Origin of the sequence: Vibrio metoecus (assembly GCF_009665255.1) — a bacterium.
In the GTDB taxonomy this organism is placed as follows: domain Bacteria; phylum Pseudomonadota; class Gammaproteobacteria; order Enterobacterales; family Vibrionaceae; genus Vibrio; species Vibrio metoecus_B.
Genome location: NZ_CP035687.1, coordinates 749,729 through 807,399 on the forward strand (window position 1 = coordinate 749,729; position 57,671 = coordinate 807,399).

The following is a 57,671-nucleotide window of genomic DNA, read 5'->3' on the forward strand; positions in this document are numbered from 1 at the left end:
TCATAGAACAATTACAAAAAAAGCCGAAATAACCCCAAGTTAGACGTCGAGAGGTTCAGGATGATTACCCAAAAACACAAAATAACACTGATACTGATTGGGCAAATACTCTTACTGTTAGTTGTTTTCCAGTTTGGGTTGGCTTGGTGGCTTGTATTGCTAGCAGTGCTAAGCGCACTATTACCTTGGTTCGCGTATTTCAGCTACCAGCCACAACCTAAAGATGCTGAGCCCTCAGCTGAAAGTACGTTACCTGCTGAATATAAACAGGTATTAAGTCAGATTGAGCAGATCCTAAAAGAAAATATTCAGCGCATCACTGATCCTTTGGAAAAGCAAAACCAAATAGTGAAAGCCTCGGCTGAAACCATTAACAACAGTTTCTTTGGTTTACAGAGTGTGAGTGAGGAACAATCCACGGTGTCCACTCAGTTGGTCGATAACTTACTCGCCAACCAAGGCAGTGAATTCGACTTAATGGAGGTATTGCCCAAAACGGAAGCGATCATTCAGCAGTTTGTGCAAATACTGGTGGATGTTTCGGAAAAAAGTATTTTGGCAGTACACAGCATTCACGATATGTCATTGAAGCTAGACGTGGTTTTCAAGCTTCTGCAGCAAGTTCGTGGCCTTTCAGAACAGACTAACCTACTGGCTCTGAATGCGGCTATAGAAGCCGCAAGAGCCGGAGAAGCGGGACGCGGTTTTGCCGTGGTGGCGCAAGAAGTGCGTAACCTCTCCATTCAAGCTGCGAATCTGAATACCCAGATCGAAACTGAAATGAAAATTGCGCAAGATACGGTCGAGCTCGCCAACCGTACAGTTGGCGAAATGGCCTCTTTTGATATGACACAAGCCATTGAGTCAAAAGAAAAAGTGGATTATATGCTGCGAGGCGTACAGCAGCTTAATACCGAAATTGAACAAGAAGTCACCAAACTTCAGCAGCTAGGGCAACAGTTAACTCTACAAGTTCGTGAAGGCACGCGTGCCTTACAATTCACGGACATCGTCTCTCAACAAGGCGAGTACGCACTGGGCTCAATCACCTTTCTACAAGAAGCAACCAGTTTGCTTAAAACACTACACAGTAGCTCAGGTAGTCAGCAGCAACTGATAGACAAGATTGCAGCGTTGCAAGACCGTTCACGTAACCGTGGTGCATTGGCGGCGAATCAACACAGCATTGACGAAGGCGAAGTAGAGTTATTCTAGGAGAGATTGCGATGAATGTGCAGACTGACATCGATAGTCACAATAAACACATCACTATTTCGATTGAGGGCGCTTTTTGCTTCAATCTTGTTCATGAGTTTCGAGCCAGTTATACGAAGCGCCATGACCACCGATTTACCATTGACTTACGGAAAGTCGATTACATCGATAGTGCAGGGCTTGGCATGTTGCTCAATATGCAGAAATATTTAGAGCAGTCGGATGGGGCGATTCGAATTACTAACACCTTGCCGCAAGTCCGCAAGATCTTACTGCTGTCGCGTTTCGATAAAAAATTCGATATCGAATAACCAAGTTGTAGGGAGAAGTGTCAGTGAGAGTAATGATTGTTGATGATCATGCTACTAACCGTGAATTGTGCCGTTTTATTTTGGCGCACTTAGCATCCCACATTGATACCTTTGAAAACGGGCAGCAAGCTTTGGATGCGATGCGCAATATGGAAACGCTTCCAGATGTCATTTTGCTTGATGTGATGATGCCGATTAAAGATGGATTTGCGACCGCGAAGGAAATCCGTCAAGCGTTTGTGAAGCACCATATCCCCATCATTTTTCTTACGGTATTGGACGATCGTGATTCATTCGAAAAATGCTTAGCGTTGGGGGATGACTTCATTCTTAAACCGGTTGAGCGCAGTGTGCTGATCGCGAAAGTTCAGGCTCATTACCGGATCGTGAAAATGCATAATGAGGTGATGGATCAGCGTGACGAATTGCGCCATTTCCGTGAGCAGGTGCAGTACGACTACGCGATTTCAGAATCCATTTTTACTAACTTGATGGAAGAGATGTGTCATCAAGTGGAGCAGATTTTCGGTATTCATTATATCTCTACACCATCGACCATTTTTAATGGCGATTTGATCGTGGTCGCGAATCGGCCTCATGGTGGGGTTTACGTCATGATTGCCGATGCGACAGGGCATGGTTTACCGGCTGCAATCTCGACCATTCCTGCCACCCGAACGTTTTTCTCCACGGCACAAAAAGGATTATCGTTGGGGGAAATGGTGATTGAGTTAAACCATTCTCTTGAGCGTTTTTTACCGATTGGAATGATGCTAGCGGCCAGTGTTTTTGAAGTTCGAGCCAATGGCTTTGAGATCTCTTGGTGGGGTGGAGGGCTACCGGAAGCTTATTTGCTTGATCATCAAGGTACTATTGTCAGTCGTTTGGTTTCGAATCATATGCCATTGGGAGTGCTCTCTTCGGATGAGTTTGAAGCGGATGTTCAACATTTCAAATTGGAACCCAACCAAAAATTAGTGTGCTATACCGATGGCATCATTGAAGCCATGAACGAACAAGGTGAGCATTTTGGTGAGGCGCGCCTTGAGCAAGTGTTGACCCAAGCCTATTCTGAGGCGCTAATCCCAACGTTGTACGATGCGGTTAAAAAATTTTCCAACCGTGGCAAGGGCGATGACCTTTCTATCTTGACCATGACTTTCCCTATCACCAACAGTAACCAAAGCGACAAAGCGTTGCCAAAAGTCGTGCTCAGCTGCATTCCATTACAAACGGAGCTGCATTTCCCAGCCGATGTATTGCGAAAAGTATCGCTGATGAATGAAGTTCGCCGCTTTTTAACCGGAATTGTCAGTGGAGGCGAACATCTTGATTTGCTGTGTTCCGTGCTCTCCGAGCTGTTCGCTAATGCGATTGAACATGGGTTATTGGAGCTGGATTCTTCACTCAAAGATACGCCGGATGGTTTCTTTGAATTCTACCAATTGCGTGATAAGCGTTTAAAAAACTTGCCGGAATACCACTGGCTTATCTTGAAAGTGAACTATCAACCTGAAAAACAGCAGATAGAGATCGATTTAGAACACAGCGGTAAAGGATTCGATTGCAATAGCATCAATGTAACGAGCACAGAAAGGGTGTATGGCCGAGGAATATTATTGGCAAAGCAGCTGTGCGAATCATTGGAATACTCCAATCAAGGTCGCCGAGTCACGGCGGTTTATTCTTTTGTGCAGAAAGATCTTTTGCTGTAACCGATGCATTTTCTTGCCGTAGTTTACAGTGTAAAGGCCTTTACACTGTGTAGCTTTTGCTTGTTTGGTGGCGGGATTTTACGCCACAACACTTTCTGTCTAGCTTTCAAATACATCCTTCTGGTTATTTACAGAGTGACATAAGCCTGAATTTACAGGCTATAGAGTTCTGCAATCAGAATTCTTCTTATACACTCAATTCATGGAGATTCTGTACCGTAAAAGATAAAACGTTATGTGGAAAGAGATACTCGAATTCACGCCAGATAGACAGCAAGTGCTTGCCAAATTAGGCGCACAAACCGCAGCCAAAGAGCTGAACCGGACTGAGCTGCCTACGGTGTTGGCGCAAATTGGAGCGGGTAAATTGTTCATATTGGATGAAGCTGTCACTCGTTTTATCAATAGCGTTAAAGAAGGCAAACGTGCCGCGTTTGAAGGCATCGTGATCGCGGAAGTGCGTAACGCGACCGTTTCCGTTGTGTTGGGTGAGAAAGAAATGCTTGCGAGCATGGTTGTCACAGGGGCGTATGGTGGCCGAGGCTTACGTGGGAATGAGCTGGTACACGCTCTAGCGCAAGCGAGCGTGTTGAAAGGCATCAACAAATTGGCGCTGAAAAAAGTGCTGTTGGTGAGTAGCCAATTGAAGCCGGGAGAAGTGTTTACCCAGCCAGTTGCGCGTGGCAAAGAACCCATTCAAGGACGTGATACCCAGTTTGTCCCGTTAGTTGAAGATGTATCAAAACGCGTGCTTCGCCCACAAAAGAAAGCCGGTGAAAACAAACTCGATATGCGTAATTTGGGCGAAACCATCACGGTAGGAGAAAATGATCCCGTGATGCGTCGCTTACCTGCCACGAAAGGTGAAATAGGCTACACCGTTCAGGGGAAGCAGATCCCTCCCAAGCCCGGTAAAGAATCGGTACTTGTAGCCGGTAAAGGTACCCATATTTCTCCTAATGATCCGAATTTATTGCTTGCTAGCCAAGCGGGAATGCCTCTTATCAAAAAGAACACTATCGAAGTAGATAGCGCACTGTGCTTGAATCATGTCAGTGTGGCAACTGGACACATTCGTTTCAAAGGCAATGTGGTGATCGCAGGAGACATTGAACCAGGGATGATTGTTCGTGCGACGGGTTCGATTACCGTTGGGGGATTTATTGAATCGGCCAATGTACAGGCACAAGGGGATATTGAAGTTGGCAAAGGTATTATCGGACATACGGTGGCGGATGATGAAGAACACAGCTGCGTGGTGAAATCAGGAGCCAGTATTCGTGCGACTTATGCACAATATGCAGAGCTACAAGCCGCAGATTCGATTCATCTTGCGGTGCACAGTATGGGTAATATTATTCGCTGTGGGAATGATCTCACGGTGTTAGACAGCAAGCTTACCCAAGGTACCCTTAGTGCTGGAAGCGCGAAAGTTGGAGGAAAAATCCTTTGCTTTAACCTTGGGGTCGAGGGTGATACGGCCACTCACGTTGAAGCGTTTGCTCGTTACCAAAGTTACAAAGAGAGAATTAATAAACATAAGGATCTCTATAAACAGGCGCAAGATACCACAATGGAATTGATCCGCCGTGAGATAGAGTTTAAAAAACGTCCTAAAGCGGAACGTAGTGATGAAGAGGCGCAAGAGATTGACGCTGCCAAAGCTGAAGCTACAACGCAAATGGAGAAGATTAAGCTCGCCTTGGATATGCTCAATGAAGAGTTTGAGCAGCAATTAGCTGAAAATACGGTAGAGGCTAAAAATAAGGTCTTTACCCATGTCACTATCCAGTTTGGTGATGAGCGGGTTTTGACGAAACGAGCCCATGGTCCCTCCACCTTTATGTTTAATCAGCATGAGATTAAATTCTCTTCATTGCTAGAAGCGGTCGATATCGGGCTTTAAATCGAAAGGAAACCGCAGAAAAACAAAGAGGGAGCCCAAGTTTGGTTCCCTCTTTGTTTGATGCTTCAATGCCGGCTGTAGCGCGGATTTTTGACCGAGCGATTATTGCACGGCACGAACATTCCCTTGGCGCAGATCGTTGAGCACTTCGTGTTTGGGTCCATCGGCAATCACACAGCCTTTTTCCATCACAATGACCCGATCGACGACATCCAGCATCGAGGTTTTATGGGTGATCAAAATCAGCGTTTCGCTCGGTTTTAGTTGACTGAGCTGCTGCTTAATATGCATCTCTGAGCGATTATCCATCGCGCTGGTGGGTTCATCCATCAGCAGTACCGGAGGGCGACCAAGTAAAGCTCGTGCAATAGATACGGATTGACGCTGTCCCCCAGAGAGTAGCATACCGCCTTCACCCACTTGGCGCTCTAAGCCGGCGGGATCTTGCTGAGTAAATGCCGTCACCCCTGCTCGGTTGGCCGCATCCATCACTTCACGATCATCGGCCAATGGACGGCCAAGAGTAATGTTGTCGCGAATTGAACCGTAAAACAGCACGCTGTCTTGCGGTACACAACCAATATTACGGCGAATATCGATGTGGTGCAGTTGCGATATGTCGGTATCGTCGATGCGTACATGCCCTTCGGTTGGCTTGTACAGCCCCATTATCAGGCGCTCAAGCGTGGTTTTCCCTGAACCAATTCGGCCAATGATAGCGACTTTTTCACCCGGGTTAATGGTGAGGCTCAAGTCGCGGACGGAAGCCATTGGGGAGTTGGGATAATGGAAGGTCACGCGATCCAGCTCAATTTTACCTTGAATGATTGGACGGTGGATGTAACGTTTGCCTTCTTCTTGTTCATCTGGCATCGCCATCACTTGCTCAATAATGGTCATGGATGATTTGGCTTGATTATAACGAGTAGAAAGCAGGGAAAGTTGTACGAGTGGGCCAATGGCTCGACCGCTGAGCATGGTTGCGGCAATCAGTCCCCCCATAGTTAAATCACCCTTGGAAATCAGGTAAACCCCAACGATGATCATGCCGATATTCGCCGCTTGCTGGATAAACCCCGCGGTATTTTGAATGCTATCGGTGATCCGGCGGCTTTTAATGTTCCAGTTAGCCATGTGGGCTACCGCTTCTTCCCAGCGGTACTGGAATTGACCTTGTGCACCAAACAGCTTCACGGTTTCTAGCCCATACAGGCTTTCAATTAAGTTGGCGTATTTTTGTGAAGCGAGCCGAGATCCCTCTTCAATGGCTTTGCGCAATGGGCCTTGAATTAAGATTGAGTAAACCACCAACACCAGTACGCCAATGATGGGTACCCAAACTAGGTGTCCTGCCATTAACCAAATTAACACTAAAAACAGCAGTGCAAATGGCAAATCAATCAGTGATGAAATGGTCGCCGAAGTAAAAAACTCGCGAATCGATTCAAACTCCTGCAAATGGCGCGCAAAAGCCCCAACCGAAGGTGGCCGAGCCTCCATACGGATGCCCATCACTTTGCTAAACAGTTTGGAGGAGATCAGAATGTCCGATTTTTTCCCTGCTACGTCGATGAAGTAGTTGCGTAGCATTTTGAATACGAAGTCGAATAAAAAGATCACTAAGATGCCGCTAGACAACACCCACAGAGTTTCAAAGGCCAAGTTTGGCACGACTTTGTCGTAGACGATGCGTGAAAACATCGGCGCGGCGATCGCAAATAAGTTAATCAGCAGTGACGCGATCAACACATCACGATAGATATGTTTCGATTTGAAAATCGTGCTCCAAAACCAATGACCATCTCTTGTTTTAAGCACTTCTGGTGAGCGTTCATCAAAGCGAAACTGTTTTTTGACCATAAAGTAGCGGCCAATATACAAGGCTTCTAAATCACCCATCGGATAGGCAACTGGAACCATGCCAGATTCCGCAGTAACAATTTCAGCTTCTTGAGTTTCTTGGTTAATACTGTTGAGTACGCAAGCTTCCCCGCCTTTGAGCAGCAATACCACAGGGAAAACCAAATGTGGGATTTTGTCTAAAGGCGCGCGGTTTTCTTTTGCTATCAGCCCAGCTCTTTCCGCAGAGCGAGGGAAGAGGAAGGGCGTCAGCTTACCGTCAGCCAAAGGTAGGCCGTTGATCAGTGCTTCAGGAGAATTCGCTAAACCGTAATAACGGCTTACGTACACCAGCGAATTGAGTAATGTATCTTGCATGCCTGTGGCCTTGGTTACTTATCTACAATGAAGCCTTGGAAGACTTCAATAAAATGTTCTGAAAGAAAATCGAGCTGAGTTTGTGTTTCAACCCGAGAGGCAATCGTTGTGATCCCCAAGTTATGCGCAGTGCGCGAAATGGACGTAAGGGTGAATTGTTGGCGTTCGTCATCCAAGTTATGGGTGAAGAGGTAATCCAACTTCACGTATTTAGGACGAAACTCGTTGATGTAATCGAGAGATTGGAAGTTACGCCCATAGTTATCGACCCCAAAATCCGCCCCTGCATTGCGTACGGCATTACAAAATAGTGCGGTGTAGTGGGGTTCATTCACAAAACAGCCTTCGGGGATTTCAAAATGCAGTAAGTTTGCGATGGAAAGGTGCTTGCTTAAAGTTTGACTAATCCAACGGATAAAGCTCGGTTGAGAAATACTGCCTTGAGCAATGTTGATCGCGAGAGGCTCGGTCTGTTCGCCTTTTTCCAGTCGTTGAATGACTTGTTCAATCACATATTGGTCGAAAACATGGCTGGCGTTGAGTTGTTCTAAAGCGAAAAGGAACTGGTTAGCCGTGTAGCGAACACCGTCTTTTTCAAAGGCAGAGAACACCTCGCGGTGGAAGGTTTGCCCCCAACTGCTGTTTGCGGCTTGGAAGCGGAAACTGAACCAGTCGTTGTGGATGGCTTCTTCCACCAAGGTTTTCCATTGTTGTTTACCTAAAATTACCTTATCGGTATCACTGCTGATAAAGCCATAATTGAGTTCTGGATTTGACTTAGCCTTGGCAAGGGCATTATCTAGCAACGAGAGCAATTGGGTTGTCGACGATTGACGTTTATTGCTGACTACTCCAAGCGAAAGATTAGCTTTCGCCATTCCAGTCGGATCGGGGTTAATGTCTTCGACACAAGTCACAATACTATCGGCAACAATTTTCAGCTCACTTTCATCCATATTCGGCATGATGATACCGAACTCATAAGTGGAGATACGCGCAATCGAAATGTCTTTAGTGGTAATCGAATTTTTCAGGCGATCCGCTAACTCACGAACCATGCCATCGCCGGATTCATACCCCTTATCTTCATAGAGCTCTTTGATGAACTCGGCTTGTAAAATGGCCACACCGCCAATACCGCTTTCTGAAAGCCAACCATTCAACTGGCTCATGTAATAGGCTCGGTTACCCAGATGAGAAACAGGGTCAAGGTAGGCGCGTTCACGCAGTTGTTGGGCTTCTTTGGCTTGAGCTTTAAACGCTTTTTCAACTTGTTCAGACATCTTATTGATGCCATCTACTACATAGATCAAGTCTTGGGTATTTGGACGTGGTAAAGGCTCACCAAACTGGTTGTTAGCAACTTGCTCCATTTTGTTGACAATTAATTGCAGTGGCTTGAGTGAACGCTTCAAGATAAACGCTACTGCTAGCATGCCGATCACTAAAATTGCGATAAAGGCAGTGCTGAGGCGGATAAGTGCCTCCCACAGTTGAGCGTAGGCAGGCCCTGGGTGACTGACGATTTCAACCTCGGCGAGCTGCATCCAACCACTGGTGACAACGCGGCGGTCGTGGATCGGTTCGAAAAGATTTAATTGAGTAAACCATTTCGGCACAGCATTGGGTTGAATTGGATAAGAGCGGAGGATTTCGGTGCCATCATCGAGGAAAATCAATCGGACGACCGAATAGCTACTGCCGTCAAACAGTGCATTGATCACGGATTCTACCGCAACGTTATCCTTCTTCTCCAAATAAGGAGCCAGCGCCAATCCCACCGTGTTGATGGTGTTATTGACCTCAGAACGTTGTTGTTGCTCGAGACTGTTGCGGGTGGTGTTGAATTCGATAGTAAAAACCGAAACCAACAACAGTATAAACACCGCGATCATCCCTGCGACCAGTTGTTTGTATAGCGTCATAGTGCCTACTCATCATAGCTAACTAGAGGTTTATTCAATTTTAGTGAGCGCTCTCTGGCTCTTAAATCATTCCACAAACTCAGTCGCGAAGAGTCGCCCGCCAGTTGTCCGTTATTGGATTTCATAAGCCACAGATTCTTACCATTGAAGCTGTAGATAGGCAGTAAATCTTTGCGAGTTGAAGCGGGTTTAATTTGTGGATTGAGGTTATCCAAAATCACCGGTTCGGCACTCGGGGTCGAGTAATAGGCTAGAACCATATGAAATTGATTTAATTCAATTGCTTTAACATACACGAGACGGAGTTTCTTATCTGATACACCCAGTTCTAACAGCGAGAAATACTTCGCAATTGTGAAATCTTCACAATCACCCGCATTACTGCCAAGAAACTCCAAAGGCGTCGCCCAGTAATCGTTGACACCCCAAAGGTGAATATCATTCACAAAGTTGAGTTGGTTAAAGAACGCGTTGACTTCTTGCAGTTGCTCTTTCTCTGACACAGATGCCCACTGCGCCATCTTGAGTCGCCAAGTTTCTACGCGTTTGCCTGCTCGCGGGCCATAAGTTGCTTTCACCGCATCCACCCACTGTTGCTCTTTGGTATTGAGCGCCAGCGAGAATGAGGAGACACAAATGGCCAGAGAGAGAACAATCCAACGTTTCATAGGGTGAGTTATTCCCTCAGCGCATTATTTTGCGCACTCAAAATCGGTTTAAGCAGATAATCAAGCACCGTTCTTTTACCGGTAATAATGTCCACCGAGGCTGTCATCCCTGGGATGATCGGTAAGTTTTTATCATGCCCAAGGGTGGTTTCTTTGGTACGAACACGGACAAGATAAAAACTATTGCCTTCTTCATCTTGAGTGGTGTCGGCACTGATGTGTTCAAGAGTACCTTCAAGGCCACCATATCGAGTGAAGTCGTAAGCGGTGAATTTCACAATGGCTGGTAACTCAGGGCGTAAGAACGCGATATCTTGTGGCGCTATCTGTGCCTCGACTAACAAGGTATCTTCAGTAGGAACGATCTCGACGATGTTCATGCCGGGTTGAATGACGCCGCCCACCGTATTCACATAGAGCGTTTTTACTGTACCCGTGACAGGTGACACCACCACGGTACGATTCACTTTGTCTTCCAAGCCGACAGCCGATTCGGTTAGCGCGGAGAGTTTGTCTTGCGCTTGGTTTAGCTTGTCTTGCTGTTCGGTACGAAACTTTTGCGCGGCGTTAATTCGGCTGAGCATTGCCTCACGTACGGCGGCTTTGAGCACCGGAATCTTTAGCTCGGTAGAGGTCAGTTCACGACGCGTATCATTAACTTGGCGTTGCAGTTTGAGAAGCTCAATCTTTGGTACCACACCTTCATTGGCAAGTGGCTCGGTGATTTCCAATTCCTTTTTTGCAAAATCATAACCTTGACGAAGGCTTATCACACGCGCTTCCGCTTCAACCAAATCTTGTTGCTTTTGCTTAATCTGTTGAGAGAGCACGGAAAGCTGGTTGCGCAGATTATCCAGATCTTGCCGGTATTGATTACGCTGACGCTCTACCAATTCCGGTTGAGAATCGCTTAAAACGGGCGGAAAAGCGAGTTTGCTGTAATCAAGTCGGACACTGTTTGACCAGTTTTTCTCTTCGAAGTTTTCATCAATAATCACACTAGAAATCGATGCAGACAGCTGTAATACACTGGCGGTTAAGTTGGCTACTTGCTGTTCGCGCTCACGAAAGTCGGAGCGAAACCGAGTATCGTCAATCAGAATTAACTGTTGACCCTTCTGCACTTGTTCACCTTCTCGCACCAGAATTTGTTTTACCAATCCTCCTTCCAAGTTTTGGATAACCTGGACTTGAGAAGAGGGAACCACTTTGCCTTGGCCAACGGTGACTTTATCGATTTCTGCCCATGAAGCCCAAGTTACGGCAAGAATGAAAAATGCCACCATAACCCAGAGAATGATTCGCGCGCTGTGCGGGGTATTGAGTAGCAAAGCGGCGGTTTTATCATCCACGTAATCCAATTCTTCGGCAGTGAGCTTGTTATAACTGCGGTTGCTCATGAGTAATTCCTGTTTCACACCATCCCTGAACTTTACAGATTACCGCCGTGTTCGCGGTAACGCTAAGTCGTATAGGGATATTTAGTTGGTTGATTTTATTATGTGTGTCAATAATTGTTAAGGATATGCTATCTGCGGCGAAAGGCCTATTCAGCATTTTAATAAATTACTCAATTTTTAAAATTTGTGATCTTATTTTGCCATGCTTGCTTTTTGTTTGCTCGCTTGAGTTATCAGCGGGATAGGCGCACAATCGGGCAAAAATAAGTGAGGAGCAGAAATGGATCTTTCAGATATTCGCCGCGAATACATTCATGGTGGGCTAAGAAGAAAAGATTTACAGGCCAACCCTATCGAACAGTTTAACCTGTGGCTACAACAAGCGATTGACGCCAACTTATCCGACCCTACCGCGATGACGGTAGCCACCGTCGATGCACATGGGCAGCCTTTTCAGCGTATTGTGTTACTGAAGAATGTCGATAATGCGGGCTTTGTGTTTTACACCAACTTGGGCAGCCGTAAAGCGCAGCATATCGAACATAACAACAAAATCAGCCTCCACTTCCCATGGCATCCGTTAGAACGTCAAGTGCATATTACTGGCGTTGCAGAAAAATTGAGTGCGATGGAAAACATGAAATATTTCCTTTCGCGTCCGAAAGAGAGCCAAATTGCCGCGATTGCCAGCCATCAAAGTAGCCGAATTTCGGCGCGTGGTGTATTGGAAGGCAAATATCTTGAGCTAAAACAGAAGTTTGCGAACGGTGAAATTCCAGTACCAAGCTTTTGGGGTGGCTACCGTATTAAACCGGAAAGCATTGAATTTTGGCAAGGTGGGGAACACCGATTGCACGACCGTTTTCTCTACTCGCGTGAGGGAGAATCCTGGTCGGTGGATCGACTCGCACCATAAGATTAGTAGCCAGTGACCACAGTATTGAAGTGACCGCTTATGATGAGGTTGCTTCAATACTTCCTGTTTTTCGGCTCCGTTAGCCCACATGATCACTAAGTACCACCGAAAGCTGTTTTTTGAGCAATGTTTTGGGGATCACCGAACCAAAACCACGGTCTAGTGCCAAATCAATCAACTTGTCTTTGCTCAACGCCCCAAATTTGCTGCGCAGCTTTGCTTCATACCCTTCCACCGTTTTTATCGAAATGCCCATAACCCGTGCTATATGCTGCGGTTTTTTGCCATATAGGAGTAAAAATAGTGCTTCAGATTCACGAGCGGTAAGTTTTAATGCTGCGCGGTCAGCTACCGATTTAAATGTGCTGGAAGTAGAAAGCCCTGTGGCACGACATACCCAATGTCCGACTTCGAGGATCGCGGTGTCCGTTAAATCCTGACCAAAGAAAATCGTACCTTGAATGTTGCCATGCTGATCACGCCAAGGGGTTTTGGTAAAAATGTGCGCATGCCAGTGACCATCGGGATAGGGGTGGATATCGAGCACCTTCACCGAATGGCCCGTTTCAATCACATAGCGATCTTGTTGCTGAAATTCAGCCGCACAGGCGGTGGTTGGGCTTGGCATTTCAAAATCGGTGCGTCCAATACACTCTTCGGCTGTGTTTACTCCAATAAGCTGACCATAGGCTTGATTGGCATAGACGAACACGGAGTTGAGATCTTTGCATCCCCAATATCCGGGCAGTTGTTTAAATAAAGAAATCTGCTCTGATGTCAGATGGTTAGGCACACCATAATCCTCCGCTAGAAAAGCGGCGATATGATACCAAGAGCATGCTGGCTTGTAAGCTAATCTTGCTTAGTTTACGACTGTTTGGACGAAAAAAAGCCAGCCTGAAGACGGGCTGGCATAAATACAAGAAACATATCTTGTCGACGTGTAGAAGAGGTTCCATGAATTCAGCGAGGGTCTGCTAAAAACACAGAGGTATCGTATTGATACCAGACATCAGTCATGCAACTCATGTCTTAAAACCTACTTTACCGAACAGGGTACAAATGAAAAAGGGGGGAAATCCCCCTTTGTCCATGATTTTATTCAATATCATTTCAGCTCACGCAACAGACGGAAGCCAACGTAATTTGCCGCAGTGGTTGGACCCACAAACAGTTCACTGTGCGCTTTGGCCATTTCAGGCGAGAAGCTCCATGCACCACCTTTAGCTAAGCCACGGGAGTCTCCTGTCCATTCCCAAACGTTACCAACCATGTCATAGAAGCCTAGCGAGTTAGGCGCAAATGCTTTTACTGGAGATGTACTTTTGTTTGACCACGAGGTTCCACCCCAGCCAGTGTTAGCTTTGCCAGCCCCAAATTTATTACCCCACCAATAATCGGTTTTGCTGCCTGCACGCGCGGCAATTTCCCATTCATCTTCCGTCGGTAATCGGTAAGTAAAACCAGTTTGTTTAGAGAGCCAGCGAGCATAAGCTTTGGCATCGTTTTGGCTGACACAGACGACAGGAGAATCTTTGCTCTGTTTAAAGCCAGGGTTACGCCAGTAGCTATCCGAGACTGGGGCTACTTCAGATTCATTAACCGTAATGCACAGCTTTTTCAGCTCAGCATCCGTTTGATAATTAGTATGATTGACGAAATTTTCGAATTGACTCACGGTAACGGGAGTGGCGCTGAGTGCGAAAGCATGATCAAGGTTGTACTGTTTTGATGCGTGCTCGCCTAACAGGTACTGCCCAGGGAGAAGAGTGATAACTTCTGGTGCATTCACTTTGCCTTTCACAGAATCAGCAAACTTTTGCCCAGCACGTAGAGGGTTAGTCTTTTCATGTAAATTGACGCGTAGAGTCTGATCTGAGGTGATATTCACTTCTTGTTCGAAGCTATGGAAACCCTCTTTTTCAATTTTAATCAGATGTTTACCAACAGGAAGCATCACTTCTACTGGGGTGCTGCCGTAGTTTACACTGTCAACCGTAACATGATCACCATGCTGGTTAGAGCGTAGTGATAAGTTAATCCACGCCACTTCTTGTTGCTGCTGATCTACTTGACCTTCACCTGGGGCAAAACAGTATTGAGAGTCAATGTTCAGTAATTTACAAGGTGCATTTTCTGCTGGGCGAGCTTCCAGCTGAGCATTCACAATGCTGCGAAAACGCATGCCGTCATAGAAGCCTGAATCCACCACTGCGTGCTTGAGTACATGGATGTTCAGCGACACATTATTCAGTTGAGGCTTGATGGTTTTTGACTCGCTGCTTTCATCGATAAGCCAAAGTTGGAACTGGCTGACGGCTTTTTGCAGTGCAAGATCGGTGGTTTGTTTGCTGCATTGCGCAAAAGTCATATCTGCATTACACACATTGGTAAAGCTGACTTGCTGTTCTCCAGAGCGTTGCAACTCTTCGCGCAGCCTGTCCACCCGTGCGCGCATTTTATCTTGTTGCAGTAAAGCAATGCTCTGTTCGATAGTCTGTTGCTGAACTTGGTATTGTGCCAATACCGTTTGCATTTCTTGCAATTTCTGCTCTGCGTCCAAACGCACAACTTGATTCTGTTTAACTTCGGCCCAAGCGGCTTGATAGGCATTTTGTGATGGCTGGATATCTAAATCCGGCTCATCAATCATTTTCTGATAGTCGCGCTCAAGGTTGGTTTTGGCGGTTTTCAGGGCGGAGTCTAAAGCTTTGGCCTGCTGAGTCAAACGATTCAGCTCGGACTGCTGATTATCGACAGCCGCTTTCTGAAGCTTGGTGGCATCCGTGGCATTTTGCAGCTCGGTATGTTTGCCAAACAGCGCATCATCAATGGCAAGAACAGAAGAAGCTACTTCTTCTGCTAGCACCGGTGCTGCCATTAAGCAAGGTGAAAGTGCTAATAATAGAGCGGGAATCCCTTGTCGCATGGTGGTCTACTTCAAGTTAGGAAATTAAGTCTAAGTTATGAGCATTCTAAACGAAAACGCCATTTTGTCAGAAGTCATCTTTCAATAACTTAGTGACAAAATGGCGTTTTATCGACAGGTTTGTGAATTCCGACAAAAAATCGTTGGATTTTTGTGCCGTTAACTGTCCTTATTTGCTCGCAGTTTTACCCATACCGTGTCGTTACCATTGACAGTAATCACACGATTATAGGTTTCATAGCCTTCTTTAGAGACAGTGACTTGGTGACGTCCGGCTGGTAATACTAATTCAACAGGTGTACTACCATAGTTGATGCCATTGATGGTCACTGAGTCATTGTATTGATCAGAACGCACCGTCACGTTAGCCCATTGCTTGTCCTGTTTTTTGGGTGCAGCTTGTTCTGACTCACCTTTTAAACAGTAGCGGGTTTCTACGTTCAGCAGTTTACACGCTGCGACGGCTTCAGGTTTCGCTTGCAGTTGAGCTTGCATCTGCGTGAAGTATTCATTGTTACCTTCGAAACCAGAGCGGATCATCTGACTTTCTTGAACGTGAATGTTAAGTTCAACCCCTTTTAGGTTTTGCTTAGCAATAACGGATTCGGTTAAGTCGTTGATCAGCTTCTCACGAAATGTTTTAACGGCTTTTTGTTTAGTGAGATATTGCCCTTGATTGGCACATTCACCCAACGTCATTGTCGTTGAACAGGTCGTTTTGAAGCTGGTTTCCATCACATCACTTTCACGTAGCTCTGCGGCCAAGCGCTTCACTCGTGCTTCAATTTTGGCTTCTTCCAAATTGGTCAGCTCAGTGTTTAAGCGGGCTTGTTTCTGCTTGAACTGCGACAAGCGCATTTCAATTTCAGTCACGGCTTGCTCATTTTCAAGCTTTTGTGATTGGTTACCTTTCAGCGCATTCCACGCCTCTTGGTAGCGTTTTTGGAAAGTGACTAGGTCAGTGTCAGGATCTTCAAGAAGACGGGTATACTGTTTGTCCAACTCTGACTTAGCTCGATTACGCTTGGCATCTAGCTCTTCGCCTTCACGTATTAATCGGCTCTGCTCATTTTTCAGTTGTTGCAGTTTACCGCTCTCCACCTCGTAGTCGGTGAGAATCGCGTTGATTTCGTTCTGTTTGTTACTCAGTTTCTCATCGATAGTCACGACGGGGTCAACTTGAGTGACCTCCTCTGCGAATACCGATGCAGATACCCATAAAGGGGATAGCGCAAGCAATAGCGCTGGGATGCGACGTTTAATCATAGGTCCCTGCAAACATTTTCGTTTAGCCACAAAAAGTGGGAAAGACAAACTTTTGACAGCTTTGTAGATAGCTGAATTATTAATGCAAATTTTATTCCGCTTAGCCAGAAATCATCACAAATCTGTGCACTAGGTGACTGATTTTTTGAACTTTAGATCTAAGCATTTTCATTTTGAGCAGATTCGAGAAATATGCAAGCTGAGTTTTCCGATCTACTTTAACGTTTTTTAAATTGAGTACACATTGACCGTAATTTATGTGCACTTGATCATTGTTCCGAGATGAGAATTTACCCCAATTGCAGCCTTACTATGTGTGTAATTGGTTATGCTGAGCAGCTAAATGGGATTGATTTCGTTTTGGGCCAATTTGGTATACCATGGCGGCGCAAACACTACCTTGTGAGGTTGAAATGGCTCAGATGCATGTTCCTAATGTAGCCAATCATTCCCAAATAGCCAAAGTTTTGTCGCCTAAGCCGGCAGAGCTGATCACGTTGCCTTCGCACATGGCTTGCCATGATCATAGTTACACGCAAATTGTGATTGGTTTAAGAGGTCAAGCGGAATTTGAAGTGCGTGGCATTGGTAATATCGTTGGCCCGGGGCAAGGGTGTGTAGTGACATCGGGCTCTGATCATGCGTTTGGTGGTGTTGTTGGGCAATCGGATATTCTGGTGCTCAACATGCCGATTCCGAGCGAGGATGATCCGCTACTGCTGCGTAAACTGAATGAACTCGCGGTCGGTGATGTCTATTTTCAACTCGATGGTCAGATCCAACGTTTGATCCAAATGCTGGTGCAGGAGATGCAAGCCAGTCCTGATGATCTTCTGCTCGGTCGAGCTTGTAACGATACGGTCGTTGCGCTTTTGCAGCGCCACATCAGCGCGCTGGCCAGTGCGCATAAAGAATCACGTTTTGATATGGAAGTGGTGGATCGCTATATCGAGCAGCACTTAGCGCACCGTATTTCCGTTGCACAGTTAGCAGGCAGCGTGTTCTTAAGCGAAAGCCAATTCCACGCGCTGTTTAAAGAGCAGATGGGGCTCACGCCGCATCAATATGTGCTGAATAAACGCGTCGATATGGCCAAAAAGTTGATTGAGCAAGGTCGACTCAATTTGGGGCAGATTGCTGAGCTAACCGGTTTTTCCAATCAAAGCACTTTCGCACATACCTTTTCTCGGCTGCATGGCATTTCGCCTTCACACTATAAGCGGCGCTTTTCTTCTTCGCCCTAATGTTGAGTGATCCTTGAATTCCTCGTTTATTGAGTTCGCTTGCTAAGATTCAATCCTCAAACCTTTTCCCTCTTGGTGACCCTAGTGACTACGCATCAGTCTGCTTATTGATGTAGGGTGGCTCACTTTTTGTCGTTGTTGAGTTGCAATAATTGCAAAATAATTGGCGATAAAACTCGCCTGAATTGGTGTGATCTTGTTTTTGTTTTGTTAAAACTCAGAGTTATTGACAAAATACTAGGACTTTTTGACAAGTTTTCTTCTCACGCTCAAAATACACTGCCAGCCATTGCAGGAAACCTGACTCAATCTGTCAGGTATGAGATGAAGGAAACCACATGTTTACAGCAACCGATGTGTTGAACGCAGCGTTTATCGAGCAGCCGCTAGATAAACTATGGTCGCTGATCTCGCCACTGTATATGGTGGACGAATCCCAATGGCTGACCCAATTATTGCCTCTCGCAACGCCAAGTGACGCTGAAAAAGCAGCAATGGCGGAGAAAACCACGCGCTTAATTGAAGCGATCCGCAGCGATAAAAAAGCGGTGCAGATGATTGATGCACTGCTGCTGGAATACAGCTTGGATACCCAAGAAGGTATTTTGCTGATGTGTTTGGCGGAAGCGTTAATGCGTATTCCCGATGCGGAAACGGCCGATGCGTTTATTAAAGACCGCTTGGGTGTTGCCGATTGGAAATCCCACCTGAAGAATTCAGATTCTGTGTTTGTGAACGCTTCAACTTGGGGCTTGATGCTGACCGGTAAAGTGATTGGCCTAGCTGATGGTGAAACCGCAAGCCCAGTACAGGCGGTGAATCGTTTAGTCAATAAGCTGACTGAACCTGTGATCCGCAAAGCCATGCATCAAGCGATGAAGATCATGGGTCATCAATTCGTGCTTGGACGCACCATTGAAGAAGCGCAGAAAAATGGCCGACCCATGCGCGACAAAGGTTATACCTACTCGTTTGACATGTTGGGCGAAGCGGCGCTGACTTCCGCCGATGCACACAAGTATTTCAAAGATTACCTGATGGCGATTGAAGCGGTAGGCCGCGACAAATATGGTCTGGATACCAGCCCTGCGCCGTCGGTGTCGATCAAGCTTTCGGCTTTGCATCCTCGTTACCAAGTGGCGAATGCCGATCGAGTGATGACCGAGCTGTACAGCACTCTGATCCAACTGCTTGAACGCGCAAAAGAGCTGGATGTGGCCATCACGATTGATGCTGAAGAGGCAGATCGTTTAGAGCTGTCACTGCATCTGTTTGAAAAGCTCTATCGCAGCGACACACTGCGTGGTTGGGGCAAGTTTGGTTTGGTGGTTCAAGCCTACTCCAAACGTGCGTTGCCAGTATTGGTATGGCTGACTGCACTCGCAAAAGAGCAGGGCGATTTAATTCCAGTACGTTTAGTGAAAGGTGCGTATTGGGATAGCGAAATCAAGATGTCGCAGCAACGCGGTTTTACTGGCTATCCGGTTTATACGCGCAAAGAAGCGACCGATGTTTCTTATCTCGCTTGTGCTCGTTTCCTACTGAGCGAATCGGTACGCGGCAATCTGTTTCCGCAATTTGCTAGCCATAACGCGCAAACCGTTACCGCGATTGCGGTGATGGCACAACACAAAGATTTTGAATTCCAGCGCCTGCATGGCATGGGGGATGCACTTTATCACCATGCGAAAGCCGCTTATCAGCAGTCAGTACGGATTTATGCTCCCGTGGGCAGCCATAAAGATCTGCTGCCCTATCTGGTGCGTCGATTACTGGAAAATGGTGCAAACAGCTCATTTGTCCATCGCTTGGTGGACTCGCGCTGTCCTGTGGGTGCGTTGACTCAGCATCCAGTCGATATGCTGCTTGCGTTTGAAACCTTAAATAACCGTAAGATCCCACTGCCAACGGAGATTTTTACCGAGCGCAAAAACTCATTGGGGATCAACATTGATATTGAGAGTGAAGCGAAGCTGTTTGAAGCTAAGATCCACGCTTGGTTAGATAAGAAGTGGCAAGCGGCACCGATCATTGGCGGACACTCTTATTACGAAAGCATGATCAAGACTGATCACAGTGCAGAGCCCGTCACTGCGCCTTACGATCGACGTATTCAAGTCGGTCAGGTGTTTCACGCTAACCTTGATCATGTTTCCGCTGCGATCGAATCCGCTCAACAAGCTTTTGCAACTTGGAATGCGCTCGATGCCAGTGAGCGTGCGAGTAAATTGGATGCGCTGGCGGATCTGCTTGAACTGCATATGCCTGAGTTGGTGGCCTTGTGTCACCAAGAAGCGGGCAAAACCATTCATGACAGCATTGATGAAGTACGTGAAGCGGTCGATTTTTGCCGTTACTACGCCAAACAAGTCGATGTGCTGGGTGAGTTCAGTGTCGAAAGCTTTGATGGATCAACACGTCGTGTCAGCCGCCAAGGTCGCGGAGTGTTTGTGTGTATTAGTCCGTGGAACTTCCCGCTGGCGATTTTCCTTGGCCAAATCAGTGCCGCCTTGGTGGCCGGAAATACCGTGATTGCCAAACCTGCCGAGCAAACCAGTTTGATCGCGTATCGCGCGGTTGAGCTGATGCAAGAAGCGGGTTTCCCTGCTGGAACCATCCAACTTTTGCCGGGACGCGGTGCAGATATCGGCAGCGCACTCACTTCTCATCCGGCCATCGCGGGTGTGGCGTTTACTGGCTCGACCGCCACGGCGCAGCGCATTAACCAAACGTTAGCGCAACGTGAAGCGGCTCCGGTGCCATTTATTGCAGAAACTGGCGGTCAAAACGCCATGATTGTGGACAGCACAGCGTTGCCAGAGCAAGTGGTGCGTGATGTTCTGCGTTCAGCTTTCGCCTCTGCTGGCCAACGCTGTTCAGCACTTCGTGTGCTGTTTGTGCAGCAAGATATTGCCGATCGCGTGATCACTTTAATTCAGGGCGCGATGCAAGAGCTGAAAGTGGGTGTGCCACATCTGCATCAAACCGATGTAGGGCCAGTGATTGATGAGAAAGCCAAACAGAAATTGTTGGCGCACATTGAACACATGAGCCAAACCCAGAAGAAAATCGCTCAGCTTACTTTGGGTGAAGTTTGCCAACATGGCGACTTTGTTGCGCCAACCGCCTTTGAAATTGATGACATTGCCGCGCTGAGTGAAGAGCAGTTTGGCCCGATCTTGCACATTGTTCGGTTTAAAGCGCGCGAACTGGCGCAGATCGTCGACAAAATCAACCAAACTGGTTTTGGTTTAACCATGGGCATTCATAGCCGTAACGAAACCACGTATCGCTGGATTGAAAAGCATGCTCGGGTGGGCAACTGCTACATCAACCGCGATCAAGTCGGGGCTGTGGTGGGTGTACAACCGTTTGGCGGACAAGGCTTGTCTGGTACCGGACCGAAAGCGGGCGGGCCTCACTATCTTTACCGCTTTACTCAAGTGCAATACCAATAACCCACAGCAAGGAGACGTATCATGGTGCATCAAGTAACCCGTTTTTCAGACGCCTTTTCTGCTTGGGAAAATTGGAATCTGACCGACTTTGACTCGAAATGTGAGTGTTTACTCGCGTTGAAATCTTTATTGGAAAACAGCATGCCCGGTGTGGCAAAAGTGATTTCCTACCATCTTCAACAGGCATCGACGTTGTTGGCGCATACGCACCAACTGATTGGGCCTACCGGAGAAACCAATGAGCTTTATACCGCAGGGCGTGGTGTTGCCCTGATCATCCAAGAGGATAACGGTATTCAAGCCAAACAAGCCGTAGTGGCTCAACTGACTGCTGCACTCGTAGCGGGGAACAGTGTCGTTTTTTGCAGTGACGATAAAGAGTTGAGTTCTGCGTTAGTGGCTGCTTACCAGCAGTCATCCCTTCCGGCGAATCTGTTGCAGTTTGCTTCTTTCGATGCGTATCACCAACTGATCGAATCAGATGTGAGATGCGTTGGATATGTCGGAACCCCGTCGGTTGAGGCCACGATCAACCGTCAGCTCGCGAAACGTACAGGCGCGATTGTCAGTCTCGTTTCAGAAACGGATCTGCTTACCTTGCCGGTGGCACATGATCCACATTTATCACTGCGCTTTATTACCGAGCGCACACGCACAATAAATATAACAGCAGTGGGTGGAAACGCGACGCTCTTGGAGCTAGGTGTGGATACTCATTAGTCCTTTCTGCGTTTGCCCCCTTTGGATAAGAGGGGGCATGAAAGGCGATCTTGAAAAAGAGGACAAAACACAATGGAAAATAGCTTCGCTATTACAACCACCTTTATCGTCTACCTCATTTTGATGTTGGCGATTGGGGTTTACGCTTATCAGCGAACGAAAAACTCAGCTGACTACTTTCTGGGTGGCCGTTCATTAGGGCCATGGCCTGCAGCACTCTCTGCTGGCGCATCCGACATGAGTGGCTGGTTACTGCTCGGTCTGCCGGGTTACGCGTATGCCGCCGGTATTGAATCATTCTGGTTGGCTGGCGGCTTGCTCGTCGGTACTTGGGCTAACTGGTTAGTGAACGCTAAGCGTCTGCGTACTTACAGTATCACCACGGATTCTCTGACTTTACCTGAGTTTTTGTCACGCCGTTTTAACGACAACTCAAAACTGATCCAAACCATTTCTGCGTTTTTCATTCTGCTGTTCTTCCTTTTCTATACCAGTTCGGGTTTGGTTGCCGGCGGCAAACTGTTTGAAACCGTATTCGGCTTGGATTACTCCACTGCGGTGATTGTGGGTACGGTTTGTGTGGTGTCGTACACCTTGTTTGGTGGCTTCTTAGCGGTATCTTGGACTGACTTGGTGCAAGGCTTGCTGATGGCAGCGGCGCTGATGATTGTGCCGATTGCTGCGATGGAAGGGGGCTTTACTCAGCTTGATCACGATTTGGCGGCGATTAACCCAGAGTTACTGACTTTGTGGAATGACGCAAAAGGTGAACCTCTGTCCGCGATTGCGATTATCTCGCTAGTGGCTTGGGGTTTGGGCTATTTTGGCCAGCCGCACATTCTGGCGCGTTTCAAAGCCTCACGTTCCAATAAAGATCTGACCACGGCGCGCCGTATTGCCGTGATATGGACTGGCATTTCAATGGCGGGTGCGATTCTGGTGGGGTTAACCGGCCTGATTTTTGTCACGCAATCGGGCACGATTGGTCTGGATGATGGCGAAAAAATCTTCATGCTATTAGTGAACTCGCTGTTCCACCCAGTCATCGCTGGTATTTTGCTGGCCGCAATTTTGGCAGCAATCATGAGTACGGCCGATTCACAGCTGCTGGTGTCTTCATCGGCGCTCGCGGAAGATTTCTACAAGCAAGTGTTCAAAACCGATGCCAGCTCAGAAGAGATTGTCCGCGTTGGCCGTGCCGCAGTTGTGATCATCTCTTTGATTGCGCTGTTCTTAGCCATGACACCGGATAGCTCAGTGCTTGGTTTGGTGTCCTACGCTTGGGCGGGTTTTGGTGCAGCATTTGGTCCTGCGCTGGTATTGAGCCTGTACTGGTCACGTATGAATCGTAATGGTGCCTTGGCAGGTATCATTGTCGGTGGTGTGACTATCGTGGTTTGGAAGCAGCTTTCAGGCGGTTGGTTTGATGTATATGAAATCGTACCGGGAATTATTCTTTCAACCCTGTCGATTGTTGTCATCAGTCTGCTCACTGGTGAGCCAGATGAAAAAGTCAAAGCACAACACCTTACGTTCAAAAAGCATCTGATCGAGCTCGAATAAGACGATCTATGATTGAATAAGCCTCGCATTGCGAGGCTTTCTTTTGGCTTAACCTTGTTATTATTGAGTGATTCTTTAATACTGGTCACGAAATTTGCACAAGAAATTATGTTTCTAAAGTTTATCGCTGCAAAATAGATCAATTCTCAATAGTGATAAATCGACAGGAGTGCACCGTGATGCCAAAGGCTTATTGTCGTGGTTGTGGTAGACAAACCGCACATAAAGTAGTGATGAAACGTGTGCAGACACAACCTGAAGGCTGGCAAGGTTTCCAACAATTTCTCACTATGTTGATGCAAGGACAGCATTATTATCAGATGGAGCAGCAATACTTTTGCCGAGTCTGCAACCTGCAAAATGAACGCGTTAAACAGCACGATATCTTAGCTGAGGTCAGAGCTTCTTAAGCTCACAAGTTTCTTTCTAATCAAACGCCACTTTCCACCCTTATTGCGTGTGGTGAGCTGTGCATTCTCAAGCGCCTTTCTGGCCGCTATCTTCGGTTGCACCATTATGGACAGAAGCTCACACTTTAGTCATTCGTTGTTATCACTCATTACGATTGTGGGAGTTTTCGCAAGGTAATTCCTCGTCATTTCGCTAACTTGCTCCCATATCAGTGCAATTTGATATGAATGGAGTATTGTTCATGAGATTGAGTTTAAAGAGAAAAATGGTTTTCTCTGTGGTGGTGGCGATTGCCGTGACGGCGGCGGCGTTAGTCGCCGCAGGGTATCAGACCTTTAAAAAAGACAGTTGGCGAGCGATTGAAAGTGAAAGTCGCAATACTTTGCAAGCCCATGCAAAAGGGATTGGTGACTGGTTTTTGGGCAAGCAACTCGCGCTTAAAGGGCTACGTGAAGAGATTGAACGTAACCCTCAATTAGAATTAGTGCCACATTTAAGACAAACCCTAGAATCAGGCTCATTTGGATTGAGTTATTACGGCAATGAACAGGGGGAAATGTTCCGCCAAGATCCGTCACTCAATTCCGCAGATTATGATCCACGTGTCCGAGGTTGGTACAAAGAAGCGAAAGCGGCGGGCAAGCCGATTACGACCGAACCTTACGTGAGTGTCACCATGCAAACTTTAGTGGTGACGTTGGCAGAACCGGTACGTTATCAAGGTCAATTAATGGGTGTCGCTGCGTCTAATCTGGCTTTAGATAAACTCATCAAAGACGTATTGGCGATTGCGGTACCGGGAGAAGGGTACGCCATATTGGTTAACCAGAAAGGCACCATTGTGGCTCATCCAACTCAAGATCTGATCTTAAAATCTACGGAAGAGATGTCGGCTCAACTGACTATTTCTAAGCTCAATATCGCTGCCAAAGACCATACACCCTTTCAACTGAACATGGACGGGCGAGATAAGGTCTTGATGGCTGAGGAAGTGGCGAATACCGATTGGTTACTGGTCATGGTGATGGATAAAGGGGTTCTGGAGCAGCCACTGAATGACATGTTGATGGTGCAGATCGGGATTGGACTGGGTATCTTGCTTGTGATGGCACTGCTTACGTCTTGGTTTGTGGCTCGTCAGCTTAATGAGCTCGGTAATATCGCTAATGCTCTGGCAGATATCGCCGAAGGGGATGGCGATTTGACTCGTCGTTTGGATGTTCGTAGCCAAGATGAAGTCGGTTTGCTGGCGGATAAGTTCAACAAGTTCGTCGATCGCTTGCATCAAATGGTAAAAAATGTGCGTGAAGTGTCGGTGGCGCTGACTCAAGGGGCTGACCACGCGGCCGCCTCGGCGACTCAAGCCAGCAAACGCATTCGCACCCAGCAAGATGAAATCACTATGGTCGCGACAGCGGTGACGGAAATGGCGTCGGCGACAGCTGAGATCGCCAGCAATGCCGAAAATACGGCGAAGAACGCCACTCAATCGGTGCAATTGGGCGAAGATGGCTTTGCGCAAATGCAACAAAGTAAACAGTCGATTGACCAGCTTGCCCAAGAGTTAACTGGCGCGGTGCGCATCATCAGCGAGCTTGAAGTGCATGCCAATGAAATTTCCACCATCTTGTCGACCATTCGTGGTATTGCCGAACAGACCAACTTGCTTGCACTGAATGCGGCGATTGAAGCGGCGCGTGCCGGTGAGCAAGGGCGTGGTTTTGCGGTTGTCGCGGATGAGGTCCGTGTGCTGTCGCAGCGCACCCACGCATCGACGGAAGAGATCCAGACTAAGATTGCTGGTTTGCAGAAAGTCACTACCACCGCGGTATCGGTGATGACCGAAAGCCATAAGTTGGTGGAAACCAGTGTCGCGGATGTCAACCAAACCGGAGCAAGCTTGCAAGCGATCAGTGAAGCGATTCAGCAGATCAGCGATATGGCGACGCAAATCGCTTCAGCGGCGGAAGAGCAATCGTTAGTGACGGCGGATATCAATGTGAATACTGAATCCGTGCGTGAAGTGAGCGACCAGTTAGCCGAAGAAGCTCAGCAATCCGTGCAGCAGGCGAAATCACTGCATGCGATGGCACAAGAGCTGAACAAGGAGATTTCACGCTTTAAGCTATAAGCTACAGCGGTGCAAAATCGCGTGATTTGGTTAAAACTGGGCGGACACGTAAGCCGCTTCAGTCGCAAGGAGAAAACCAAGGGCATCGTAAGATGCCCTTTTGCGTGAGGTACATCACGCCTTGCCGCACACTATTTCTGCCGATTGGGGGTTATCAGTATTGTATTCGGGTCTAAACAGTCAAAGGATGTTGCTGTATGAGTCTGGATCGAGTTGACCGCGATATTTTGCGGATCTTACATGCCAAAGGTCGTTTACCGGTCGTTGAGCTGGCCAAGTTGGTGAATCTCACTACATCGCCCTGTTCAGAACGGGTAAAGCGTTTAGAAAAAGAGGGATACATTCGCGGTTACCACGCGGATCTCGATCCGGGAAAGTTAGGCTTGGATGTGCAGGTCTTTATCCATATTCGGCTTGATCAAAGCAGCTTCTCAATTTTTGAACGTTTTGCTCATGCTGTTGCGGATATCCCAGAAATCGAAGCCTGTTACTCGCTCTCTGGTGATTTTGACACCATGATTAAAGTACGCGTCAAAGACATGAAAGCGTATCAAGCCTTTATGTCGGGCAAGCTGGGCTCTTTACCCGGCGTGATTCAAACCCGTAGTGAGTTTGTGATTGAAGAGCACAAAACCAGTTTTGGTATCAACCCTGAGCTGATTTACAGCTTGCCAAGTTAAGATACTCTACGCCCGAGGGGGGCTTATCCCCTTCCTACTTGAAGCTACAGCGGCGTTGGCTACGTTTGTTCACCTCAATCACATAGTGTATCTATGCTCATGGGGATGAACTCACTTTCATCCTACCTGCAACTCCAAGTCGTTTGGGTATATTTTATTTCTGCGGAGTTTACTATGGTTCAACTCTCTGTGGTGTCTCGTGCTGAGTCACCAGAAATCTCGTCAGCAATCGAAGCTTTGCAGGCTGAATTTACGCGCCTAAAAAGGCAGTATGCCAATACGCCTTATCCGAGTTTGACCCACCGTTTGCAACGTTTAACCCAGCTCAAACAGGCTTTATTGCGTGAAATCGAAGCCCTGATTGCCGCAGTCAATCAAGATTATGGTTTCCGTAGTCGTTTTGATAGCGGCCTGTGCGATTTACTGCCAACGTTAAATCATCTCAATTACACGGCTAAGCAACTGAAAAAGTGGATGAAGCCGCAGCGGCGACATGCAGGATGGATGTTGTTACCTTCGCGTGTTGAAGTGCAATTTCAGCCCTTGGGTGTGGTGGGGGTAATGGTGCCTTGGAATTTTCCTATTTTGCTTAGCCTTGCACCATTGATCACCGCTGTTGCTGCGGGAAATCAGGTGATGGTGAAATTGAGTGAGTACACACCTGCCACCAATCAGGTGCTAGCGCGTGTGATTGCCGCGTTAGGCGATATCGCGGTTTGCGTGCAAGGTGATGCGAAGGTTGCTGCGGCTTTTAGTGCCTTGCGATTTGATCATCTGCTGTTTACAGGCTCAACCGCCGTAGGCAAGTTAGTGGCGCAAGCGGCCGCGAAAAATTTAACACCTGTGACGTTAGAGTTAGGGGGCAAATCTCCAGTGATCATCGCTGACGATGCGGATCTCGCGCGCAGTGTAGATAGCATCATGCTGGGTAAAACCACCAATGCTGGGCAGATCTGTGTCGCACCGGATTACGTCATGCTGCCGCAAGCGAAAGTCGCGACCTTCGTTGAGCTTTATTTGCAGCGTTTTGCGCGCCGTTTTATCCGTCATGGTCGTATGGATGTGACACAAATCATTAACCAAGCGCAGTTTGACCGATTACAGCACTGTTTGGACGATGCACAGCAAAAAGGTGCCAAACTCAATACTGTAGTGGGCAAAACAGTAGAACTCGAAGCAAGGCAGATGCTGCCGCATCTGTTAACCGAAGTCAGTGATGACATGCTGGTGATGCAGCAAGAGATCTTTGGCCCGATCCTGCCGGTGATCGGTTATCGCAATATTGAAGAAGCGATTGAGCGAGTCAATCAAGGCCCACGGCCATTGGCGCTGTACGTGATGACCAAAGAGAGCCATCTGGCTAATCATATTTTGCAGCGTACCCACAGTGGTGGTGCGTGTGTGAACGATACCTTAATGCATGTTGCGGCGGATGATGCGCCATTTGGTGGCATTGGTGAATCAGGGCAGGGGCATTACCACGGAATCGAAGGCTTTAAGACTTTTTCGCATAGTAAGACGGTGCTGCGTTCAGCCGCGTGGTTGCCACGTAATGGCTGGCTGCTGACTTATCGTAAATCGATGTTACGCGTCCTCACTCGATTTTTTGGGCGCTAATCTTTCTGATATCGCTCACTATATCAAGCCAGCCAGCGTCTGGCTTGACGCTATCTATTTCCTACTTGAAGCAGCAGCGGTGTTGGCTACGCTTGTGCATTCCAATCATAAGCCTGCGTATGTTGATGGGGATGAACTCACTTGCCGCCTATCTGCAACTCCAAGTCGTTTGGGTATAGCAGGATCTCACGTCAAATTGAAAAACAGCAGTGTTATTGAATGTAATTAAATATGTGGCATTTGTTGTTAATGTTGCATTTTATCCTGTTGGATTACGAGTGTTTAATAGTGCGTTATTCTGTTTATTTTATTCTCCATTGTATTATTTGCTTATAATTTTGCTCAAGTCCTAGGATATATATGGTAATACCTATTCTTGTTGGTAAATAAATCTAAAATATATATCTATGCGTATTAAGGTGTGATGATGGTCAAATTTTAATTTCTCCTTGGGGTATAGAATGCGCCTGCTTTCTAAGCAAAACGACGTAAACTGGTTTCTTGATTATTTGTAACGGAGTTGTATATGAAAAAGAAATCAAAAATCATGGCACACATTCGCAGGACTCGGCACATCATGATGCCGTCTCACCGTGACTACTTTGACTACTCTTTCTTTACCCAATCGACATCTCATCTGTAACGAGAGCTTTAGGCTGCTTGTCAGCTAAAGGTTCGTCCTATACCTGCTTTCCTCATGTTGAGGTATTAAGGCATATTCATTGATTTTTTACGCCCTTTGGCGTGATGTGAAATCATGTTGGTTTTGCCTGCTCCTACCGTAACTGAGTGAATCTCTAGGTATGCCCAAGAAAAAACATCATTATTAAGCAAAAGAATATTCACTGGTTCTTAGGCTGGGGCTCTCCATTATTTCTATCTCAGCCTTTGTGACTGCAATATTTATTTTGCTGAGCGATTTCCTGCACGCTAAAAATAATTTGGCTTGGAATTCGTTTATTAAAAAAATAAGAAAGGCTAAATATGAATTCATTAAAAATTGCTACGAGTTTATCGGTTCGCTCTTGCTTCACAACCCAACGTGAAGTGGTGGATGTACTGAAAACCGACTTCTGTGACATCGGTGCGGCGGTGGTTTCCGTCGAAGACGTACAAAATGGCATCATAGATAAAATGAATGCGACCGGTTTGAAACTACCGATCTTTGTTGCTGTATGCTGCGAAGACCAATTCCCAGATGATTTTTGCGCTGATATCACCGGGGTATTTGAGCTGTGTGATGCCAAAGTCGAGTTCTACGGTAAGCAAGTGGAAACTGCCGTACGTCGTTATCAAGAAAGCCTGTTGCCACCTTTCTTTGGCACATTGAAAAAATACGTGGACATGGGTAACTCGACCTTTGCTTGCCCTGGTCATCAAGGCGGTCAGTTCTTCCGTAAGCATCCAGTTGGTCGCCAGTTCTTTGATTTCTTTGGTGAAACCTTGTTCCGCTCGGATATGTGTAATGCAGACGTACGTTTGGGTGACTTGCTGATCCATGAAGGCGCCCCACATGATGCGCAGGCTTACGCCGCGAAAGTGTACAACGCGGATAAAACCTACTTTGTACTCAACGGCACATCGGCCTCCAACAAAGTGGTGTGTAATGCGCTGCTGACACCGGGAGATCTGGTGCTGTTTGACCGCAACAACCATAAATCCAACCACCACGGTGCGTTAATTCAAGCGGGCGCGACGCCAGTTTACTTAGAAACGGCGCGTAACCCATTTGGTTTTATCGGCGGGATTGATGCGCACTGCTTTAACGAATCTTACCTGCGTGATGCCGTACGTAATGTCGACCCAAGCCGTGCGGAAGCGAAACGCCCATTCCGTCTTGCGATTATTCAGCTCGGTACTTACGACGGCACGATTTACAACGCGCGTCAGGTGGTGGATCGCATCGGTCATCTGTGTGACTACATCCTGTTTGACTCAGCATGGGTAGGCTATGAACAGTTCATCCCCATGATGAAAGATTGCTCACCACTTCTTCTCGATCTGAAGCCTGAAGATCCGGGCATCATCGTGACTCAGTCCGTGCATAAACAGCAGGCGGGTTTCTCACAAACTTCGCAAATCCACAAGAAAGATCACCATATCAAAGGCCAAGAGCGTTACTGCAACCATAAACGCTTTAACAACGCCTTTATGCTGCACGCTTCAACCAGCCCATTCTACCCGCTATTTGCGGCGCTCGATGTGAACGCCAAGATGCACGAAGGGGACAGTGGCCGCTACCTATGGCGTGAAGCGGTAAAAACCGGTATCGAAGCCCGTAAGCTTCTAATGAAAAAATGCAAATACATCAAGCCGTTCATTCCACCAATGATCGAAGGTAAACCTTGGCAGTCTCACCCTACCGAGCAAATAGCCGATGATTTGCGTTTCTTTGAATTTGAACCGGGTCAGAAATGGCATGCGTTTGAAGGTTACGAACATGGTCAGTATTTCGTTGACCCTTGTAAGTTCCTGCTCACCACACCGGGGATTGACCCAGAAACCGGCGAATACGAGCACTTTGGTATTCCGGCCACCATACTGGCCAACTTCCTGCGTGAGAACAACATCATCCCAGAGAAGTGCGATTTGAACTCGATCCTCTTCCTGCTCACCCCTGCCGAAGATATGGCGAAGATGCAGCATTTAGTAGCGCAAATTGCTCGTTTTGAACGCTTGATTGAAGAAGATGCACCACTGAGCGAAGTATTGCCGAACGTGTACCGCGCGAATCGCGAACGCTACAAAGGCTACACCATCCGTCAGTTGTGTCAGGAAATGCACGATCTGTATGTCAGCCATGATGTGAAACAGCTGCAAAAAGAGATGTTCCGCGCGCGTTATTTCCCACGTGCGGTAATGAACCCACAAGAAGCGAACTTGGCCTTTGTACGTGGTCAGGTTGAGCTAGTCCCACTGCGTGAAGTGGAAGGCCATATCGCCGCTGAAGGCGCACTGCCTTACCCTCCAGGTGTGTTGTGTGTGGTTCCGGGAGAAATATGGGGCGGTTCAGTACAGCGTTACTTCCTCGCTCTAGAAGAAGGGATCAACTTGCTGCCGGGTTTTGCGCCTGAATTGCAAGGGGTGTATCTGGAGCCGACAGGCGAGGGACGAGTGCAAGCCATGGGCTATGTACTGAAACGTTAATCGGGGCATCGGGGCAGATGTTTCTGCCCCGATGACAACACGAAAAGACCCATAGAAGGGGAATATCATGAGTAAATCCAATAACAAAATTGGTGTAGTGCAACTCACCATTCTGACTATCGTTAACATGATGGGATCGGGCATCATTATGCTCCCGACTCAGCTTGCCCAAGTCGGCACCATTTCTATCTTATCTTGGTTAGTCACTGCTGCAGGTTCAACTGCCTTGGCGTTTGCCTTTGCAAAATGCGGTATGTTCAGTAAAAAATCCGGCGGTATGGGCGGTTACGCCGAATACGCGTTTGGCCGCAGCGGCAACTTTATGGCCAACTATACCTACGCGGTTTCCTTGTTGATTGCCAACGTGGCGATTGCCATTTCCGCGGTTGGCTATGCTGATGTGCTGTTTGGTTTTCATCTCACTCCGATTGAAACCTGTATCGCGACTATTTTGGTATTGTGGGTCGCCACCGTGGCCAACTTTGGTGGTGCGCGCATTACTGGTCAAGTCTCCAGTGTTACCGTTTGGGGCATCATTATTCCGGTGATTGGGGTATCCATCATCGGTTGGTACTGGTTTGATTTTGACTTGTATCGCTCGGCATGGAACCCACATGGTTTGCCATTCTTCCAAGCGCTCGGCGGCTCAATTGCAATGACGCTCTGGGCATTCTTGGGATTGGAATCGGCTTGTGCTAATGCTGATGCGGTGGAAAACCCAGAGAAAAACGTACCGATTGCGGTCATGGGCGGCACCTTGGGGGCTGCGGTGATTTACATCATCTCAACCAACGTGATTGCTGGGATTGTGCCAAACGCAGATCTGGCTAACTCGAACGCACCGTTTGGTCTGGCTTTTGCGCAGATGTTTAACCCAACCATGGGCGCGATTGTCATGGCGTGTGCGATTGTGTCTTGTACCGGTTCACTGCTTGGCTGGCAATTTACTATTGCGCAAGTGTTTAAAGCCTCGGCCGATGAAGGTTTCTTCCCTAAATTGTTCTCTAAAGTGACCAAAGCCGATGCCCCTGTGCTAGGTATGCTGACCATCGTCTCGATTCAAAGCGTACTGAGTTTGATGACCATCAGTCCCTCACTCAATAAGCAGTTTGAGGCGTTAGTGAATTTGGCGGTCGTGACCAACATCATTCCGTACATCCTCTCTATGGCTGCGCTGGGCGTGATGCAAAAGCAGCTCAATGTACCGGTGAGCCAAGCGAAAGTCGCCAACGTGATGGCCTTTATTGGTGCAATGTATAGCTTCTACGCGCTGTACAGTTCCGGTGAAACCGCGGTCATGCTCGGCTCGATTGCGACTTTCTTTGGTTGGGTGCTGTACGGTGCGATTTCTCGCTCACAGCAAAATACCCCGTTGAAACACGCCTGATCGGGTTAACGCTTAAGGTATAAGATCAACAGCGCAGCGAGTCTGCGCTGTTTTTCTATCCGCGCTGTTTTTTCTCTGATGTTCTTTTTCATCGACTTTTCTTGCTCAAAAGCGGTGATATTCAAAACAAGTTTATCCGTAACTCTTTTCACCGCCCGTTGAACTGACTACACTAAGCGGCGTTTCAGAATCGTCTGAAGCACAACAATATTCTCAGGGCGGGGCGAAATTCCCCACCGGTGGTATGCCGCAAGGCGAGCCCACGAGCGCTCGATTCGTCGAGGTCAGCAGATCTGGTGAGAAGCCAGAGCCGACGGTTACAGTCCGGATGAGAGAGAATGACAAACACACTGAATCCTAAGGTGCGGCGTTGCTACATCTTTCGGTTTTCAGTGCTTTTCGTTTTGGATTTTGATCCCTCATAAGCCCTGATTCTGGTCATTTTTTGGAGTATTACCATGAATCAGTCCTCATTACTTGCCGAATTCGGCGACCCCATTACTCGTGTAGAAAACGCACTGCAAGCCTTACGTGAAGGGCGTGGTGTGCTGCTGCTCGATGATGAAGATCGCGAAAATGAAGGCGATATTATCTACGCGGTAGAATCTCTTACTACGGCGCAAATGGCGCTCATGATCCGTGAATGCAGCGGCATCGTCTGTTTGTGCCTAACGGAAACACAAGCCGATCGCTTAGCCCTACCGCCTATGGTGGTCAATAACAACAGTGCTAACCAAACGGCGTTTACGGTATCCATTGAAGCCAAACACGGCGTAACCACGGGGGTTTCCGCGCAAGATCGCGTGACTACCATCAAAACCGCAGCCAACCCAGAAGCAAAGCCAGAAGATTTGGCGCGTCCCGGCCATGTATTCCCGCTACGTGCTCGTGCGGGTGGAGTACTGACGCGCCGTGGCCATACCGAAGGTACGGTTGATTTGATGCAGATGGCAGGTTTGCAGCCAGCGGGGGTGCTGTGCGAACTGACCAACCCAGATGGCAGCATGGCAAAAACGCCAGAAATCATCGAGTTCGGCAAACTGCACAATATGCCCGTGTTGACCATTGAAGATATGGTGCAATACCGCATTCAGTTTGATCTGAAACTGGCTTAAGCGAAGAAAAAACAGCCCTGACGAACAGATTTATCAGGGCTGTTTTTATTGATGACGGGAGGGATTACCAACCCGCTTCTTGGTGATCAATCTCGTTATGGATGAGGGTGACACACTGTGAAGCAAACAGCATTTTTGGCCCAAGGCTGATTTTTTCTACCCCAAGACGTTTCATCGAGTTACCACTCTTTTTCGGCATCGGGATATGATCGGTCAAAATAAAACACGGGTTCGGGCCAATCTTAATATCACGAATGGAATCGCCTTTTTTATCCATCATGTACAGCGAATGATGCTCTGCCAACTCACCGAGTAGCGCTTCAAAACTGATAGTGCGCACGGTCAATCCCGGCTGAACCACACGAGTTTGTTCTTTGCCCATGCCGACAGATGCATCCAGCGCTTTCACCAACAGGGCAATCAACGCCGCTTCATGGAATCCGCCCACATCACTGATTTCATTCGCTTCGACGGTGATGGTGCGTGAATAATCGCGCGTGCTTTCCAATACCAGATGAATCACCACATCTTCACGATGCGACTGCGCGGTAAACAGGCTATTCATCATGCAGTGTGCCAAAATTTCGGTATGGCATTTGCCACCAATTTCGTCCAGTAGGCGTTGGCTATCGGTCGGTGCGGAGCGAGCTCGAAGGATAAAACTGCGCATGGTATTTCTCATTCGTTGTCATTCAAAGTGCGGTATTGTCGCTAAGCGCGCCGAACTTGACCAGTCTTTTATGCTGCCGTATTGCGAGAGTCATGACTCGCCGATTTATTCGATGACACTCTGCTCAAAATAACGCTTACTGAACTCAATAAACCGCTTTAAGCGTACCGGTTGATATTTGTCTTTATGGTAGATGAGGGAAAACTCAACGCTCGGGATATGCCAATCCTGAAACACTTCGACCAGCTCGCCGCGGGCGACCTCTTGGTGGCAGTAGAAAGTGGGTACGCGAATGATGCCGTTATGCGCCAATGCTGCTCGAACTAACACTCGGCCGTTTTTACACTGTAAATCTCCATCGACTGGCACATCGAGAGTTTGTTTCGTCTCTTTGTGTTGGTAGCTCCAACGTTTTACCGAACCGGTTAAGCAGCGATGCTCGGCGAGCTGCTTGGGATGTTGAGGTTGACCACACTGCGTAAAGTACGTAGGGCTTGCGAGCGTGCTCATGCGGATTTCGGTGAGTTTCCGCGCCACAAAGCTGGCATCTTCTAATTTGCCCATCCGAAATGCCACGTCAAAGCCTTCTTCAATCAAATCAACGCGATGACTACTGAAATCAAGGTGAATCCGCACATCGGGGTTTTCCTGCATAAAAGCACTGCAAATGTCGGCAATCAACTCTTCCCCAATATGCCCGCCCACACTGTTGATGCGTAGCTCACCGCGCGCTTCTTGCACATCATCTACAGCGGCTAACACGGCTTGTTCAATACTGCTCAAGGCTTGTTCGCATTGACGATAGAAGATCTCCCCAGCATCCGTGAGCGAAAGGCTGCGTGTAGTGCGGATGACAAGAGTGACGCCCATGCTGTTTTCCAACTGGCTCAACTGGCGGGAAACATGTGAGCGAGAAACCTCCAGCTCTTCCGCGGCTTTAGTGAAATTGCCGAGTTTCGCAATCAGTACAAAGGCGCGAATGTCGGCCAGATTAAGTTGGTTAAGTTGCATGAGCAATTCCTTACATTTGTCATCATTTGGCAACAGTTTGTGAACCTGTCGACTATATATCAACAATCTGCTTTCGCCTAGACTGCTCGCATTGCAACGAACTCCTGTGTTCAGGAGAATTTTTCTAAGAATCAATAAGGTAATCCCATGAAATCATTAGTCGTTATTACAGGTGCAAGTTCTGGTATTGGTGAAGCTATCGCACGCCGTTTCAGTGAAGCGGGTCATCCACTGCTGTTGGTGGCACGCCGTGTGGAGCGTTTAGAGGCACTGAACCTACCTAATACACTGTGTGAAAAAGTGGATGTGACAGAAGCGGCGACCTTAGTGGTTGCGATTGCGAAAGCAGAAGCGCTGTATGGCCCTGCGGATCTGCTGGTGAACAATGCCGGTGTCATGCTGCTTGGACAGATTGACACGCAAGAGGCGAATGAATGGAAGCGCATGTTTGATGTGAATGTGCTAGGTCTGCTCAATGGTATGCACGCCGTGTTGGCTGATATGAAAGATCGCAACCACGGTACGATCGTGAACATCAGTTCTATTGCGGGTAAGAAAACCTTCCCGAATCATGCTGCTTACTGTGGAACTAAGTTTGCGGTACATGCGATTTCTGAAAACGTGCGTGAGGAAGTGGCCGCTAGCAATGTACGTGTGACCACAATTGCTCCAGGAGCGGTAGAAACAGAGCTGCTTTCACACACCACATCAAGCGAAATTAAAGAGGGCTACGATGCTTGGAAAGTGGATATGGGCGGTGTGTTGGCAGCGGATGATGTGGCGCGTGCGGTGCTGTTTGCTTATCAGCAACCACAAAATGTGTGCATTCGTGAGATTGCGTTGGCACCGACCAAACAACAACCTTAAGTTCAATCAAAGGTTTAGAAAATAGTTATGGCGATGCCTTATCAGCATCGCTTTTTTTATGGTCGGATCCTTTGCGCAACAGTGATCTGCCCACTACACTGAATGGTGTAGTTTCATATCAAAATAACAATGTTCGTTGGCATTTATTACGTCTTTTTTTCGAGACAGAAAGTCTCATGGACCCTATATGAAAATTGCTAATCGAATAGTGTTATCTATGACTCTTGTTGCCACCATTGCTGTAATTTTCGTGGGAGAATGGATCGGCTGGAGTGCATCTAATCTTGCTGAAAAAGCCTTGTATAATCGGGCTACTGAGCAATTGGTCTCTGTTCGCCAAACCAAAAAAAGTGAAATTGAACGCTATCTACAACAGATATCGGGTCAACTGATTACCTTGGCGCATATGGTGTCAACGGTTGATGCTATGAACGGATTGAGTGAAGCGTATCAACAGTATCCGATTGAACAAGTGCCAACCCAATCTTTGGATAAGCTACAAAACTATTATGCTGCGCAGTTTGGTCAAAAATACCAAAAGCTGAATGACGGCCGAGATGCAGCATTTGACCGCCGTTTACAACAGTTATCACCGATCAGCAAAGCGCTACAGTCACGCTATATTGCGGAGAATCCGAATCCACTGGGAGCGAAAGATGCTTGGGTGAGTGATGCCTTAGGCACTTCTTATGACGGTTTACATGGAAAATATCACCCAAGTTTCAAAAAATACCTTGAGCAATTCGGCTTGTATGACGTTTTCTTGATCGATAACGCAGGCGACGTTGTGTATAGCGTGTTCAAAGAGCTTGATTTTGCAACCAATTTGAAAACGGGCCCTTACAGAGATTCTGGGTTAGCGCGTGCTTATGTTAAAGCTGAAACTCTCGCTGACAGCCAATATTATCTAGATGACTTCGCACCTTATTATCCTTCTTATGAAGCGGCAGCCTCTTTTATCGCAACCCCGATTTTCGACAATGGTCAACGGATTGGTGTGCTGGCTTTTCAAATGCCAGTTGATGAAATTAACCACATCATGACCTTTAATAATCAATGGCTTGAAAATGGTTTAGGTCGCACTGGTGAAAGCTATTTGGTTGGCGGCGATGGTTTGATTCGTAGCCAACCCCGTCAATTATTGGAAGATGCGTCAGCGTTTATGAATACACTGAACGCGATGAAACTCAATAAAGACGTCATCAGCCAAATTCGTAGCAAAGGGTTGGCAATTGGTGTTATGCCGATTCGCAGTGAAGGTGTGGATAAAGGGCTTCGGGGGGAAAATGGTGTGGTGCACCATACCAACTCGGTGGGCATCGATATGCTAACCGCATTCAGCCCGATTAATGCACTGGGTCAATCTTGGGTATTGATTACAGAAATGCGGGCTCAAGAGGCGCTGGTTGACATTGTCGCGCTGAACCATGATGTGACAATTAAAGCTGCGTTAGCCATTGTGGTGTCAGCGTTAGTGGCGGCGATCGCGGCTCTAGTTTTAGGGAAAAACATCTCTCGTCCGATTTTACGTTCAATCCGTGATGTGCAAAACATCAGCGAAAATAATGATTTAACCGGAAGGTTGGAAGAGCAAGGCAGCGATGAAATTAGGCAACTTGCGCAAGCGTTCAATCGACTTTTTGAACAGTTGCAAGAGACGATCCGCCAATTTGCTCAGGCGACGGAAAAGCTCAATTCGAACACGCAAGTCATTTCAAACAACATGACGCATGCCCGAAGTGCGGTGGCGGATCAGCATGAGCGCACAGAATCGGTAGTGACGGCAGTGAATGAAATGAGTGCATCCATTGCAGAGGTTTCGCAGTTTGCATTACGTGCTGCAGAGTTTGTACAAGAAGCCAATGATAAAGGCCAAACAGGCGTCTCGGTGGGTGATGAGCTGTCACGCGATATGAGTTCGATCAACCAGCAGATGTCCTCCGCGGTTGAAGCCATTGGTCGTTTGAACCATGAGAGCCAATCGATCGCGTCGGTATTGGATGTGATTCAAGCGATTGCAGAACAAACCAACTTGTTAGCGTTAAATGCGGCGATTGAAGCAGCACGAGCGGGTGAACAAGGCCGTGGTTTTGCGGTGGTGGCAGATGAAGTGCGTAACCTTGCCTCCAAAACGCATACTTCCACAGAAGAAATTCGGCAGAAAATCGAACGCTTACAGCGTGAAACACAGGCGGTGGTGAGCTCGATTCAAAGTGCTAACCAAAATGTTTCTCGCGGCGTGTCATCTTGTAACAGCAATACGGATATGCTCAAACAGATCGTAGGGATGATCAATGAACTCAATGATATGAACATCCAAATTGCAACCGCGACCGATGAACAACGGGAAGTGACTGAAGAGATCAATACCAACATCACATCAATTTCTGATGTGTCATCGAGCGTCTCTCAACAAGTGGGACATGTGGATGAAATTGTTGGTGAGCTTGCACAAGAAGCGCAAAACCTCAGGAAACGGGTAGGACAGTTCCGCTATTAATCCTTAGAAAGCATCCCCGATTGAATCGGGGATTGGCTTTTATGGCCACAGCAAATCTTCTTGCCAACGCTCGGCGAGAAAATCAATAAACTGTCTGACCAAAGGTGTCTGGTAACTGCGCGACAGATACACCGCCCAGATAGAACTGCTTGGCAGATAATAGTCCGGCAGTAACGCTTGCAGTTGTCCAGCTTGCAACAGCGGATTGGCCAAATCACAGGGAAGACGAATGATCCCTTTATGATTTAATGCGGCGCGGCATAAGGTACCCATATCATTGGCGCGAATATTACCATTCACCAAAACGCTAAACTGCTCGTTATTTTTTACGAAATCCCATTTATTGCCACTGATATGCACTAGGCAGTTATGGTGTGCCAAATCTTGTGGCAGTTCGATAGGCGCATGTTGTGCCAGATATTCCTGAGTGGCACACACCACCATGCCGACTTCAAGCAAGCGACGCGCAATCAAATTTTCATCGGGCTGCTGCGTAAAGCGCAGCGCGATATCGACGCGTTCATCGACCAATTGTGAAAAACGATCGGAGGCAAGCACATCAAAATGAACTTGTGGATGCAGGTCGGTAAAGGCGATCACCGCATCCAGCAGCATGTTTTGCGTGAGACCTATCGGTGCAGAAATACGAATGCTGCCGCGTAATGCTCCTGATTGCTCCAGTGCGCGCATTTCCAGCTCCATGGTCTGATGGAGAATTTGCTCACAGCGTTGTAGTGCCTCCTCACCCGCTGCGGTGAGGCTGACTCGGCGTGTCGTGCGATGCAACAAGCGCTGCTTAAGCCAATCCTCAATCTCTTGAACATGGCGCGATACCTGTAAGCGGCTGAGGTTTAGGTTATCCGCTGCTTGGGTAAAACTGGCGGTATTGGCGACTTCAATAAAGCTGCGCATGGCAGTTAGGCGATCCATAAGTGCTCTCATTTGCAAACTAACTAGATACAATGTACATCATTTTTGCGCATTTATCGCTCGCGATGCGACAAACTATACTTATCCTCGTTGAACACACTCATCTAAATAGATTCAAGAGGAAGGTAAAAAATGAAAGTAGCAATTCTAGGTGCATCTGGTTGGATTGGTAGTCATTTAGCGGCTGAAGCGAAAATGCGCGGACATGAAGTGGTTGCTGTCGTTCGTGACCCAGCCAAAGTCACCCTCAAAGGGGTAGCGGTACAGCAACTGGATATCCTAAACCCAGAGAGCTCACTCAAATCTGTGCTGGAAGGCGTGGATGCTGTGATTGCTTCTATCGGCGGTCGTGCTGCAGGCAACCATGAAATGGTCGCGAAAACTGCGCAGCGTCTACTCAATGAGCTGCCACAAGCTGGCGTTGCTCGTTTATTGTGGGTTGGTGGTGCGGGTTCTTTGGAAGTGGCTCCAGGCGTGAAATTAGTCACCGTTCCGGGTTTCCCAGAAGAGTACAAAGGTGAAGCTCTAGCACAAGGCGAAGCGTTGGAAGTTTTCCGCGCAAGCAACAGCGATGTGAACTGGACTTTCGTAAGCCCAGCGGCCGAAATTTTCCCTGGTGATAAACAAGGCCAATACCGGGTGGGTGGCGATCAACTGCTGACCGACAGCGAAGGCAACAGCCGTATTTCGGTGGCAGATTATGCGGTTGCGCTGATTGATGAGCTGGAATACGCAGAGCATCCTCGCCAACGCATTGGTGTGGCGTACTAATCCACACAAGCGGTTTAATCATTGGATAACTCAGGAAGGTGCGCGGCATCTTTCTGAGTTTTGCTATTTCGGCGTTTACCTCTGAGAGGGCGAAGTAAACCGCCGTCGAAACTCACTTGGGGTTAACCCCATGATTTTAGAAAATGTTTTTCGACAAGCTCCCGCATCGTCATAACCGACTTGGTGAGCAATCCATTCAAAAGAGTGGGTGGAGGATTCCAACCAATCACACACTTTTTGGATGCGTAAACGCTGCAAATACTGGATCGGATTGTAGCCTACGGCTTTTATAAACCGTCGCTGTAAAGTGCGTGGTGTGACATGAGCTTGTGCGGCTAACTCACTGATGCTGTGTGATTGGTGATAGTGATCATGCAACCAATGTTGAAGTTGGAGAACCACATCATCACCGTGCAGCATACTCGGTGAAAATTGCTGGTAATAACGTTGCTCACGAGCTCCGGTATCAATCACCAAAAGCTTACCTACCTGACGCATGATGGCAGGAGAGGTAAATTGTGCGACTAACTCCAGCCCCAAATCCACCCAAGACATCATGCCTCCTGCGGTAATGATATCGCCTTGGTTAATCAGAATTTCGTCACTCTTTAACGTTACGTCTGGGAAGCGTTGTGAAAAAATTTGTGCCAATCCCCAATGCGTGGTCACACTTTTTTGGCGCAGTAATCCTGCGGCAGCCAGTAGAAAAACCCCTGCACATGCCGCACTAAGCAGGGCTCCTTTTTGATGTTGCCAAGTCAGCCAATCAAGTAAATTTTCCGAGAATGCTATGCTTTCAATCTGATCACGGCTTGGCGGTAAAACGATGGCGGCATAAGACTGCTCAAGCAAAGCAGAGTGAGCATTTGGCCACTCCACAATCTGGCTTTCAAACTTAAATGTTTGATTAAGCTCTTGGCTGGCGCGGTTCGCCATCCAGAACATTTCATCCAAGCCATGAACCGCGGAGAGTAAACAACCCGGATAAGCCACAATAGCGATTGATATAGAAGTCATCGATGTTTTGTCGTTTTTGAACCGTAAAGTGTCATTTTAGACTCTGCAGCGTAAGAAGAAAAACCGAGAAAATACGCCATAGATTCACTAAGGAGAACACTATGAACTCATCTGCACTGATTATCATCGATATTCAAAATGACTATTTCCCCAATGGCTTGTACCCACAATGGCAAGCGGAGCAAGTGCTCGATAACACTTTACAAGCGGTCGATATCGCGCAACGCCATCAAATGCCGATTATTCTTGTGCAGCATATTGCTGATCCAAAGCTAGGTAGCGCGCCATTTTTTAATGCTAATACCGAGGGGGCAGAGTTGCATCCTAAATTAGTTGCAGCCGCTCCAGAAGGGATTGTGGTGGTCAAGGCACACGCTGATAGCTTTCTAAATACCGATTTAGCCGAGTATTTGCAGCGCTTTGGCGTGCGCCAACTCTATTTGTGTGGAATGATGACCCAAAACTGTGTCACCCACACGGCTCTCTCTCCACAAGTCGCGCCATATCAAGTTCGAGTGTTCCCACAAGCCTGCAGCTCAGTGGATGCGATGGTGCATGGTATTGCTTTACGCGCTTTGTCCGATCGTGTCGCTATGCTGAGTCTTGATGATTTTGCAACGGAAGTGGCGGCACGTTAACCGCTGTGGCACACTGCATGCTCATTAAACCGACAAGGAGAAGTCGAATGTCTAGTGCCGTATCTCGTGTGCCCGCAGCGTCCAGTGCCGATGCTCTGGCGCATTTTGAAGCGTTGTTGCAGTTTGAAACCGATTGTTGGGACGTGCACCACGCGATCACCAATGAAAGACAAGATTTTGTGTTACTCGATGTCCGTGGTGAAGCACTGTATGCCGAAGGACATGTTCCGTGCGCTATCAGTCTGCCGCACTCACGCCTGAATGAAAAAACCTTAGCCGATTACCCTATGGACACACTGTTTGTGGTCTATTGCGCGGGGCCTCACTGTAATGGCACTGAAAAAGCGGCGATTCGCTTAGCCAAATTAGGTCGCCCAGTGAAGAAAATGATTGGTGGCGTTACTGGTTGGTTGGACGAAGGTTTTACGTTGGTCACTGAGTAGTTTGCTTCGACACTCCAGCATATGGATGCCACTAAGATAAGCGGTCGCCTTTGCAAGCGATCGCTTGTGTTTTTATTCTGCCAGCAGAATTTTTTTTAAAAGCTGCCCCAGTTGTTTTCTTTCTTGCTCAGTAAGCACACTCAGCATGCCATCCACATTAGCAACATGAGCATTCAGGGCTTGATCGACTAACTCTATTCCTTGTTCTGTTAAGGTGACTTTACAGCTTCGTCTGTCTTGTTCACTCGCGACGCGTTGCACCAAACCTCGTTGCACTAGTTGTTCAATTCGGGTGCTGATTGCGCCGGAAGAAAGCATCAAGGTTTGGTATAGCTCGGTTGGGGTGATCTCTCGGTCATTACGGCGGATAGTCGCTAAAATATCAAATTCAATGCAGCTTAATCCAAACCCATCAAACACTTGATCTAACTTGGTTTTCCAGATCCCATTTGTTTGGCGTAATCGACCCACGACCCCCATCGATGAGCAATCCAGATCCGGCCTGACACTGCGCCATTGCGCAAGAATGGCATCCACTTTGTCATTTGGCATAGTGTTTTCTGATGACATGATATCGCTCCCCTAAAATATCTTTTCAAAAAGATACTTGATCGAAAACCATTTCTCCATTATTTTCTAAAAAGTATCTTTTTCAAGAGATACTTTTGTCGAAGAAAAATTCCACTATATAGGGTAAATAATGAATACAACGTCAGGAATCAAAACGATACTGCTTACTGCCATCGCCCCTATCGTATGGGGCAGTACTTATATCGTAACTACCGAAGTTCTACCTCCACACTCACCACTCATGGCTTCTTTAGTACGAGCTTTACCAGCAGGAATATTGTTAGTCCTGTTTGCTCGAACCTTACCAACCGGAAATTGGTGGTGGCGTTTGCCGGTATTGGGCTTTTTTAATATTGGTTTCTTCTTTTACTGTTTATTTTTTGCCGCCACTGAATTACCGGGAGGGATGGCAGCATTGGTGATGTCATTCCAACCTATGTTGGTGATGACAATGAGCTGGTTTTTACTGAGCACACGCATTACGCCTTTGCAGTGGATCGCAGGGGGCATTGGAGTCATTGGGATTGGACTACTGGTGCTTAACCAAACCGCAGCCTTGAGCATACAAGGTTTATTGATCGCCTGTTTAGGAACACTCAGTATGGCATCTGGGGTCGTTCTGACCAAAAAATGGGGACGCCCTCAGAGTATGTCTACACTCGGTTTTACTGGCTGGCAATTATTGTTTGGTGGGATGTTTTTGCTGCCCACCACGCTGTGGATTGAAGGCATTCCTGAGCAAATTACCCCACTTAACTACCTTGGTTACGGATACCTGAGTGTGGTGGGCGCTATGTTGGCTTACTTTCTCTGGTTCCGTGGTATTGAGCAATTGCCAACGGTCACGGTGTCCTTTCTTGGCTTTTTAAGCAGTGTTTCGGCTTGCTTACTGGGTTATGTGATTCTTGATCAAGCGCTAACTTGGGGGCAGCTTTTAGGCGCGAGCGCAATTTTTCTCTCGATCGTGTTGGCTATTCCTCGTTCCTCCTCAGCCACTTATTCAACAACACCTTCTTTCAGTTTAAAAAGGAATTGATATGAAACTTACTCTCGTCTCTGGCAGCCAAAGAGCGCATTCATAAAGCTTGGGGCGCGCCAGTGCACCGTAGCAGGGTCAATTCTGGCGAAACGTTTCTATTGCGAAATATTGCTGAACTGATACCGTCAGTGTCATTCGATACATCGCAGTACAAGGGAGCGAAATGGAGTATTTAGGCGCGAGTGCGTGGATTGCCATGCTATTGGTTTTCATGGGTTCCTTTGTGCAGACCGCGATCGGCTTTGGGCTCGCGGTCGTTGCATCGCCGCTGCTGTTTCTTATTTCGCTGGACTATGTGCCATCACCGATCTGCTTAGTCGCGCTGTTTATTTCGGTGCTCAATGCGATGAAACATCGCGAGAGTATTTCGGTTGGCGGCTTAAAAATGGCCTTAATCGGGCGTATTCCGGGATCGATTGTGGGTGGTTTGCTGCTGATGTGGATTTCCACACAGGCGTTGGCGCTGTGGCTTGGCTTGTTGGTGCTGTTTGCGGTGGCGGTAAGTTTGTTGCCACTGCGCATTGAGCCGAACCCAACTCGAATGGGGATTGCGGGCTTTTTCTCAGGCGTATTTGGTACCAGCAGTGGCATCGGTGGTCCTCCAATGGCGCTCCTGCTTCAACATCAAGAAGCCAATCAATTGCGCGGTAATTTGTCTGCCTTCTTCGTGTTTAGCTCGATCATCTCTTTGATGGTGCAGTGGCCGACGGGTTTTTTAACGTGGCACCATGTACTACTGACTGTGCCGCTGATCCCTGCGGCTTGGCTCGGCTATGTGTTAGCCCGTAAAACCACTCACTCATTGCCAAAAGAAAAAATTCGCTTTGCGGCGCTGGCGCTCTGTTTGGTGAGTGGTGCGACTGCGGTGTGGCATGGATTTTTCTGATCATTCATTTTCTGTTCATGGTCGTCGCATTAGCGTTAGGCGCATGAAACACCTTCAACAACGTGAGGTAAGGTAATGTTAAGAACACTAGGCAACATTATTTGGTTTTTATGTGGCGGTATAGTGATGGGATTGGCTTGGTGGCTAGTGGGAGTATTGGCGTTTATTAGCATCATTGGCATTCCGTGGGGACGCGCTTGTTTTGTGATCGGCAATTTCTCATTCTGGCCGTTTGGTTATGAAGCGATTTCCCGTGATGAATTAACTGACCAAACCGACATTGGTACCAGCGGTTTTGGCGTTTTGGGCAATATCATTTGGTTTATTTTGGCCGGTTTTTGGTTGGCGGTGGGACATATTTTGTCTGCGGTGGCCTGTTTTATCACCATCATCGGCATTCCGTTTGCCCTGCAGCATTTAAAACTGGCAGTAATCTCATTGGCGCCGATTGGTAAAACCGTGGTGCCAATTGAAGAGGCCGCGCGTGCGCGTTATCGCGCTCGTTAATACGCTTTAATACCGAACTCACGCAATTTTGCGGGCAAAATGTCATCCAGTTGCGTGATCTCATGAGATTGGATCTCAATCAGTGCTAACCCGTGTGCTTGATAAAGTGCGCGGGTTTTTTGTTGCTCACTCGGGGCTATGTCACCTTCATCTGTTCCCCAAAATTGCAAATACACCTTGCCGCTTGGCAGATAAAAATCACTGGTCACTTCCTCTTCAATCGGCAGTGGGCGCTGATAAGCGTGTACCACGCCAGCCAGATACAGCCAGTTATCAATCAGCAGTTCACCCGTTGAACGCACATAATGTCCATCTAAAGTACGGTGTTTGGCAGCAAACTTCTGGCGAAAGCTGGAATAAGATTTATCGGTCGCGTGAGCCTGTGCTTCTTGGCCGAGAAATTCCACGATAGATTGGCGTAAGTGGCGGTTACGCAGGATGGCTTCATGCCAGACCACAAACCCATTACCTGAGCTTTTTTCTTCACGCTGCTGCGCTCCGGCACGTAGGCCGCTTTCGGTGGCGTGCCAACCTGCTTCGCTACGCGCTATCCAGCCTAATTCACTGAATAACTGATTCATTTTCTTCGGGTTTAATTTGAAGTATTCCCCGACTTGCGTAGCGGTGAGTGTTTGGCCTGAAGTGGCGTGCAAGTCGATCAGCAAATTCTCAGGCCAGACAATAAAACGCCCATACTTAGGGTGCTGGGCATATTCTCCCCCAAATTTGGTGCCGAGATCGGTCAATATCCACTGCTCATCATGGCGATGGATGTAACCCGCGGTTTTCAAATCCTGAAACAGCTGTTTGGCATCTTGCTGGCGCTTTTTTGCCAAGGCGGAGGTGGAAAGTTTGTCGGCCATGCGGAAATTCCTCTGTGTTACTGACTTAAGCGTTGGCAAATTGCTTCTGCCAGCTGGTGACTGGCTAAGTTACGTTCAATGATATGAGTGGGTAGTTTGCCTGCGGCTGCAACTTGCCACCAATCTTGCACCATAGCTTCAAAGCCTTTACTGGCAAGCATTGGTGTCCAATCTTTTAAGGCCACTCGACTTTCTTGGTTATCTCGCCACATTTTGCCTTGGGTAAAGGAATCAAACTGATAGGCCACATTGTCATAGCTCGCGGTCACCTGTTCAGTGGTGATGCCAAACTGACGGTTCATCGAAGCGTGCAATAAGGTATCGCCCGTTTGCCATTGAACATCAAGGCGCGCGAGGAGTCCTTCACTCATGTGGTAGGTGAGATAGAGGTCATCTAAATTGGGCTGACGTGAAAGGTTGACGCTATCTAGAGGATGAATGAAATCATCGAACACAAAGGTGCGAATATCGCCGGGTAGTGCGTGGCGATGTTTTTCCCAACGCAGTGAACGCAGCGCCCCACACTCTTGTTGAGCCAGCTCGGACAAATGTTGGTTGTAGAGCGGGATATGACGTCGGTTAAACCCGACATAAAGTGGTTGGTGATGTTTCTCCGCTAACTCGTACAAGTTTTCACACTCTTGCGCGCTCGCGGCGAGTGGTTTATCGACAAAGGTTGGGATCCCTAGACGCAGAAAAAACGCTGCAAGTGTGCTGTGTACATCGGTCGCCGCATGGATCATCACTGCATCCACACCATACTGCAACACATCACGGTAGTCGGTGCATGTCGCGCTGACTCGGTAACGTGCAGCCAATGTTTGTAGGGTGTGCTGGTTACGGGTACATAAAATCAGTTCGACATCGGGTAGTTGAGCTAATACGGGCAGATAGGCTTTCTGTGCGATATCCCCTAAACCAATCATGGCGACTTTCATGCTTCACTCGTCTGTTATCAGAAATGAGTCTCAGGCTAACACGATACACAGACAAGATGAAAAATGGATGCGGGAGTTGAGCGGATCACACTAAAATTGCGTGACCTAAACGTTAAAATGGGCTGTCTTTGTTGAGTGCATTACATATTTGAATGATGGCCAGAGAGAGACCGGATTTGATCACTTGTTGTTGGCGTTGCAACTGCAGGTGGTAAAAGCTGAGGTCAATATCGTCGTCTGGCTCCACCACGTTTAAGTGCAACATGCCCATTTTTTTGACCAGATTGAGTGCTTTGATTGGCGCGAGAATTTGCGGGTCGGTGAATTGGTACTCGGTGGCATCATGATTGAGCTGATTGCGCAGTTTGATTAAGTGTTCAATATCGTGGAAAACCTCATCTGGGATCACGCCCAAACCAAATAAAAGTTTCAGGCGAACCGTCAGGTCACCCAGCGGTCCTGTATCGTGCAAGAGTGGTTCAACTACGGATTTCACCGCGAAATTGTCTTTACGGAAAATACGTTGCATCAGTGCATCAATGGCTTCGGTTAGCACATCAACCGTTGTAATGAAGAATCCTCGTACCGTGTGGGTCTGATTCAAGCGCTCCAGAATGTCGGATTCGTTAATTTTTTCTGCCATAAACTGATCTGTTGTTGAGTTAAGTCGAGAGCGAGTTTCTGCTCTCGACATAGTAAGCATTGAGAAAGACTTGCTGTGCACGCTAAGTGGCCAAATCGACACTTAGACGAGCAGTTCATCTTCCATCATGCTGAATTTTCAATCCATTTGTTGATAGAGAGCTTCAATTTGTTGCGCTTCAATACTGTCTGCTGCCAACCCTGTATAGCGGGCAAGTGTAGAGCGAACGCCTTCTTTTTCAATACTTTGTTGTAATTCGATGGCTTGGGGATCACTGCTATTGCGATATTTCAGCGCCGCGGCAATCCCTTTCAATAACATGCTGTTTGGTAAGCCGTACTCAATTGTACCGAGTAACGGTTTGATTAATCTATCATTTGCGCCAAGTTTTCTCAGCGGCTGACGACCAACGCGATCCACTTCATCCACCAGATAAGGATTGGCAAAGCGGCTTAGGATTTTCTCGATGTAGGCGCTGTGCAGGGCGCGATCAAAACCATAGCGGCGGATCAGCACTTCGCCGCTCTCTTGCATCGCTTGTTTCACCTGTGCATGAATGCTCGGATCTTCAATCGCTTCACGGATGGTGCGGTGACCTTTTAAACAGCCCAGATAAGCCGTCACACAGTGACCCGTGTTCAGAGTAAACAGTTTGCGTTCGACAAACGCCATCAGGTTATCGGTTTTCTCCATTCCCTCAATCTGTGGGATCTCGCCTTTAAACTGCTGCTCATCCACAATCCATTCGCTGAAGCTTTCTACGGTCACTTCCAACGGATCGTCGTTAGCTGCTTGCAACGGTGGCACAATGCGATCGACTGCGGAATCCACAAAGCCCACTAAAGCATCAGCTTGTTGTTGTTCCTCGGCAGTGAGGAATTGATACACCTGCTGCTTAAGGTGAGTCGTACCGCGCACCATATTTTCACAGGCGATGATGTTGAGTGGTTGAGTATTACCCGCGGCAAAGCGAGCGCTCAAACCCTTGGCGATGGTTTTGGCAATGATATCCAGCACTGTTGGCCCAACAGCCGTGGTGACTAAATCGGTTTTGATAATCCGCTCGATCAAGGCTTCACTGGCACTGTTGACGGCGGTGACGTGGTTAACGGTTTCCATTTTGCATTCGCTACCGACCACTTTGACTTTGTATTCTTGTTGATGACTCAGTTGATCTACAAGGGGTTCGTTGACATCGGCGAAGGTGACGGCAATGTCGGCATCCGCCAGAAGTTTGCCAATAAAGCCACGGCCAATGTTGCCAGCACCAAAATGAACTGCATTCTTTTTCATCTTTACCTACCTAAATTTTGAATGTTTCTCTCACTGCCTGAGGTGAGGTCAGCCACATAGGGGGCGTCGCTGACCTCGTTTTGCCTCAGGAGCAAAAACGTTATGCCGCTTGGCTAGTAGCCAAAATGCTCAGTACATCACTCACATCAAGGGTTGAGGTGAGCTTGTCGATTGCATTTGGATCATCAAGAGCATTGGTAATGGTGGTGATGACTTGAATATGCTCGTCATTTTTAGCAGCGATACCAATCACGAGTTTGGCAACATCGCCGCTGTCTTCGCTAAAAGCGACGCCTTGTGGGTATTGGCAAATCACGATGCCGGTTTTGATCACGCGATCTTTGGCATCCACAGTACCGTGTGGTACGGCAATGGATTCACCGAGGTAGGTCGAAACCAGCTTTTCACGCTCGAACATGGCATCGACGTACTCTGGGTGAACGTAACCCAGTTCAACTAATTTGTTACCCGCGAAACGAATCGCCTCTTCTTTATTTTTGGCGTTCAGGCCAAGGTGAATGTTCTCTTTTTGCAGTTGGAATACGCTTGGCTGCTGTACTTCATAGCTGTCATCGTTAGCGGCCAAAATCGAAGGCTTGATCAACTGGCTATCGTTGGCCGCTTGGCGCTTTGCGGCGATAAGCTGAGTCACTAACTGGCTGTATAGCGCACTGTCTAGGAAGTTATTGAGTGAGATATGTTCGGCATGTGGCGCATGTTTGCGTGCACGGTCTGTCAAATCTTGGTGGGTGATCACGATATCCACATCCGCAGGCAATGAGTTAATCGCCATATTGGTCACCGTGACAGGTAAGCCGACTTCCTGCACTTTTTTGCGCAGCATGCTAGCGCCCATCGCACTGGAACCCATACCTGCATCACAAGCTACGATGATGCTTTGTACATTCGCCATGTCGATTTTTTTGCTCTGAGTTGCAGCCGGTGCCGCTTGACCTTTTGAGCCTGCTTTCATCTCTTTCATTTTGGAGGTGGCTTTCACCAACGCGTCTTTATCGCCATCTTGCTCGGTTGAAGTTTGTGCTTTCATCAGTAGGGCTGCTACGGTGAAAGAAACCGCTGCCGCTGCAAAGATAGAACACAGCACGCCCAAGATTGAGCCTTTGTTGGTCATCAGCAGAACCGCGAAGATTGAGCCTGGAGAAGCGGGTGAAACCAGACCTGCATTAAATACGGTAAGCGTAAACACACCCGTCATACCGCCTGCAATCGCCGCCAAAATCAGGCGTGGATTCATCAGGATGTAAGGGAAATAGATTTCGTGGATACCACCAAAGAAGTGGATGATGGTCGCGCCGCCCGCGGTTTGGCGAGCGGTGCCCTTACCAAACACCATGTAGGCAAGCAAAATACCAAGGCCAGGGCCTGGGTTGGCTTCAATCAAGAAGAAAATAGATTGGCCTGTTTCATTGGCTTGTTGGATCCCCAGTGGTGAGAAAATACCGTGGTTGATCGCGTTGTTGAGGAATAGGATTTTGGCTGGCTCAACAAAGATGGACGTCAGAGGGAGTAGGTGAGCGGTCACGAGGAAGTTAACCCCAGCCGCTAATGCGCCTGACAGCACTTTCACAAATGGGCCGATCAGGAAGAAAGCGATGATGGCACACAGCATACCGATGATACCGGCTGAGAAGTTGTTCACCAACATTTCAAAGCCACTGCGCACTTTGCCATCGACTTTATTATCGAAAGTTTTGATCGCCCAACCGCCCATAGGACCGACGATCATCGCGCCCATGAACATGGGGATATCAGTACCGACAATCACGCCCATCGTGGTGATGGCACCCACCACCGCACCGCGCTCGCCGCCGACCAGTTTACCGCCGGTATAACCGATCAACAGTGGCAGTAAATACGTAATCATAGGCCCAACCAAAGAGGCTAACGTCTCATTGGGTACCCAGCCTGTTGGAATAAAAAGCGCAGTAATAAAGCCCCACGCAATAAAAGCGCCGATATTCGGCATAACCATGTTTGATAAGAAACGGCCAAAATTTTGTATCTTGACCTTGGCGTCTGATGATATCATCGCGTCCCCCGTTGGATGTTCCGTTTGAATTTAATCGTAGTAACGGTTTGGCAAAAAACCGTTGATTGCTTAGTACACAATCACTCTACCACACAAATTTCGAATGGAATCACCAACGGGTTTTTTGTGATCTTTGTAACGAATATGTTGGCTGCATTCCGAATTTTTAGTGATCGCTTTCAACTTTCTGTCATGTAAATTTAATACATTTTTAACTTAAATGATTTGTCAATCATTTTTAAATGATCAATGTCTCTAATTTGATTTTTTGTAATCACTAAAAATATTGATATTGTTCACAATTTAGAATTCCATTCAGACGAAAAATAAGTCTTGAAGTGATTTATGTCTCATTTTGTTCGGTTCTGATGCTTCCTTTCCTATATCTCTTTTTAATTATTGTTCAATTTGTAATTTAGCTACGAAATCTATCCCAGTATGTTTTGCCTAACGGCATCTGGCGAGTTTGAAAAATGGTCGGGCTTAATTCACAAAATGCACACTAAGGTTGTGAGTTGGCTTCAATCACCCTGTGCAAAAGGTTTAGGCAAGGAGGATTCCTTGTTATCATCCGCCCCACTTTACGATCCAGATGAAGAACAAAGATCAATATGAAAGAGAGAGTGATTGTCTCGGTTTCCTCGATTCACGGAACCCAGCATTTTCATTTGGATAGAGTTTTTCGCCTCGTTCTCAAAACGCTCGGTTATACCACTTTAGTTGGTGTCGTAGCCGTTGGGGGCGTGATTTATTATCTGAAGAACCAAGTCGACTTTGCCAAGCTCAAACAGCAAGAGTTGGAAAACCAATCCATGTCGCTTTTAGAAGAAGTGACGTCGTTGCGTGAGCTCAAAGAGACTCTGGAAAATGATTTGACGGTACGTGAAGAGAAAATTCAGATCGTCTCCGATCGCTTAGGCGATTTAGAAAAAGTGCTCGGTGTTGATGAAAGCGGTGCGGAGTTAGAATCTCGCTTGGATGCCGCGGCGATCACATCGTCTGTTCGTACGTTGATGTTAGCGCAAATTCCCAGTGGCTCTCCGGTGCCTGGGGCGCGAATTTCCTCTGGTTACGGTAAGCGTGTTCACCCGGTGACTAAGCAAGCCAAATTACACCGTGGGCAGGATTTTGCGGTCAATATCGGAACTCCGATTTATGCTCCAGCAGATGGTGTGGTGGAAGTGACTCGTGCCAGCAAAGTCGGCTCAGGGAATTTTATCCGCCTATTACATGCGTATGGCTTCAGCAGTTCGTATTCACACATGCAGAAATTTGCCGTAAAAAGTGGTGAGTTTGTGCAAAAAGGCGACTTACTGGGCTATTCCGGCAACACGGGATTGTCGTCAGGGCCACATCTGCATTATGAGATTCGTTTTATTGGTCGATCACTCGACCCGCGACCTTTTGTCGATTGGGGCGTCAATGATTTTGAAACCATATTCACTAAAGTAAGAGGTATACGATGGGAATCTTTAGTAAACAAAGTCGAGCAAAGAGTCAGCTCTCAGCTACAACTCTCATCGCAAAAGGTAGCCACATCACCGGAGAGTTGAAAGTAGAAAGCAGCATTCAGGTCGATGGTCTCGTCGACGGCGAGCTGCATGTGGATAAAACCTTAGTGATCAGTGAAAGCGGTATTGTTCGTGGTGAAATCTTTGCTGACCATCTGATCATTAATGGCCAATTTGAAGGGACTGCACACGCCGGAAAAATTGAGATCCTCAACAAAGGTCGTGTTAATGGCACTTTGTTCAGCGACGATCTCAGTATTGAACAAGGTGGCCGTTTTACGGGCAATACCCACCCTTCACCAGAGCATCAAGTCGTTGACTTTAAAGATGCCAAAGCTGCGGCCGAAGGTTAACTTAACGCTCAGTAAACAACAAAAGAGAGGCATTAGCCTCTCTTTGTTTTTGTAAAATGCATGGGCTTAAAGCGAGTTATAAGCTGGTTTGATGCTCAGCAATCAGCAGCGACATCTGCTCATCCGCCCGCTCTTGCGCGCTCGCAAAATCTTCCCCAGCCGCAAACGGCGTCACTACCTCGTAGTAGCACTTGAGCTTAGGCTCAGTACCCGATGGGCGTACAATCACGCGAGCGCCACCGTCTAGATGGTAAATGAGCACATCACTGGTTGGCAGGGTAATCGCTTCGGTTTTGCCATCGGCAAAGGTGCGGCGTGCCAGTTTAAAATCTTCCACGATGAGCACTTTACGCCCTGCAATGTCCGTTGGTGGCGTGGTACGCAATTTATCACCCACCGGTGGCGAGTTCGGAGCCAGCGCAATACTGCGCTGCGCATTCACGTGCAGACCATGCTGGCGATACAGGGCTTCAAGCTGATCCCACACCGTTTTGCCTTGTGCATTCAACTCTGCGGCGAGTTGAGCAAACGCGACCAGGGCAGACAAGCCATCCTTATCCCACACTGTGCTACCAATGGTGTATCCCAAGGCTTCTTCATAAGCGAACAGGAATTGGTGCTGCTCGGTTTGCTCTTGCATCGCTACGTTGGTCAACCATTTGAAACCAGTGAGGGTTTGGTAATAACGCGCGCCATGAGCTGCGGCGATTTTGCTGAGCAAGCTGGAAGATACGATGGTGTTGCCGACCAGTTGACGATGAGCATCGGTTTGCGAGAGCAGATAGTGACCAAACAGTGAGCCGACTTGATCGCCGGTCAGCATTTGATAGTCACCATCAGCTTTACGCGCAGCAACCGCAAAGCGATCCGCATCTGGGTCATTAGCACAAGCAAGCTGAGCGCCGACTTTTTTGGCCAGTGCCATCACCATATCCATTGCGCCGGCTTCTTCAGGGTTCGGGAAGTTGACGGTCGGGAAAGTGCCATCCGGCTCGCGCTGTTCCTTCACGCTGCTAACGTGAGTAAAGCCAGCATCGGCAAGTAAGGTTTCTGCCATGTTGGCACCCACGCCATGCATCGCAGTATAAGCCAAGCTTAGCGCTTGTGGCTTAGTGTGACGTTGCAACAGTGGGCTTGCACCAATCGTTTTACGATAAGTTTGGTAATACTCATCACGCAGCCAATGCAGCAGGCCTTGTTGCTCTGCCTGTTCAAGGGCGAGATAAGGGATCGCTTGCTGCGCCGCTTGGTCAATACAAGCAGCAATACCTGCATCATGCGGAGGAATAATTTGCGCGCCGTTTTCCCAATACACTTTAAATCCGTTGTATTCCGGCGGGTTGTGGCTTGCGGTCACCACAACCGCGGCGGCGGCGTTGAAATGGCGTACACCGAAAGCCACGATAGGGGTCGCCGCGACTTGGTAGGTCAAATAGGTTTTGATGCCGAGTGAAGTCAGCACGCTTGCGGTATCGTGAGCAAACTGCTTTGAATCTGGGCGGCCATCGTAACCAATCACTACGCCGCGGTTTTTGGCATCGGGTAATTGAGCAATCAAGTAATGCCCCAGACCCGCCGCCGTTTCTTGGATCACTAAACGGTTCATTCGGTTCGGGCCACAGCCGACTTTGCCACGCAAACCCGCAGTACCAAATTCAAGGCGTGATTGAAAGCGCTCGGCAATCTGCGCGTCTTGCTGAGTATCGATCAACTGTTGCAATTCTTGACGAGTTTTAGGATCCGGATCTCTGGCCAACCAGTGTGTGACTTGTGAATTCATGGGGTCACCTTTGTCTATTGAGGTTTTGATAATTCAGTCTATACCCTTCCTACTTGAAGCTGCAGCGGTGTTGGCTACGTTCGTTCACCCCAATCACATAGTTTATCTATGCTCATGGGGATTCACTCTCTTGCCGCCTACCTGCAACTCCAAGTAGTTTGAGTCTAATTGATATTTATTCTCAAAAATATCGAAGCAATCGCTAAACTGGCTTTGCTTCGATAGCGTCTTTCATCGTTCAACGGCTTAAATGGCGTAAGCTGCGCTTCTCTACTTGCTTAAACAGCATAGACAGCGTGAGGCAAAGCACCAGATAGGCTGCGCCGACAATCAGCCAGATCTCAAAAATTAGTCCAGATGAGTTGGCAATTTCGCTGCCGACAAAGGTCAGTTCTTGAATCGAAATCAGCGAGATGATCGACGTATCTTTGATGAGGGATATTGTCTGCCCTGCCAGCGCTGGGGTAATGGCGGTCAGGACTTGTGGGGCAATCACATAGCGGTATTTGACCCACGTTGGTAAGCCAAGCGAATCCGCAGCTTCCCATTGTCCCTGCGGGATGTTGGCGAGTCCCGCTCGTACGATTTCAGCAATATAAGCAGAAGAGAGCAACCCGATACACAACACGCCGGACAACAAGTTTTCCCACAAGCGGGCAGGGCCAAACAGCCAAGTGATCAGCGGGTGAACTTCCGCTGTGTGGTCGCGCAGTAACTCATCCAAACCCAGTAGCGGGATGAGTTGATTGGAGATGAAAAAATAGAAGATGAACACAAACACCAGTGGTGGAATATTGCGTACCAACTGCACAAATGCGTTAGCGGGTAAACGCACAAACCACGCCTTTTGGCTGCGCGCGATGCCGATCAATGACCCTAACACTAAAGCCAGTACCATGCCCCATAAGCTTAAACGTAACGTTGCGCCTAAGCCTTGTAAGAAGTAGGGCAAGCTGCCATCCGCACGCGGCGTGAAAATTAGCGTCCACGCTTCACGCCAATGCCAATGGTAGTGAATACCTACTTCCGAACGGTAATAGAGCCAGCCGATGAGGCTGGCTATTCCGAGCAGTAATCCGCCATCCAGCAAAGTAAAACGATAACCCGAGGAGGATTTTGCGCCATAGTTATTCATTTACTGACCTGAGGCGATTTGATCCTGCCAATCTAAAGTGGAGAACCAGTATTCGTAACGCGCTTGCAGCCAGCCATCAGCAGTACGGTCTGCAATCCATTGATCAAAATAGGCTTTCTTGTCTTCTTCCCCTAAACGCACTGCAAACGCTTCATTGCCTTTACTTAAACGCTCACTGAAAGGAAGGAACAGCGAATCACTGTGTTTGATGCTTTCATGCTCGGGTTTTGGGCTTGAAGCAATCACTGCATGCGCGTTGCCGTTGATCACTTCTTGGAAAGCTTGGGCATCGTCATCAAATTGCAGCACGCTGGCTTTTGGGAAAGTTTCACGCGCCACTTGCACGGTAAAAGCACCACGGCGAGCCGCGATTTTTACGTTGCGCTTGTTAAAGTCTTCCAACTTAGAAAAGCCTTCCGCGAGCTTTTTATTGGCAGCGAGTTGTACACCAGAGTGCGAATAGGGTGCAGTAAACAGCACACTTTTGGAACGCTCAGGCGTGACCGACATTCCGCCGATGATCACATCAAATTTTTTGGCCAGTAGCGCAGGAATAATGCCATCCCATGCGGTAGGCACAAATTCCACTTGCCAACCTGAGTCGGCGGCTAAGCGTTTAGCGACATCAATCTCAAAGCCAATCAGCTCACCCTGCTTATCGCGCATTGCCCAAGGCACAAAGGTCGACATACCCACGCGCAGCGTGCCACGCTCTTTAATCGCATCAAGATTCGGTGTGTCGCTCGCCACTGCTGGCAAAGTGAGAGCCAGCCCCAACAAGCCCGTAAGTAAGGTTTTAACGCTGAATCGACCTAAACGTTGTCCAAATGGTTTCATAGAAGTTCCCTTTTTATTTCGCGCATTTTTTCGCGTTATGGTGAGCGCCACTGCGCGCCCAGTTTATGTTCTAGCCAAGCTGATAACGCTGACAGAGTCAGGGTTAACAACAGATAGATCGCCGCTACGCTGAACCAGATCTCAAACGGCATCGCGGTTTCCGAGACTATATTTCGCCCCTGAGTGGTGAGATCAAAAATCGCCATCACACTGACAATAGACGAGTTTTTAATCAGCGACACCATCTCATTGGTCAGTGGAGGTAATGTACGTTGCAGAAGTTGCGGCAGGATCACATCGTAAAAGGTAAAAAAGCGCGATAAGCCGAGCGAGCGTGCCGCTTCATATTGGCCTTGTGGAATGCTGTTTAACCCGCCGCGAAACACCTCTGCGGTATACGCACCTTGAAACAGAGCGAGGGCAAGCACCGCGGTGGCAAAACGGTCGAGACCAATGACGGGACCAAACACAAAGTAGA

At 47.8% G+C, this 57,671-nt stretch carries 50 protein-coding genes and 1 riboswitch (2 of these 51 running past the window's edge); of the genes, 28 read left to right on the forward strand and 22 right to left on the reverse strand.

Features of this window, described 5'->3' with window-relative positions:
• From EPB59_RS16790 to EPB59_RS16810, 5 genes are all read left to right on the forward strand, one after another.
• On the forward strand, nucleotides 1–32 hold the 3' portion of the coding sequence (locus EPB59_RS16790) for a protein-glutamate methylesterase/protein-glutamine glutaminase (RefSeq protein WP_154173971.1). Its footprint begins 1,009 nt before the window's first position; 32 of the gene's 1,041 nt are visible here — the last part of the coding sequence; its start codon lies off the left edge, out of view; it ends in the stop codon at nucleotides 30–32.
• Between the two features lie 28 nt (nucleotides 33–60).
• Nucleotides 61–1,215 carry a methyl-accepting chemotaxis protein gene (locus EPB59_RS16795; RefSeq protein ID WP_055050215.1) on the forward strand — a complete coding sequence of 385 codons (1,155 nt, stop codon included), beginning with the start codon at nucleotides 61–63 and terminating at the stop codon, nucleotides 1,213–1,215.
• 11 nt (nucleotides 1,216–1,226) lie between these two features.
• The gene (locus EPB59_RS16800) at nucleotides 1,227–1,526 is read left to right on the forward strand and encodes an STAS domain-containing protein (RefSeq protein WP_055050214.1); all 300 of its coding nucleotides are present in this window, start codon (nucleotides 1,227–1,229) and stop codon (nucleotides 1,524–1,526) included.
• Between the two features lie 32 nt (nucleotides 1,527–1,558).
• On the forward strand, nucleotides 1,559–3,241 hold the full coding sequence (locus EPB59_RS16805; protein WP_195707191.1) for an ATP-binding SpoIIE family protein phosphatase: 1,683 nt from the start codon (nucleotides 1,559–1,561) through the stop codon (nucleotides 3,239–3,241).
• A gap of 235 nt (nucleotides 3,242–3,476) precedes the next feature.
• Entirely contained in the window at nucleotides 3,477–5,147 is a 1,671-nt protein-coding gene (locus tag EPB59_RS16810) for a DUF342 domain-containing protein (protein ID WP_055050212.1), read from the forward strand.
• Between the two features lie 102 nt (nucleotides 5,148–5,249).
• Here the strand turns inward: EPB59_RS16810 and EPB59_RS16815 are convergent, their stop codons facing one another.
• From EPB59_RS16815 to EPB59_RS16830, 4 genes are read right to left on the reverse strand one after another with little or no spacing between them, the layout of a single operon-like run.
• On the reverse strand, nucleotides 5,250–7,364 hold the full coding sequence (locus tag EPB59_RS16815) for a type I secretion system permease/ATPase (protein ID WP_055050211.1): 2,115 nt from the start codon (nucleotides 7,362–7,364) through the stop codon (nucleotides 5,250–5,252).
• Nucleotides 7,365–7,378: 14 nt separating this feature from the next.
• Nucleotides 7,379–9,289 (reverse strand): bifunctional diguanylate cyclase/phosphodiesterase, encoded by a 1,911-nt coding sequence (locus EPB59_RS16820; protein WP_154173974.1) that lies wholly within the window; start codon nucleotides 9,287–9,289, stop codon nucleotides 7,379–7,381.
• A 5-nt stretch (nucleotides 9,290–9,294) separates the two neighbouring features.
• A complete protein-coding gene (locus EPB59_RS16825; protein WP_154173976.1) occupies nucleotides 9,295–9,957 on the reverse strand; it encodes a transglutaminase-like cysteine peptidase in 663 nt (220 codons plus the stop codon).
• A gap of 8 nt (nucleotides 9,958–9,965) precedes the next feature.
• Complete coding sequence (locus EPB59_RS16830) at nucleotides 9,966–11,357, reverse strand: HlyD family type I secretion periplasmic adaptor subunit (protein WP_055050208.1); 1,392 nt, start codon at nucleotides 11,355–11,357, stop codon at nucleotides 9,966–9,968.
• 280 nt (nucleotides 11,358–11,637) lie between these two features.
• Between EPB59_RS16830 and pdxH the strand changes: the two genes are divergently transcribed.
• Nucleotides 11,638–12,273 (forward strand): pyridoxamine 5'-phosphate oxidase, encoded by a 636-nt coding sequence (gene pdxH / locus EPB59_RS16835; RefSeq protein WP_055050207.1) that lies wholly within the window; start codon nucleotides 11,638–11,640, stop codon nucleotides 12,271–12,273.
• A gap of 79 nt (nucleotides 12,274–12,352) precedes the next feature.
• On the opposite strand, the gene EPB59_RS16840 is transcribed toward pdxH, so the two are convergent.
• From EPB59_RS16840 to EPB59_RS16850, 3 genes are all read right to left on the reverse strand, one after another.
• On the reverse strand, nucleotides 12,353–13,066 hold the full coding sequence (locus EPB59_RS16840) for a helix-turn-helix transcriptional regulator (protein ID WP_055050206.1): 714 nt from the start codon (nucleotides 13,064–13,066) through the stop codon (nucleotides 12,353–12,355).
• Between the two features lie 315 nt (nucleotides 13,067–13,381).
• Nucleotides 13,382–15,202: an SUMF1/EgtB/PvdO family nonheme iron enzyme gene (locus tag EPB59_RS16845; protein WP_055050205.1), complete on the reverse strand. Its 1,821-nt coding sequence runs from the start codon at nucleotides 15,200–15,202 to the stop codon at nucleotides 13,382–13,384.
• A 159-nt stretch (nucleotides 15,203–15,361) separates the two neighbouring features.
• Entirely contained in the window at nucleotides 15,362–16,468 is a 1,107-nt protein-coding gene (locus tag EPB59_RS16850; protein WP_055050204.1) for a PEGA domain-containing protein, read from the reverse strand.
• Between the two features lie 380 nt (nucleotides 16,469–16,848).
• Here EPB59_RS16850 and EPB59_RS16855 point away from each other — a divergent pair, with 380 nt between their 5' ends.
• From EPB59_RS16855 to potE, 11 genes are all read left to right on the forward strand, one after another.
• Nucleotides 16,849–17,712 (forward strand): AraC family transcriptional regulator, encoded by an 864-nt coding sequence (locus tag EPB59_RS16855; protein WP_154173978.1) that lies wholly within the window; start codon nucleotides 16,849–16,851, stop codon nucleotides 17,710–17,712.
• A 338-nt stretch (nucleotides 17,713–18,050) separates the two neighbouring features.
• Complete coding sequence (gene putA / locus EPB59_RS16860) at nucleotides 18,051–21,170, forward strand: bifunctional proline dehydrogenase/L-glutamate gamma-semialdehyde dehydrogenase PutA (protein WP_154173980.1); 3,120 nt, start codon at nucleotides 18,051–18,053, stop codon at nucleotides 21,168–21,170.
• 21 nt (nucleotides 21,171–21,191) lie between these two features.
• On the forward strand, nucleotides 21,192–21,890 hold the full coding sequence (locus EPB59_RS16865; RefSeq protein ID WP_000233685.1) for a 1-pyrroline-5-carboxylate dehydrogenase: 699 nt from the start codon (nucleotides 21,192–21,194) through the stop codon (nucleotides 21,888–21,890).
• 72 nt (nucleotides 21,891–21,962) lie between these two features.
• On the forward strand, nucleotides 21,963–23,453 hold the full coding sequence (putP, locus tag EPB59_RS16870; RefSeq protein ID WP_154173982.1) for a sodium/proline symporter PutP: 1,491 nt from the start codon (nucleotides 21,963–21,965) through the stop codon (nucleotides 23,451–23,453).
• Between the two features lie 179 nt (nucleotides 23,454–23,632).
• Nucleotides 23,633–23,863: a hypothetical protein gene (locus EPB59_RS16875; RefSeq protein WP_055050199.1), complete on the forward strand. Its 231-nt coding sequence runs from the start codon at nucleotides 23,633–23,635 to the stop codon at nucleotides 23,861–23,863.
• 242 nt (nucleotides 23,864–24,105) lie between these two features.
• Nucleotides 24,106–25,995 carry a methyl-accepting chemotaxis protein gene (locus tag EPB59_RS16880; RefSeq protein ID WP_195707132.1) on the forward strand — a complete coding sequence of 630 codons (1,890 nt, stop codon included), beginning with the start codon at nucleotides 24,106–24,108 and terminating at the stop codon, nucleotides 25,993–25,995.
• 197 nt (nucleotides 25,996–26,192) lie between these two features.
• Nucleotides 26,193–26,675: an Lrp/AsnC family transcriptional regulator gene (locus EPB59_RS16885; RefSeq protein WP_000050915.1), complete on the forward strand. Its 483-nt coding sequence runs from the start codon at nucleotides 26,193–26,195 to the stop codon at nucleotides 26,673–26,675.
• A gap of 174 nt (nucleotides 26,676–26,849) precedes the next feature.
• The gene (locus tag EPB59_RS16890) at nucleotides 26,850–28,292 is read left to right on the forward strand and encodes a coniferyl aldehyde dehydrogenase (protein WP_154173986.1); all 1,443 of its coding nucleotides are present in this window, start codon (nucleotides 26,850–26,852) and stop codon (nucleotides 28,290–28,292) included.
• A 526-nt stretch (nucleotides 28,293–28,818) separates the two neighbouring features.
• Nucleotides 28,819–28,935 (forward strand): leader peptide SpeFL, encoded by a 117-nt coding sequence (gene speFL, locus EPB59_RS16895; RefSeq protein ID WP_001893294.1) that lies wholly within the window; start codon nucleotides 28,819–28,821, stop codon nucleotides 28,933–28,935.
• Nucleotides 28,936–29,276: 341 nt separating this feature from the next.
• Nucleotides 29,277–31,439: an ornithine decarboxylase SpeF gene (gene speF, locus EPB59_RS16900; protein ID WP_001086680.1), complete on the forward strand. Its 2,163-nt coding sequence runs from the start codon at nucleotides 29,277–29,279 to the stop codon at nucleotides 31,437–31,439.
• Between the two features lie 67 nt (nucleotides 31,440–31,506).
• A complete protein-coding gene (potE, locus tag EPB59_RS16905) occupies nucleotides 31,507–32,826 on the forward strand; it encodes a putrescine-ornithine antiporter (RefSeq protein WP_000045946.1) in 1,320 nt (439 codons plus the stop codon).
• A 5-nt stretch (nucleotides 32,827–32,831) separates the two neighbouring features.
• Here the strand turns inward: potE and EPB59_RS16910 are convergent, their stop codons facing one another.
• Nucleotides 32,832–32,978 carry a histidine kinase gene (locus EPB59_RS16910; RefSeq protein WP_081017524.1) on the reverse strand — a complete coding sequence of 49 codons (147 nt, stop codon included), beginning with the start codon at nucleotides 32,976–32,978 and terminating at the stop codon, nucleotides 32,832–32,834.
• Nucleotides 32,979–33,031: 53 nt separating this feature from the next.
• A riboswitch (FMN riboswitch) is annotated at nucleotides 33,032–33,170 on the forward strand.
• Between the two features lie 114 nt (nucleotides 33,171–33,284).
• Between EPB59_RS16910 and ribB the strand changes: the two genes are divergently transcribed.
• Nucleotides 33,285–33,941, forward strand: coding sequence for a 3,4-dihydroxy-2-butanone-4-phosphate synthase (gene ribB, locus EPB59_RS16915; RefSeq protein ID WP_055050197.1), 657 nt, complete (start codon nucleotides 33,285–33,287; stop codon nucleotides 33,939–33,941).
• A gap of 64 nt (nucleotides 33,942–34,005) precedes the next feature.
• Here the strand turns inward: ribB and trmY are convergent, their stop codons facing one another.
• Both trmY and EPB59_RS16925 read right to left on the reverse strand, forming a co-directional pair.
• Nucleotides 34,006–34,611, reverse strand: coding sequence for a tRNA (pseudouridine(54)-N(1))-methyltransferase TrmY (trmY, locus tag EPB59_RS16920; RefSeq protein WP_001256106.1), 606 nt, complete (start codon nucleotides 34,609–34,611; stop codon nucleotides 34,006–34,008).
• A gap of 105 nt (nucleotides 34,612–34,716) precedes the next feature.
• On the reverse strand, nucleotides 34,717–35,622 hold the full coding sequence (locus EPB59_RS16925; RefSeq protein ID WP_154173988.1) for a LysR family transcriptional regulator: 906 nt from the start codon (nucleotides 35,620–35,622) through the stop codon (nucleotides 34,717–34,719).
• A gap of 147 nt (nucleotides 35,623–35,769) precedes the next feature.
• Between EPB59_RS16925 and EPB59_RS16930 the strand changes: the two genes are divergently transcribed.
• Both EPB59_RS16930 and EPB59_RS16935 read left to right on the forward strand, forming a co-directional pair.
• Nucleotides 35,770–36,489 carry an SDR family oxidoreductase gene (locus EPB59_RS16930; RefSeq protein ID WP_154173990.1) on the forward strand — a complete coding sequence of 240 codons (720 nt, stop codon included), beginning with the start codon at nucleotides 35,770–35,772 and terminating at the stop codon, nucleotides 36,487–36,489.
• A 187-nt stretch (nucleotides 36,490–36,676) separates the two neighbouring features.
• On the forward strand, nucleotides 36,677–38,989 hold the full coding sequence (locus EPB59_RS16935) for a methyl-accepting chemotaxis protein (RefSeq protein WP_154173992.1): 2,313 nt from the start codon (nucleotides 36,677–36,679) through the stop codon (nucleotides 38,987–38,989).
• 39 nt (nucleotides 38,990–39,028) lie between these two features.
• Here EPB59_RS16935 and EPB59_RS16940 read toward each other — a convergent pair whose 3' ends face one another.
• On the reverse strand, nucleotides 39,029–39,919 hold the full coding sequence (locus EPB59_RS16940) for a LysR family transcriptional regulator (protein WP_000375510.1): 891 nt from the start codon (nucleotides 39,917–39,919) through the stop codon (nucleotides 39,029–39,031).
• 132 nt (nucleotides 39,920–40,051) lie between these two features.
• On the opposite strand from EPB59_RS16940, the gene EPB59_RS16945 reads away from it, so the two are divergent.
• Nucleotides 40,052–40,690: an NAD(P)-dependent oxidoreductase gene (locus tag EPB59_RS16945; RefSeq protein WP_000861284.1), complete on the forward strand. Its 639-nt coding sequence runs from the start codon at nucleotides 40,052–40,054 to the stop codon at nucleotides 40,688–40,690.
• Nucleotides 40,691–40,765: 75 nt separating this feature from the next.
• Here the strand turns inward: EPB59_RS16945 and EPB59_RS16950 are convergent, their stop codons facing one another.
• Entirely contained in the window at nucleotides 40,766–41,707 is a 942-nt protein-coding gene (locus EPB59_RS16950; RefSeq protein WP_154173994.1) for a GlxA family transcriptional regulator, read from the reverse strand.
• 101 nt (nucleotides 41,708–41,808) lie between these two features.
• On the opposite strand from EPB59_RS16950, the gene EPB59_RS16955 reads away from it, so the two are divergent.
• Both EPB59_RS16955 and EPB59_RS16960 read left to right on the forward strand, forming a co-directional pair.
• On the forward strand, nucleotides 41,809–42,345 hold the full coding sequence (locus tag EPB59_RS16955; RefSeq protein ID WP_154173996.1) for a cysteine hydrolase family protein: 537 nt from the start codon (nucleotides 41,809–41,811) through the stop codon (nucleotides 42,343–42,345).
• A 47-nt stretch (nucleotides 42,346–42,392) separates the two neighbouring features.
• Nucleotides 42,393–42,788 (forward strand): rhodanese-like domain-containing protein, encoded by a 396-nt coding sequence (locus tag EPB59_RS16960; protein ID WP_000093068.1) that lies wholly within the window; start codon nucleotides 42,393–42,395, stop codon nucleotides 42,786–42,788.
• A 72-nt stretch (nucleotides 42,789–42,860) separates the two neighbouring features.
• Here the strand turns inward: EPB59_RS16960 and EPB59_RS16965 are convergent, their stop codons facing one another.
• Nucleotides 42,861–43,340, reverse strand: a complete 480-nt coding sequence (locus EPB59_RS16965) for a MarR family winged helix-turn-helix transcriptional regulator (RefSeq protein WP_033927849.1) — start codon at nucleotides 43,338–43,340, stop codon at nucleotides 42,861–42,863.
• 148 nt (nucleotides 43,341–43,488) lie between these two features.
• Here EPB59_RS16965 and EPB59_RS16970 point away from each other — a divergent pair, with 148 nt between their 5' ends.
• From EPB59_RS16970 to EPB59_RS16980, 3 genes are all read left to right on the forward strand, one after another.
• Nucleotides 43,489–44,394, forward strand: coding sequence for an EamA family transporter (locus EPB59_RS16970; RefSeq protein WP_057568398.1), 906 nt, complete (start codon nucleotides 43,489–43,491; stop codon nucleotides 44,392–44,394).
• Between the two features lie 166 nt (nucleotides 44,395–44,560).
• The gene (locus tag EPB59_RS16975) at nucleotides 44,561–45,283 is read left to right on the forward strand and encodes a sulfite exporter TauE/SafE family protein (protein WP_154173998.1); all 723 of its coding nucleotides are present in this window, start codon (nucleotides 44,561–44,563) and stop codon (nucleotides 45,281–45,283) included.
• A gap of 75 nt (nucleotides 45,284–45,358) precedes the next feature.
• Nucleotides 45,359–45,790 (forward strand): YccF domain-containing protein, encoded by a 432-nt coding sequence (locus tag EPB59_RS16980; RefSeq protein ID WP_000946561.1) that lies wholly within the window; start codon nucleotides 45,359–45,361, stop codon nucleotides 45,788–45,790.
• Here EPB59_RS16980 and EPB59_RS16985 read toward each other — a convergent pair.
• From EPB59_RS16985 to EPB59_RS17005, 5 genes are all read right to left on the reverse strand, one after another.
• Nucleotides 45,787–46,653, reverse strand: coding sequence for a glycerol kinase (locus EPB59_RS16985; protein WP_154174000.1), 867 nt, complete (start codon nucleotides 46,651–46,653; stop codon nucleotides 45,787–45,789). The two genes, EPB59_RS16980 and EPB59_RS16985, sit on opposite strands and share 4 nt — an antisense overlap.
• 17 nt (nucleotides 46,654–46,670) lie before the next feature.
• Entirely contained in the window at nucleotides 46,671–47,591 is a 921-nt protein-coding gene (locus EPB59_RS16990) for a Gfo/Idh/MocA family protein (RefSeq protein WP_154174002.1), read from the reverse strand.
• Nucleotides 47,592–47,703: 112 nt separating this feature from the next.
• Nucleotides 47,704–48,234 (reverse strand): MltR family transcriptional regulator, encoded by a 531-nt coding sequence (locus EPB59_RS16995; protein WP_000818298.1) that lies wholly within the window; start codon nucleotides 48,232–48,234, stop codon nucleotides 47,704–47,706.
• A gap of 138 nt (nucleotides 48,235–48,372) precedes the next feature.
• Complete coding sequence (locus EPB59_RS17000; RefSeq protein ID WP_154174004.1) at nucleotides 48,373–49,527, reverse strand: mannitol-1-phosphate 5-dehydrogenase; 1,155 nt, start codon at nucleotides 49,525–49,527, stop codon at nucleotides 48,373–48,375.
• Nucleotides 49,528–49,627: 100 nt separating this feature from the next.
• Nucleotides 49,628–51,577, reverse strand: coding sequence for a PTS mannitol transporter subunit IICBA (locus EPB59_RS17005; protein ID WP_055031832.1), 1,950 nt, complete (start codon nucleotides 51,575–51,577; stop codon nucleotides 49,628–49,630).
• Between the two features lie 611 nt (nucleotides 51,578–52,188).
• Between EPB59_RS17005 and EPB59_RS17010 the strand changes: the two genes are divergently transcribed.
• Together EPB59_RS17010 and EPB59_RS17015 are read left to right on the forward strand one after the other, a co-directional pair.
• The gene (locus EPB59_RS17010) at nucleotides 52,189–53,130 is read left to right on the forward strand and encodes a M23 family metallopeptidase (protein WP_154174006.1); all 942 of its coding nucleotides are present in this window, start codon (nucleotides 52,189–52,191) and stop codon (nucleotides 53,128–53,130) included.
• Nucleotides 53,127–53,441: a bactofilin family protein gene (locus tag EPB59_RS17015; protein WP_233420215.1), complete on the forward strand. Its 315-nt coding sequence runs from the start codon at nucleotides 53,127–53,129 to the stop codon at nucleotides 53,439–53,441. The genes EPB59_RS17010 and EPB59_RS17015 overlap by 4 nt, the downstream gene beginning before the upstream one ends.
• Nucleotides 53,442–53,517: 76 nt before the next feature.
• Here EPB59_RS17015 and EPB59_RS17020 read toward each other — a convergent pair whose 3' ends face one another.
• The 4 genes from EPB59_RS17020 to EPB59_RS17035 all read right to left on the reverse strand — a co-directional run.
• Nucleotides 53,518–55,221 carry a phospho-sugar mutase gene (locus EPB59_RS17020; RefSeq protein ID WP_154174008.1) on the reverse strand — a complete coding sequence of 568 codons (1,704 nt, stop codon included), beginning with the start codon at nucleotides 55,219–55,221 and terminating at the stop codon, nucleotides 53,518–53,520.
• Nucleotides 55,222–55,459: 238 nt separating this feature from the next.
• Nucleotides 55,460–56,356 (reverse strand): amino acid ABC transporter permease, encoded by an 897-nt coding sequence (locus EPB59_RS17025; protein WP_154174010.1) that lies wholly within the window; start codon nucleotides 56,354–56,356, stop codon nucleotides 55,460–55,462.
• The gene (locus EPB59_RS17030; protein ID WP_000802045.1) at nucleotides 56,357–57,193 is read right to left on the reverse strand and encodes a transporter substrate-binding domain-containing protein; all 837 of its coding nucleotides are present in this window, start codon (nucleotides 57,191–57,193) and stop codon (nucleotides 56,357–56,359) included.
• 35 nt (nucleotides 57,194–57,228) lie between these two features.
• On the reverse strand, nucleotides 57,229–57,671 hold the 3' portion of the coding sequence (locus tag EPB59_RS17035; protein WP_195707133.1) for an amino acid ABC transporter permease. It continues 355 nt past the right edge of the window; only the last 443 of its 798 coding nucleotides appear in the window; its start codon lies beyond the right edge, outside the window — the gene reads right to left on this strand; the stop codon is at nucleotides 57,229–57,231.

Excerpts from the sequence above, each read along its gene's own strand:
- EPB59_RS16795 (WP_055050215.1), top strand. The coding sequence starts at position 61 with ATGATTACCCAAAAACACAAAATAACACTGATACTGATTGGGCAAATA.
- EPB59_RS16800 (WP_055050214.1), top strand. The coding sequence starts at position 1,227 with ATGAATGTGCAGACTGACATCGATAGTCACAATAAACACATCACTATT.
- EPB59_RS16805 (WP_195707191.1), top strand. The coding sequence starts at position 1,559 with ATGATTGTTGATGATCATGCTACTAACCGTGAATTGTGCCGTTTTATT.
- EPB59_RS16810 (WP_055050212.1), top strand. The coding sequence starts at position 3,477 with ATGTGGAAAGAGATACTCGAATTCACGCCAGATAGACAGCAAGTGCTT.
- EPB59_RS16815 (WP_055050211.1), bottom strand. The coding sequence starts at position 7,364 with ATGCAAGATACATTACTCAATTCGCTGGTGTACGTAAGCCGTTATTAC.
- EPB59_RS16820 (WP_154173974.1), bottom strand. The coding sequence starts at position 9,289 with ATGACGCTATACAAACAACTGGTCGCAGGGATGATCGCGGTGTTTATA.
- EPB59_RS16825 (WP_154173976.1), bottom strand. The coding sequence starts at position 9,957 with ATGAAACGTTGGATTGTTCTCTCTCTGGCCATTTGTGTCTCCTCATTC.
- EPB59_RS16830 (WP_055050208.1), bottom strand. The coding sequence starts at position 11,357 with ATGAGCAACCGCAGTTATAACAAGCTCACTGCCGAAGAATTGGATTAC.
- pdxH (WP_055050207.1), top strand. The coding sequence starts at position 11,638 with ATGGATCTTTCAGATATTCGCCGCGAATACATTCATGGTGGGCTAAGA.
- EPB59_RS16845 (WP_055050205.1), bottom strand. The coding sequence starts at position 15,202 with ATGCGACAAGGGATTCCCGCTCTATTATTAGCACTTTCACCTTGCTTA.
- EPB59_RS16850 (WP_055050204.1), bottom strand. The coding sequence starts at position 16,468 with ATGATTAAACGTCGCATCCCAGCGCTATTGCTTGCGCTATCCCCTTTA.
- EPB59_RS16855 (WP_154173978.1), top strand. The coding sequence starts at position 16,849 with ATGGCGGCGCAAACACTACCTTGTGAGGTTGAAATGGCTCAGATGCAT.
- putA (WP_154173980.1), top strand. The coding sequence starts at position 18,051 with ATGTTTACAGCAACCGATGTGTTGAACGCAGCGTTTATCGAGCAGCCG.
- EPB59_RS16865 (WP_000233685.1), top strand. The coding sequence starts at position 21,192 with ATGGTGCATCAAGTAACCCGTTTTTCAGACGCCTTTTCTGCTTGGGAA.
- putP (WP_154173982.1), top strand. The coding sequence starts at position 21,963 with ATGGAAAATAGCTTCGCTATTACAACCACCTTTATCGTCTACCTCATT.
- EPB59_RS16875 (WP_055050199.1), top strand. The coding sequence starts at position 23,633 with ATGCCAAAGGCTTATTGTCGTGGTTGTGGTAGACAAACCGCACATAAA.
- EPB59_RS16880 (WP_195707132.1), top strand. The coding sequence starts at position 24,106 with ATGAGATTGAGTTTAAAGAGAAAAATGGTTTTCTCTGTGGTGGTGGCG.
- EPB59_RS16885 (WP_000050915.1), top strand. The coding sequence starts at position 26,193 with ATGAGTCTGGATCGAGTTGACCGCGATATTTTGCGGATCTTACATGCC.
- EPB59_RS16890 (WP_154173986.1), top strand. The coding sequence starts at position 26,850 with ATGGTTCAACTCTCTGTGGTGTCTCGTGCTGAGTCACCAGAAATCTCG.
- speFL (WP_001893294.1), top strand. The coding sequence starts at position 28,819 with ATGAAAAAGAAATCAAAAATCATGGCACACATTCGCAGGACTCGGCAC.
- speF (WP_001086680.1), top strand. The coding sequence starts at position 29,277 with ATGAATTCATTAAAAATTGCTACGAGTTTATCGGTTCGCTCTTGCTTC.
- potE (WP_000045946.1), top strand. The coding sequence starts at position 31,507 with ATGAGTAAATCCAATAACAAAATTGGTGTAGTGCAACTCACCATTCTG.
- ribB (WP_055050197.1), top strand. The coding sequence starts at position 33,285 with ATGAATCAGTCCTCATTACTTGCCGAATTCGGCGACCCCATTACTCGT.
- trmY (WP_001256106.1), bottom strand. The coding sequence starts at position 34,611 with ATGCGCAGTTTTATCCTTCGAGCTCGCTCCGCACCGACCGATAGCCAA.
- EPB59_RS16925 (WP_154173988.1), bottom strand. The coding sequence starts at position 35,622 with ATGCAACTTAACCAACTTAATCTGGCCGACATTCGCGCCTTTGTACTG.
- EPB59_RS16930 (WP_154173990.1), top strand. The coding sequence starts at position 35,770 with ATGAAATCATTAGTCGTTATTACAGGTGCAAGTTCTGGTATTGGTGAA.
- EPB59_RS16935 (WP_154173992.1), top strand. The coding sequence starts at position 36,677 with ATGAAAATTGCTAATCGAATAGTGTTATCTATGACTCTTGTTGCCACC.
- EPB59_RS16940 (WP_000375510.1), bottom strand. The coding sequence starts at position 39,919 with ATGGATCGCCTAACTGCCATGCGCAGCTTTATTGAAGTCGCCAATACC.
- EPB59_RS16945 (WP_000861284.1), top strand. The coding sequence starts at position 40,052 with ATGAAAGTAGCAATTCTAGGTGCATCTGGTTGGATTGGTAGTCATTTA.
- EPB59_RS16950 (WP_154173994.1), bottom strand. The coding sequence starts at position 41,707 with ATGACTTCTATATCAATCGCTATTGTGGCTTATCCGGGTTGTTTACTC.
- EPB59_RS16955 (WP_154173996.1), top strand. The coding sequence starts at position 41,809 with ATGAACTCATCTGCACTGATTATCATCGATATTCAAAATGACTATTTC.
- EPB59_RS16960 (WP_000093068.1), top strand. The coding sequence starts at position 42,393 with ATGTCTAGTGCCGTATCTCGTGTGCCCGCAGCGTCCAGTGCCGATGCT.
- EPB59_RS16965 (WP_033927849.1), bottom strand. The coding sequence starts at position 43,340 with ATGCCAAATGACAAAGTGGATGCCATTCTTGCGCAATGGCGCAGTGTC.
- EPB59_RS16970 (WP_057568398.1), top strand. The coding sequence starts at position 43,489 with ATGAATACAACGTCAGGAATCAAAACGATACTGCTTACTGCCATCGCC.
- EPB59_RS16975 (WP_154173998.1), top strand. The coding sequence starts at position 44,561 with ATGGAGTATTTAGGCGCGAGTGCGTGGATTGCCATGCTATTGGTTTTC.
- EPB59_RS16980 (WP_000946561.1), top strand. The coding sequence starts at position 45,359 with ATGTTAAGAACACTAGGCAACATTATTTGGTTTTTATGTGGCGGTATA.
- EPB59_RS16985 (WP_154174000.1), bottom strand. The coding sequence starts at position 46,653 with ATGGCCGACAAACTTTCCACCTCCGCCTTGGCAAAAAAGCGCCAGCAA.
- EPB59_RS16990 (WP_154174002.1), bottom strand. The coding sequence starts at position 47,591 with ATGAAAGTCGCCATGATTGGTTTAGGGGATATCGCACAGAAAGCCTAT.
- EPB59_RS16995 (WP_000818298.1), bottom strand. The coding sequence starts at position 48,234 with ATGGCAGAAAAAATTAACGAATCCGACATTCTGGAGCGCTTGAATCAG.
- EPB59_RS17000 (WP_154174004.1), bottom strand. The coding sequence starts at position 49,527 with ATGAAAAAGAATGCAGTTCATTTTGGTGCTGGCAACATTGGCCGTGGC.
- EPB59_RS17005 (WP_055031832.1), bottom strand. The coding sequence starts at position 51,577 with ATGATATCATCAGACGCCAAGGTCAAGATACAAAATTTTGGCCGTTTC.
- EPB59_RS17010 (WP_154174006.1), top strand. The coding sequence starts at position 52,189 with ATGAAAGAGAGAGTGATTGTCTCGGTTTCCTCGATTCACGGAACCCAG.
- EPB59_RS17020 (WP_154174008.1), bottom strand. The coding sequence starts at position 55,221 with ATGAATTCACAAGTCACACACTGGTTGGCCAGAGATCCGGATCCTAAA.
- EPB59_RS17025 (WP_154174010.1), bottom strand. The coding sequence starts at position 56,356 with ATGAATAACTATGGCGCAAAATCCTCCTCGGGTTATCGTTTTACTTTG.
- EPB59_RS17030 (WP_000802045.1), bottom strand. The coding sequence starts at position 57,193 with ATGAAACCATTTGGACAACGTTTAGGTCGATTCAGCGTTAAAACCTTA.